We start from the raw sequence: 57,671 nt of genomic DNA, 5'->3' as shown, positions 1-57,671 counted from the left end.
AGAGCCGACGGCGCAGCAAATATTGGATACACCAACAGAGACATTGCGTGGTATCGGCTTGTCTAACGCGAAGGTGAGTTATGTACATAATGTAGCGCGCTTTATGATAGAACAGAACGCTACTGATAAGCTATTTGCGAAGATGGATAATGAGGCGGTGATCGATTTTCTTACACAGATAAAAGGTGTGGGCAGGTGGACGGTAGAAATGATACTGATGTTCACGCTGGGTAGAGAAGATGTGTTTGCCATTGATGACCTGGGTATACAGCAGGGCATTGCCAAGGTGTATGGATTAGATATGACGGATAAGAAGGCATTTAAAGCGCAGATGTTGAAATTATCGGCGAAGTGGGCGCCATACAGGACGTATGCTTGTTTCTTCCTTTGGGATTACAAAGATGGAAAATAATTTGACAATTTGACAATTCGACAATTTGGCAATGGGTGTAATGAAAGAATGGTGCTGAGTAATAATGAGAACTTTCTTCTTTCTACTTTTGACATACGACGCTATGCATCGGGACTATCTACTATGTACTAAATACTAACGACTATTAAAGATCATTATAAAATATTAGGGGTACAACCGTCTGCTACGCTAACTGAGATAAAGAAAGCATACAGGAAGTTGGCTATGCAGTATCATCCGGATAAGAACCCGGATAATGTGTATGCTGAGGCTCAGTTTAAAGAGATACAGGAGGCATACAGTGTTCTCTCTAATCCTTTGAAGAGAGAGCGGTATCATGATGACCTGTGGATGAGTGGTGCGGGTAAGCGGACTGCAAACACACAAGAGGTAACGCCATCGTGGTTGCTTACCGTGGCTATTGATATGAATAAGAGCCTGGCGGCTATGGATACTTATCGTATAAGTCAGCGGGCGTTACAGGAGTATATATTGCTGATACTGACTGACGCACATATAGGTGTGCTAAGGCATTTTGGTGATGAAGAGAAGAACAGTGCTATAAGAGCGGAAGTGATGAAAGCGACCCATTGGCTGGGGATACAATACCTGGATGTGATAGTAGCGCAGATGCTGAAGACTACTGATGACATTGACCAACAGCGGGATATCTATCAATTTTATAAGGGCAGGGAAAAGCAGGCAAAGCAAAGGCAGTTACTACCGTTAGTTATTGTCTTGATCACGATACTGCTTTGTGTGTTGATGTATTTTTATGGGACGAAGTGAGATGGGGCGATGAGGCTTTGTATAGTGAAAGCTAATTATTTTACGACGGAATGGCTAATTAGATCATAAAAGGGCAATCCTTTCGAATCAAATGACGACGAACTCCAAAAGCATGCATCATCGTTTAGTTCTATCTTTTCAATTTTCATTCTGATTGTTTTGAATAGCTCTTTTTCATCGATTAGGTCAAAGCAGGTAAAAGCAATATAAATTAGAAGATATGGATACTTTGGATTTTTTTCTGACAGGTCAACAATCAAATGCTCACTACTACAACGGGTACCACATTGTGGGTGCAGCCCCGAATATTTAACTATCTTACCCACAATCACCAAGCTATCCTTAAAGTGATTGAACGTATCACGCGTAAGTGGGTAGTAGCTCCCATACTGCCCAATAGCACCGGTTGAGCATAGTAGCAATATCACGATAAATATTTGATTAATGCTGAACCTCATATATTCAAAGATAAAGCAAATTGAATAGCAATTATTTTTCCTTATATGGTTAGTTTTTTCTTTCAGAACCTGTCCAATTAACAAAGTTGCATTGTTTAAGCATCAATAAACAGACACGGTTACGATTGTTGCGCACCTACGGCACGCAGTGTGGGAAGGGGGTGGTTTGCTACAAACCTTTTGCACCTAAGGCGCAATGACATTGGCTTAAGGATATAGGTCGCGTCTATAGTTATATCCCCACTGCCAACCGGCAGGCAGGCTTTCATGCAATGTCAATAAGTTAAGGTGGTTTGCTTAATTAGACATCCGATACCTTCGGCATCGTTTTTCAATTTGTATCTGATTTTGCTATAGACATCTGATACCTTCGGCATCATGACATCCTATTAGCGCCTTACCTTAATGACATTGCCTTTCGGCTATATAAAGATATTGGCTAGCTAGGTAGTGATGATAGTAATTGTGAAATGGCGTATCGATACAAAAAGCAAAAGCCCCGAATTAACGGGGCTTTTGCTCTTGAGTGGTTTTGAAGTGATCCAAATTAGTTTGAATCAGATGGGGTTTCAGGGACTTTGCCAATTGCTCCCATTTTGTGGAGCAGTCTCCTGTTTTCACGTTTATGGATAAGGTTGTGTACGCGGCTATAAATAACCGGGAGTATCAACAGGGTAAGTAATGTAGAGGTGATCAATCCACCGATTACTACAATAGCCAAAGGCTTTTGTGTTTCTGAGCCAATGCCTGTACTTATGGCGGCTGGCAACAGCCCTATAGCGGCCATTAATGCAGTCATAACCACCGGTCGTATACGTGTATGCACTCCATGTTCAATGGCTTTGTGTAACGTCATTTTATCGCTCAGGTTTTTACGGAATACGCTGATGAGGATAACCCCATTCTGTATGCATACTCCAAACAAGGCAATGAAGCCAATACCTGCACTGATACTGAAGTTGATATGTGTGACGTGTAGTGCAAGTATACCACCGATCAATGCGAACGGCACGTTCATGATGGTCAGTAACGCATCCTTTACATTGCCATAGGTAATGAACAATATGAGGAAGATGGCCAGCAGGCAAAGAGGTACCACGTGGTTAAGCGTATTGGTGGCCCGGACCTGGTTCTCAAACTCACCGTTCCATGTCATTGTATAACCCTTGGGCAGCTTTAATGCAGCAGCAACTTTTTTCTGTGCCTCACCAATTGTGCTTCCTAAGTCGCGGCCACGGTTGGAGAATTTCACTGCGATATAGCGGAGATTGTTTTCTCTGAATATAAATGCGGGGCCTGTTGTCTTACGGATGTTGGCGATCTCGCTGATAGGTATACGAGTACTATCTTGTGTAGGAACGCGGAGCTGAGAGATTTTCTCCTCTGTATTTCGGTAGTCTTTATCATACCTGATACGCACATCGAATTTACGCTCGCCCTCGTATAGTTCAGTAGCAGCTTTACCACCCAGTGCCATTTCAATTACAGCATTCGCATCTGCGCTGTTGACACCGTACATCGCCATTTTTTTCTGATCCAGCTCTATACGGAATTCGGGTTGTCCCAGGTTTTTCAGGATACCCAAGTCATCTACACCCTGTACACCATTTAAAGTTGTTTTTACAACCTTTGCCATAGAATCGAGTGTCTTGAAGTCGGGTCCATATATCTTAACTGCAAGTGCAGCATTTACACCTGCTACTGCTTCTTCTACGTTGTCGCGAATAGGTTGTGAGTAGTTGAAGACGCAGCCCGGTATTTTCTTCAGCTGCTGGTCCATACTGTCGATCAACTGATCTTCAGTTAATCCTTTGCGCCACTGATCTTTTGGCTTTAGATCGACCTGTATCTGCACATTGAAGAAGCCTTTAGGGTCTGTGCCATCGTTAGTGCGGCCCATCTGAGATAGTGTTTGTTTAACCTCAGGGAATTTGCGGATTACCTGCATCATCTTATCGCTGGTCAGTTTAGCTTCAGGCAGGCTAATACTCATTGGTAATTCACTCTCAACCCATAGTGCACCTTCATTGAGTTCTGGCAGGAACTCCGTACCCAGAAACTTTACTGATGCGAAACTTACTACCATTATTGCTACAGCTACTATCAAGCACAACTTCTGACGGGCATATACCCATTTGAAAGCCATCATGATGTATTTCTCGAAGAAGATAACAACGGGATTATGTTTCTCGCGTACATTCTTTTTGAGCAATACACTTGATAGTGCGGGTACGAATGTAAGTGTGTAGATCAAGGCTCCGATCAATGCAAAGCCGAGTGTAAACGCCAATGGCGAGAACATCTTACCCTCTACCTTCTGGAATGCGAAGATGGGTATGAGACAGGTAAGGATAATGACTTTAGAGAAGAAGATAGCTTTACCCATTTCGGTACCCATGGTCTTGAACAAACCCAGCTTTGCGAGCTTGTTGAACTTTTCCATACCTACCTCTTTGGCCCGATGATCGAGCGCTACGAATATCCCTTCGACCATTACCACCGCACCATCTATGATGATACCAAAGTCGACTGCCCCCATACTCAGTAAGTTGGCAGACATGCCCTTAAGGCGCATCAGCATGAAGGCGAATAACAGTGCCAATGGTACTATCAATGCAACAGTAAGCGTAGTGCGCCAGTCGGCCATGAAAATGAGTACTATCAACGTTACCAATATGATACCCTCTATGAGGTTATGAATAACGGTGTGCGTGGCAAACTCCATAAGTACAGTACGGTCGTAGAAAGTACTGATCTTTACACCCTTGGGTAAGACGTTCTCGTTCAGGTCTTTTACCTTGGCCTGTATACGTTCCAGCACTTCGGCAGGGTTCTCTCCCTTGCGCATTACAATGATACCTTCAATCACGTCGTTCTCGTCGTCGCGACTCACCCAACCCAAGCGGGGTTTTCCGGCTTCTTTTACTTCCGCAACATTCTTGACAAGAATAGGTACGTTGTTGATCTTTGTGATGATGATATTCTCCACTTCACTTATGTCGTTGAGGATACCTATGCCACGCACTACATATGCCTGTCCATTGCGTTCCAATACGTCACCACCTACGTTGATGTTGCTTTTGGTAACGGCATTATAAACGTCTAAAGAAGTGAGGTTATACTTAGCTAATGTGCCGGGGATAACACTGATCTCATAGATCTTTTCTTCTCCGCCAAAGCTGTTTACATCAGCTACTCCGGGAACAGATTTGAACTGCCTGTCTAGCACCCAGTCCTGGATCGCAGTAAGTTCACGGATGCTCTTTGTTTTACTATGCAGGGTATAGCGATAGATCTCGCCAGTAGGGCCATATGGAGGTTCTACTTCGGGTTTTACACCATCGGGTAGATCCGCATTAGACAGTCGGCTCAGTACCTGCTGACGTGCAAATGCGTCATCAACATTATCATCGAAGATGATGCGGATGTAAGCCAGACCGAAAGCAGATGTAGAGCGCAAACTTGTTTTGCTCTGTACTGAATTTAAAGTGGTCTCCAATGGAATAGACACGAACTTTTCTACCTCTTCAGCACTGCGGCCAGGCCACTGTGCGATGATGATGATCTGTGTGTTGGTTACATCGGGGAAGGTTTCTATCGGCGTATTTTTGTAGCTGATAAAACCTATTACAGCCAGTACTCCTGTGAGAAAAAACACCAGGAAACGGTGACGTAAGGAAAAGTGAATAATCGCCTTTATGAACTTATTCATAAACTATATGGTTTGGTAATGATCCGTGTGAAGGGATTTTACTCATTTGATAATTGGTTAAAAATGAATAGCTGATGTTTTGTGATCAGCACTTCTCCCGGTTTTACACCGCTTGTCACATAGGTTTTATCTCCTACTGTTTTGATGATGTCTATTCCGCTAATCTGTATGTCGTTTTTGTTGTTGTAAGTGACTACATAGTTCTTTCCATCCTGCGATAAAACTGCATTGCTGGAGAAGCAAGTATATGTGCCGGCATCCTGGTTGTTGACCACTACTTTGGTGAACATTTCCGGCTTCAGCAACATCTCCTTGTTTTCGAGATTTATACGCACACGCATAGCTTTGCTTTGCGGATCAAGGACCTGACTTACTTTGTCGATCTTCCCTTCGTACACTTTGTCGGGGTAGGCTATAGGTACAACCTTAACCAGGTTTCCTTCTTTTATTCTGGAAATGTCATTTTCATAAACGTTGGCATATACCCAGATGTTTTTAAGGTCGGATATAGTAAACAAGTTGTCTCCCATATCAGGACGTATGAATGCGCCTGCTGCTACTTTCTTTTCAACTATGTACCCATCAATTGGCGCAGTGATGGTGTACAGGCCACCTTCTGATGCTTTGCCACCCCCATTGATGTTTATGACAGATTGTATCTTGTTGCGTGCTGCCAATGACTTCTCATAGTTCTGTTTTGCCTCGTTATATTCCCGCTCGCTACTGATGCCTCCTTTAAACAAAGACTCCTGATTATCCATCTGGCGCTTAGCTATTGCCAGGTCGGCATTAGCACTGCTCAGGTCGTTGTAATTACCTGCAACGTCGGCACTCTTTATTGTGGCCAATGCCTGGCCCTTGCTTACGTGATCACCGAGAGAAACCTTTGCATCTATGACTTGTCCACTGGTACGTGGGAACACCTTCACTACATTATTTTCGTTGAAGCTTACTTCTCCGCTTAGGGATAATTCATCGAGCAAAGCACACTGCTGAACGGTGTCTATCTCTATCATGTGCAGCATTGAGTCGCTTAGCACAAATTTGGTACTTTGTTCTACTACCGGTTCTTTATGTTCACACGAGGTAAACAACACAACTGCCAGGAAAGACAACAAAATTGATTGTTTCATTACTATATATTTTGCTTGTTTTATTACTTTAATTGTTGTTAAAGGTTTACTTAGAAAGTTATGTCGCCCTTTCAGGGCTATCCCTCTTTTGTATTTAGTACGAGGGGTTGAAACCCCTCGCTATTTATGTCGCCCTTTCAGGGCCTTCCAGCGCTGACGGAAGTTCGCTGTGTAGGGTCTAAATATGATCTACTATCTACTACTTAGCTACATCTACACCCACCACATCGTTCAACTCTTGCTTGGCCAATCGGAGGTTAAGTACCTGTTGTAACTGATTCTTTCTTACATCCTGATAGTCGTTGAAATATTCCAGGAATTCTATCAGGCTTATTTGCCTGTTGTTATAGCTTTCTACTATGTTCTTGTACAGCGCAGAATAGTCTGTATAGAAGGCCGCATTATTATTTGCTGTAAGGCTCACGGTCAACTGAAGTTTCTGATATGCGTTTAGGACATCGTTCTTAAGTTTCTGATCATATTGTTTCAGGGTAGCCTCTTCAGCTTTTACCTGCCAGTTAGCAGATTTAATATTCCCTCTATTCCTGTCCCAAAGTGGCAGGGGTATAGAGAGTCCAAGACCGTAATAGTTAGGCGTATAGTTGGAGTTGTTGTCGTACTCTGTTCCTATGGTCAGGTCGGGTACAGCCAATGATCTTTGTAGTTTCAGGTTTTGCCTGTTGTATTGCACCTGGTATACCTGCTGGTTGTAGTCGGTATTGTGCTTTGCGGCAGAATCGAGCATGGCAAAAATGCTCAGTTCGGGCATTCTGGCGGGTTCGCTTTCATCAGCAACGGGCAGGATAAAGATATTACCGGTTACCTGTAGTAAGGTCTTTAGTTCGCTTTGAACATTAGCCAGTTCCTTTGCGTTGCCAATCATTTCCTGCTTCATATTTAGGATCAATGCCTGCACTCTCAGGTATTCCTTTTTAGCGATATTGCCAGATGTGAGTGCAGTACTCATTGCTTTCTCCAATTTTGACAAGCGCTCAATATTGTCGTTATACAGGCCCGCATTTGCCTGCAGTTGCGCAACGCTATAGAAGTCTTTTATGAGTGTTGCACGCAGGTCACGCAACACAGTGTTGAACTGCCATTCTGCGATGTTGACATTGGTTTTAGCCAGATCTACCTGATGACCGCGTTTCCCCGCGGTTCTGATCAGCTGCTGCACCTGCACAAATATTTCACCGGTAGGATTGCCTGCGGCATCCCTTCCATGCTCAAAGAAGCGATTATTGGCATACACATTCTGATCTGTGTTCAACACAGGGTTATCCCATTTACGGGCCTGTGCCACAAGCGCCTTATTGCTCTGTATGTTATAGTGCTGCGCCAACAATTGGAGGTTGCTGTCTAAAAAGGTTTTTTCTGCTTGTTGTAAGGTAAGCCTGAGCGTATCGGCAGCGGGCATTTGCTGCGCGTGCAAGTTGGTTGATTGCAGAAGGCAAATACAGCATAATGCATATAAGCCTTTTGCAAGCTGTTTGTGAGACATGCAAAAACAATTGTAATTGGTTACAAAATGGGTAATGGTAGCGGAATGGCCCTGATTCTGAAACTAGCTATTGCGGTAAGATGGAATATTTGAGCGTGTAGCAATACAATACCTCTATACAGATGTAATGATCTAAACAATTCTGAAATTGGAAATTACCGCAAAGCATGGGCTTTAGCAAGCCTTGGGAGGAGGAGGATTGATCTCTTTACAAAACAAGAAATAGTAACTCTCGTTGAGTGGTATTATGTAATCAACGGAAACCAGTGGAATGTACTGGTAGGAGAGGGTAGGAATAGGTGTTGTAAGCTTAAGGGAGAAGAACTTGATCGCCCTTACTTTGTGGTGATGGCCTTTGTGTTCTGATAGTGATGTTGCAGCAATATGCTGAACATCATTATCATTATCAGGGGCAGAGGTGAAAACATGGTTTCCATGTAAATTGAAATGCATTACCGATTTGTTATCGGGCTTGTCGCTTAAGAAATAGCCGAAGATGAGCATGATAATGCCCAATCCCTGCAATATATATAAGCGCGTTTTATGCATAGTTATAAGAGTACAAATCTACGTCGGGAAAAAATAAAATTCTGTTAATCCTTTGTGTTATTTTGATATGTGAATTATTGGCAATGTAGGTGTTACAGAGAAAGAAGGCCAAATTTGTATAGACCGTTCACCGGTTTGTTTTCCCAGAATAGTTCAAAATCATCGAAGCCTGCGTTCTCATAACTTTCTTTTACTTCCTGTATGCTATAGGTTTTTATATGCGCAGGTGAAAGGTTATCCAGAATATTGACGAGCCATGTGCCTTCCTCTTTATTCACCTTAATGTTGATAGTGGATTGCTTGCTATGAAAAGTAAGTGAGGCCATCTCCCACGTGTTGCCCTTCTTGGATTTGGTAATATACTCTACAGTGGGCTGCTTACCCAACCAAACAACTTTGGCGGTTGGTTTCACACTTGTGTACTCTTCTTCGTTAAGCAGATTGGCAATATAATCGGGTGCGATGGTGGTTTTAGGTACTTTTTCCTCAAACCATTTTTGCAGCGGGAAATCGAAACAGGCGCCATGCATGTAGTTGAGTAGCGATTTTTTCAGTCCAAGGCTAAAAGTTTCGTGGTCTGCTCCGGTTGGGTCTATGTGTACTATATCGTTATTAGCGAACGTTCCGATCTCTGCATTTACCTTCTTTACCTTATACTTTTCGGGTTCCAACCCCACAGGGCTGTGAGCTGTCATGGCAAACTGGTGCCAGAAGGCAGATTGCAGGATGCCGGATTGGAACATCTGGCGGACCATCTCCAGAGAGTCGATGGTTTCCTGGGCAGTTTGTGTTGGGAAGCCGTACATGAGGTAGGCGTGAACCATGATACCTGCTTCAGTAAAGTGTTTGTTCACTTTGGCTACCTGGGCTACCGTGATGCCTTTTTGAATTAATTCGAGCAAGCGGTCAGATGCTACTTCCAATCCGCCGGAAACAGCAATGCAGCCAGATTCTTTGAGAAGGAGGCACAGATCGCGGGTAAAACTCTTTTCAAAGCGCACATTGGTCCACCAGCTGATGTTGATCTTTCTACGGATGATCTCTAAAGCCAGTGCCCGCATTAATGCCGGCGGCGCTGCTTCGTCAACGAAATGAAAACCCGTTTGTCCGGTTTGCGCTACTATCTCTTCTATGCGATCGCACAGCAGTGATGCCGTTATGGGTTGATAAGCCCTTATGTAATCGAGTGATATATCGCAGAACGTACATTTACCCCAATAGCAGCCATGTGCCATGGTTAGTTTATTCCACCGGCCATCGCTCCAAAGACTGTGCATGGGGTTTATTACCTCAATGGCGGATATATAACTATCGAGGAGGAAATCGCTGTAGTCGGGAGTGCCCACCTGACCTTGTTTGTAGTCGGTACAAGCTTTGTTGTTGATGTATACAACCTTGCCGTCGGCAAGAACGAAGGTTCTCTTTAATGATTCAACAGGTATTTTACCTTCAATGTGTTGAACCAGATTTTCTACAGGTGCTTCACCATCATCGAGCGTGATGAAATCAAAGAATTCAAAAACTCTGGCATCAGACAATGACCGAAGCTCGGTATTGGGGAAGCCGCCGCCCATGGCTATTTTAGTGCCAGGGTAGTTTTTTCTGATCCATTGCGCGCAGCGGAACGACGCATACAGATTGCCCGGAAATGGCACTGATATGGCTACTAAAGCCGGTTGTACGGTTGCCATCCGTTCTGCAAGTATGTTGATAAGTATATTGTCTATGTAAGTGTATTCTTTTTGTAGTGCCCCGTATAGCTCGTCGAAGGTGTTGGCTGATCGGCCTAATCTTTCCGCATAGCGGCTGAAGCCGAAGTGCGGGTCGACACATTCCATTATGAGATCTGAAAGATCTTCGAGGTACATAGTGGCCAGGTGTTTGGCTTTGTCTTGCGTACCCATGCTGCCAAATGCCCAGTTGAGGTCGTCAAGTTGCGCAAAACGCGATGCTTCGGGAAGGAAATTTCTTTTGCAGATAAGGTGGGCGAGTGTCGGATTCTTTCCTTGCAGGAAATTAGTAACACTGTCTACCGTTTCTATGTAATCGTTTTGGAGCGCTATTATCCTCAGTATGTTTTCAGATAGCTCCTTACCTTCTGTAGTAATACCTCCAAATAGCTGCTGTAGCCCTGCTTTTGAGAACAGCGCCAGAGTTACCTCTATGCCCAGGTCGGCCTGGAAGGAAGAGATATTTTTGGTATTCAAAAATCCTTTCAGGTAAGCCGTGGCCGGATAGGGGGTATTCAGCTGTGTGAACGGTGGTGTTATTAAAAAAACAGAGGCACTCAAATGATATTATTTAGCGTGCAAAAATATCGTAAATAAATTAAAGTTGATTTTATACAGGTATAGCTGGCAATAATGGGGCGATACTGCCTGTATTATTCCTATTTTAGCGGTTCAATTATACAACTATGGCTACTAAGCTTACTATAAATAACAACGGTTCGGTGAAGATAGAAGGCGATTTCGAGATCGTGGACAGAAGCGGTAACGCTTATGGTCTGGACGGTCGTGATGTTGTTTCTATATGCCGTTGCGGCTTATCTAAGAACAAGCCATTCTGCGACGGATCACATAATGGCCATTTTGAGCATGAAGCAGTGGCGTTTCAACTTCCTCCTAAAAAGCAGGCCTAAGTCTGATTTAATTTTTACGTCAATAGCCGCGCTAGCAGTGGTAGGCGTAGCTATGCTATTTAGTGATGACTTTCCTGATCTTTTAGCGCCTGCTCAATGTTCCTGTCAGGGATAAGCCATACTACGGCCACAAATACAAATAATGCACCGGATATGGCACTATTAACGTAGGCGAGGGCGATAGCGCTGCTGTAACTTATTACCGACAGATATCCCTTCTTTCTCATTTTGCCGAATGCGGTCTTCAGCGCGGGAGTGAACGGGTTGCTCCTTTCAATGGCTACCTGTAGGGTGGTAAATGATACGCCGGCGAGTAGCAGCAGCACTGCGTAAACTATTACTGTATTTTGAGCGAAATGGTTCTCGCCCATCCAAGCGGTAGCAAAGGGTATTAGAGAGAGCACAAACAACAAGAACATGTTACCCCATATGATGCCGGGTGTTACTTTTTTAACCGCATGCAGCATGTGGTGGTGGTTTCCCCAGTATATGCCCACGTAAATGAAACTGAGGATATAGCTGATCAACACAGGTATCAATGGTAGTAATGCGCTCCATTCCGCACCGTGCGGCACTTTTATCTCCAGCACCATGATGGTGATAATAATGGCAAATACGCCATCGCTAAAGGCTTCCAGTCTTGTTTTGTTCATGGCGGTTAATCAGCTTCAAATTTAATAACTATATCTTATTAGCAAAATATAGTGGACTTGCAGCAGGTGCATGTGGTTAGTTCAAAGGTAATATTAGCCTAACTTAGAGTAGCAGTAATTATATACCACCATGTACCAACCTGAAATAGAAACCCTGGCGATCGATAAAATGCGTCAATTGCAAAGTGAGCGGCTTGCGGAACAAGTTGCTTATTTGTACAAGCGGGTGCCGTTTTATAAGAATAAACTGGATGAGGCAGGAGTAGGACCGGCTGATATAAGAAGCATACATGATATACACAAGTTGCCGTTTACAAAGAAGGGAGATCTAAGAGATAACTATCCATTCGGCCTGTTCGCGGTTCCTCAAAACGAAATATCCCGTATTCATGGTTCGAGTGGTACAACGGGTAAGCCAACTGTGGTGGGGTATACAAAAGGAGATATTGACATATTCTCGGAAGTCATAGCGCGCTCATTGGTGGCTGCAGGTTGCCGGCCGGGTATGATCATGCAGAACGCATATGGGTATGGATTGTTTACTGGAGGATTGGGGCTGCATTATGGTGCGGAGCGATTGGGGATGGCAGTGGTGCCGGTATCGGGAGGGATGACCGAGCGACAGATAATGCTGATGCAGGATTTTGGTTCGGATGCGCTGTGCTGCACACCGAGTTATGCAATGACCATTGCCGAGGAATTGAGACGCAGAGATATTGACCCGCAAAGTCTGAAATTGAAATTTGCCATACTTGGTGCCGAGCCATGGACAGAAAGTGTGCGTGCGGACGTAGAGCGAGGATTAGGTGTTACCGCCACTAATATCTATGGATTATCTGAAGTAATGGGGCCGGGTGTCTCTCAGGAAGATCATGAGGAAAAGGGAACGGGTAGCTATATATGGGAAGATCATTTTTACCCGGAGATAGTGGACAGGGTGACAGGTGAACCATTGCCCTATGGGGAAAATGGCGTGTTGGTATTTACCACTCTTACCAAAAAAGCAATGCCTGTGCTGCGCTACTGGACCAATGATATCACGAGCCTGTATTATGATAAGGCAGGCAAACGTACTCATGTGAAGATGGGACAGATACTGGGACGGTCGGACGATATGCTGATCATTCGCGGGGTGAATTTGTTTCATACCCAAGTCGAGGCAGTGCTGGAGGGTTTCACTGATCTGTCCAATAATTATCAGCTACTCGTAAAGAATGAGGGGACTATGGATGAAGTAGAAGTGATGGTGGAATTGGATATTGAACTAAGTAAACTGTTGGAATTAGTAGCATTGGATAATGAGATAGTGAAAAACCACGACAGGTTAGGCGCAATGCATAGATCTATACAGAAAAAGATAAATGACAATATAGGGCTTACCATGAAGGTGCATTTCCTTATGCCCGGCGCCATACCACGAAGTGAGGGAGGTAAACTGAACCGGATAGTTGACACACGGAAGAAGTAGGTGATTGCCTATTTTTCTCTGTTGAACTGAGGTAGTGACAGCTGGTATTTAACAGCCACAACTCTTATGGCAATGATGATCAAAGTAGATGCGATAAGGCATGTGTATCGTTCACAGTTCAGTGCATTGAGGATGAGATAAACGATGGCACCTATAAGACATGCCGTGGCATAGATCTCTTTGCGGAAAATTACCGGAACCTGATTTGTGAGTACATCCCTGATAACCCCTCCCATTATAGCTGAGAACATACCCATAATGGCTGCAATGGCAGGGTCTACATGAAAATTGAGTGCTTTTTCGGTGCCTAAGATGGTGAACATGGCAATTCCCAAAGTATCGAATATGAAGAAGATTTTTTTGAAGCGAATGAGCTTGTTGAAAAATAAACTGGTAATTACTATGGACGCTATGATCACATAAATTATCGTTGGGTCTTTTACCCATGATAGGGGGTAGCTGCCCAATAACATGTCTCGGATGCTACCACCGCCAATGGAAGTAATGAAACCAATAAAGGTGACACCGAACCAATCGGGTTTAGATTTTTGATTAGCAACTAATGCACCGGATACAGCAAAGAATGCGATTCCGCACAGCTCTAAAATATGTTGTAATGACATGGTTGACGATGGTTTTTAAAGAGAGCAAAGATATTTTCCTATTTTATTAAGATCGGCAAAAGTAGGAGAATTTTATTTAGTCTACTAAAATAGTAGACTAAATGAAATTCTCTGTCCCTATTAACTATTAGTCCAAGTGAAAAAGTTACTATATTGGCAACTAAATCAACGTGTTTTGTCATTTTTCCTGAAGTTCAGAACTGTTCTAATATTAATTCTGATCAAGCTCTTTGCGGCGTATGATTCAGATGCCGCCACTGATTCTATGTCAGTGATGCGTGCTGAACTACAATCACAGAAGCGGGTAGATAGTGCGCTGTTTCAAAAATATTCAAATCTTTGTATCAGTGCCGGTAAATATGATGAGCTTATTAGTAACTATCACATCATGCTGGATAGTGCTAAGAAAGATCTGATGCGGGAGGATATGGTGATGCTCACAACAATGTGTCGCAAAGTAGATACCACTAAGCCTTCAGAAAATACGGTCTATCTGTTTTACATAACGGGGAAGTTATTTACAAGATACCACCTCGACAATACTTCTGCCCTCAATTATTTTCTTACTTCTGTTCGACTGGCAGAACGGTTTAATGATCCTTGTCTGATCATAAAAGGGTATAGTGGGCTAGGTTCATTTTACATGAATGTAAAGCATGACATAGTTATTGCCAATGAGTATTTTGAGAAGATCGATTCACTACTGTTGAAGACCAATATGAATGGTATCAGTGAATGTAACGTGGATGTGAATATAAGCCATGCGGTTATCTATTATTACATGGGCAACTATGCCATTGGGTGTGCATTTTTAGATAAGAGTATTGTAACTGCTCGTAAACTTAATCTGCCGCAAAAGCTATTTGACCTGTATATACGCAGGGCTAATTTTGAAACTGAGCTTGGTGACCGGGCAAAAGCGTTGAGATCATTAGACACGCTGGAACAGATAATATGCAGGGAAAGTAACAAGGAAGGTTTGACTCAGCTGATCAATTCTTACCGGTTTAATATTGCTGTACAAGAGGGTAGGTACGATGATGCTAAGCGGCTTAGTGAAATAGTTGTGGCCCAAAAGCTGAATGGAACAAATGATGAGTACTATGATTACTTATACCACCTCAGCAAGATGTATATCCATTTTAAAGATTACAAGGAAGCTGAAAAGCATATTGCTGTCTACGAGTCTTCACTAAAGCCGTGGAATATACAACGCTGGCGGTGCGTTTATGAGAATAAATATTTACTTAATAAAGCAAGGGGCAACTTTGGAGATGCGCTGGAGAATTATGAAAAATTCACCCGACTGAATGATTCCGTACATCATCAGCAACAGATATTTGCAGTTATAGCAGAACAGATAAAATTTCATACAAAACAAAAAGAGGAGCAACTCAACCTGCAGATAGCGGTTAATGAAACACAATCAAAGAATACTAAGTTGATTGTGTTGTTTTTTATAACAGTTTGCCTGGTGTTATTACTATTGCTTGGCTATAGGATAAATAGGGAATTGAAAGAAAAGGAGAAGGCCAACAGGGCATTTGCACAAAAACTATTACAGAATACTGAGCAAGCACAAAACCGCCTTGCGCATGAATTGCACGATGGCCTGGGTCAGGAGCTACTATTGCTTAAGAATGGGCTTATGCAGGAAGACAATAAAGCTAAAGTGGAAATGGTGGCTGACATTATAGAGAGTGTGCGCGGAATGGCCAGAGAGCTATATCCGGCACTGCTTGATGTTGTGGGGCTTAAAACCGCTATTGAGAACCAGTTGCAGAAGATCGATCATTCAGAGAAGATATTTGTGTCAGCAGAAATTGATTTTTCCGGCAGGTTAACCAAGCATGCGGAACTTCAGGTGTATCGTATTTTCCAGGAGGCGATAACAAACGTTATCAAAAATGCAAACGCAAGTTCAGTGCTCGTTATTTTGAAAGAAGAGCAAGGCATGATAGGGTTGGTAGTTAAAGATAATGGCGTTGGTTTTGATGATGAAATTGTGTTGAAAGGTGCGGAAACATTTGGGCTGCAAACTATGAGACAAAGAGCTGAAAGTATAAATGGTCAGCTTAAAATAAATAGTATAAAAGACAAAGGAACTGAAGTATCTTTAGTTTTCTCTTACCATGAAAATATTAATTGCTGACGATCATCCTGTAGTACTGCAAGGTATACATAGCTTTTTAGACAATAAAAAGCATAGAGTTATTTCAAGTTGCTCCAATGGTATAGAAGCCTGGAATAATATAGCTGGCCTTGACCCTGATGTGGCTATCTTAGACCATAACATGCCTGGTATGAATGGTGTGGAAATAGCCGCAAAAGTTCGCGCGGAACATTTGCGTACAAGGGTAATATTGCTCACCATGCACAAAGAGAAGGTGCTACTTGATAAAGCAGTGGCAACAGGTGTAATGGGCTATTTACTGAAAGATTTTGCACTGGACGAATTGGAGCAGTGTCTCGATAATGTAGCGAATGGTATCAGCTATTACAGCAAGCAGCTTACAAAGCATATCACCATAACAGATGGTGCAGACACGAGCGCCTACATGGATCTGCTGACGCCTGCCGAACAGAAAATACTGAAGGTCATAGCCACTCAAAAGACGTCGCAGGAAATTGCGGATATGCTGTTCATATCTGTGAAAACAGTAGAGAAGCACAGGTCTAACATTATACGGAAGCTCGACCTTCCGCATAGTACCAGCAGCCTGGCAGTATGGGCTGCTAAAAATATGAAATAGTAGTTCACTTTTTTGCTAAGAATGCCTACTGCCGCAGTAAACTACACTACAATAGTTTTTCTTCTGCTTCCTTTTGCAATTTGACTATCTCTGTCTTCTCTTTTACTATCCCTTGCCTTAACCAGGCGAACAAGCTCATGTATCCATTTGCCATCCACACCAAAGCAAATCCGGCTATTATATAGCCTCTCCAGTCAACAAGTAATAACTTATACCCGGTCAATACCAGAAAAACAATAGTTACATAATGGCTAAAGCAATATTCGCAGGTAAATAAGTAGAAAAATTTACGTTGCAGCAATGTTTTGCAACGCTTACTTTTTTCTTTGCAATATTCCCTTGGTTCCCTGAAAACTTCCTCATGTGTTACTGTCCACGCCACGCACGCAATAGGCAGCGCGAGTACAAAAAGCCAGATTATTTGTGTGCTCAGATTCATGTATAATGAGATTGAATTCATAGCATTAAAATCATGCCCGAAAGCAGCATTTATTTATTGCCCGGTATTACTGCCATTTAAAACTACCTTGTGCATTGAACAGCACAGATGGAAGCAAGGTTTGAAGAGTTGATAGAAGGGTTTATTACAGGTAATATTGGTATTTCAGAAAATTTTCTAAGCACATCGCTTGCGGCAGCCTTGCACCAGAATTTACTACAGCGGGATAGTGATGATCTTATGGTACGTGCCGGAATTGGCAATTCCCAGGTAAGTGATAGTGCGCAAACACACCGCGGAGATAAAACATGCTGGTTGGAGGCGTTGACAAAAGATAGTGCTGAAATGGAATTTTTGGATATTATCGATCAGTTCATAAGCCACCTTAACAGTACTTGCTATACGGGATTAACTTCGTGCGAATTCCATTATGCACTTTACGAGGAAGGAAAAGGGTATGCCAGGCATAAAGATCAATTCAGAAATCATAATGCCCGCAAATTCTCAATGATCAGCTATCTTAACGAAAACTGGGAAGAGGCCGATGGTGGCCAGCTGATCATTCATAATAAGGATCATTCAGCGTTATTTATACTTCCTAATAATCAGAAAGCTGTCTTTTTCCAAAGCGATAAAATAGAACATGAGGTGGCCATTGCTCAGCGCCCGCGAATGAGTATAACCGGTTGGCTAAAGAATTAGAAACTACATGGCGATTTTGGTTATTATTATTTGCTTATATTTTAACTTTTGGTGCATAAAAGTGCATTTCATTGCCAAATACATGCATTTCGTCATTTTTTTTACAATCTTGTTTTCTTCTGATTTAAATTGCTTCTATTATAAATCAACAATGGAAAACGCTAAAATGCCATCATTGGCAAAACTAAGAGATAGTAAAGGGGCCCAACTGGTTGTAGTCAATTCTGTACCCGGGCTCTATATACTACAGATGCGCGATGTAACCGGTAAAGTGTACACTTTCCGGTTTGTATTAGATAAGTAGTAAACCAAGCTTTACTTCATTCGCAAAGCATAGCCATTCGCAATGCTATTTCCCTGTTATTTGTTATTTCTATATACTCATTCCGTTATTTATTTCAATAATAATATACCAATCGGTATATTTGTTCTGTGAACAAGATCTCAAAATCAGAGCGTACACGTGAGTTTATCATTGAGCGTACCGCTGGTATTTTTAATACTAAGGGTTATGCGGGTACGTCTATGGCTGATCTTACTAATGCTACCAAACTCACAAAAGGGAGTATATACGGCAATTTCGAAAACAAGGAAGAGGTGGCGCTTGCGGCGTTTGATCATAACTGGAAGACAGTGCAGGATATAGTGAAGAGTGAAATGGCAAAGAAAACAACTAACATGGAGCAATTACTTGTTTATGTAAGCACCTATGAGGGGTTTTTCAAGTACCCGTTTCCCGTAGGTGGATGCCCCATCTTAAATACCGCAACAGAATCAGACGATACTCATCCCGCACTTAGGAAACGAGCAGCAGATGCTCTGATCTCCTGGAAAAATGCAATTGTGCGATTAGTTGACCGAGGAATAAGTGCCGGTGAAATAAAGCCTGAAACAGATGCGGAACAAATGGCGCTAACAATTATGGCTATGATAGAGGGTGTAATTATGATCACCAAGGCAACGGGGAACACCAATTACTGGCATAAGGTGATGCGCTCTGTTGAGCAATTGATCTTAGACCTGGCTGTTTAGTTTTTTTGAATAATAAAATACCGATTGGTATAAAAAGAGGTTGTTTATCGAATGATTCAGCTATATTTTTAATTGAAAACATATATAAATTGAAGTGTCATGAAAGAAGTATTTATTGTAGCTGCTAAGCGCTTGCCTGTTGGCGGTTTATTGGGTAGCCTTTCTCATTTGTCTGCAACTGAGCTTGGGGCGCTAGCCATTAAGGGTACATATGATTCGGTTGGGATTTCACCAGGCAGTATAGATGAAGTTTATATGGGCAATGTACTTTCTGCGAATGTTGGGCAGGCGCCCGCCCGGCAGGCTGCTATATTTGCAGGCATACCCGATTCGGCTGATGCAACTACAATAAACAAGGTATGTGCATCTGGTATGAAGGCAACGATGATAGGTGCGCAACAGATACAGCTTGGCTTGTCTGATGTGGTTCTGGCAGGTGGCATGGAAAGCATGAGTAATGTGCCGCATTACAATTTTATAAGAAAGGGACATAAGTATGGCGATGTGATGCTGGCGGATGGAATGATCAAAGATGGCCTCTGGGATGTGTATAATGACTTTCATATGGGTAGTTCTGCTGAGCTATGCGCCAGAACATACAATATATCGCGCGAGGCGCAGGATGAATATGCACTTGCGTCGTATACCAAGGCAGCAAAAGCGGCTACAGAAGGCAAGTTTGACAATGAGATAATACCGGTGACAGTAAAACAAAAATCAGGAGACACAGTAGTAGCAAAAGATGAAGATGTTTATAAGGTGATACCAGACAAGGTGGCTAAGTTAAAACCCGCATTTGAAGAAGGAGGAACAGTGACAGCGGCAAACGCTAGTAATTTAAACGATAGTGCGGCGGCTCTGCTGCTTGTGTCGGCCGAGGCACTAGAAAAGTATGATCTGCAGCCACTGGCTAAGATCATAGGTTTTGCCGATGCTGCCTGTGCGCCGGAGTTGTTTACAACAGCACCGGCTAAAGCCATACCTAAAGCACTGGCTAATGCAAAACTTACACTGGCTGATGTCGATTTTTTCGAGATCAATGAAGCCTACGCGGCAGTGGTGCTGGCCAACCAACAGATATTGGGTATTGACCCGGCGAAGGTAAATCTATATGGCGGGGCCGTGGCTATAGGGCATCCACTCGGCGCATCTGGTGCCAGAGTTATTTGCACACTTGTATCTGTATTGAGGCAAGAAGGTGGTAAGTATGGCGTAGCAGCTATTTGTAATGGCGGTGGTGGCGCTTCAGCTATTGTTATTGAAAATATGGTTCAGCCAATTACAGCATTATTATAAGAGAAATGAAAAAGAAAATAGCTTTTGCACTTATAATGGGGGTTATTACAACGGGTACTATCTCGTTTGCTGTAATTTCGGTTAATGTTGGTTTTGTTGCAAATTTTGTGACCGTCTGGTTTCGGTCATGGTTTGTAGGATATCTTGTTGTTGTGCCTATAATATTGTTTATTGCACCCCGTATTCAAAAACTGACAGACAAACTATTTTGCGAATAAAGACAAACTGAATATATATATGAAGAGAGTTGCAATAACCGGACTTGGTGCAATAACACCATTAGGTAATTCGGTACAAGAGTTTTGGGAAAACATTGTTGCGGGCAAAAGCGGTGCCGGGCCACTTACTAAATTTGATGCATCTAAATTCAAGACAAGATTTGGCTGCGAGGTTAAAAACTTTGATCCTACTGAGTATATTGACAAAAAAGAGGTGAAGAAATATGACCTGTTCAGCCAGTATGCCATAGCGGCGAGTGACCAGGCAATTAAAGACGCAGGGCTTGACTTTACAGCAATGCCTGAAGAGCAACGATATGATGTTGGTGTCATTTGGGCATCAGGCAACGGCGGTATAGGCACATTTGAAGAACAGCTGAAGGAATTTTATGCGGGCGACGGCACCCCAAGATTCAATCCCTACTTCATTCCCAAAATGATTGTTGACATAGCGGCAGGTGCCATATCTATACGGCATAAGTTGCACGGTCCTAATTATTGTACTGTTTCGGCATGTGCTTCGTCTAATACTGCAATCATAAGTGCTTTTGATACTATAAGATTGGGCAAAGCTACAATTATGGTAGCAGGAGGCTCAGAAGCCGCCATTACCCCGGGTTCGGTTGGTGGTTTTGGTGCATCACAGGCGTTATCAAAAAATAATGAGAACGCATTGCATGCATCAAGGCCATTTGATAAGTTGCGCGATGGTTTTGTGGTAGGAGAGGGTGCAGGTGCATTGATACTGGAAGAATGGGATCATGCTATAGCCCGTGGTGCAAATATATACGCGGAAATGGTAGGTGGTGGTATGGCCGCAGATGCTTATCATCTTACCGGCACTCACCCAGAAGGGTTGGGTGCAGCACTTGGTATGACCAAGGCTTTGTCGGACGCAGGGATTAGTGCCAAAGATGTTGATTATATTAATGCCCATGCCACTTCTACACACATAGGCGATATAAGTGAATTAATTGGCATAAAAAGAGTTTTTGGTGATTCTGGTGTACTTATCAGTGCTACCAAATCTATGACCGGGCACCTGTTGGGTGCAGCCGGTGCTATTGAAAGTCTTATTTGTATTCTGGCCCTCAAAAATGGAATTGTGCCCGCTACTATTAATATAGAAGAATTGGACCCGGAGTTGCCTGAGGGATTGAATGTAGTTATAAATAACGCTGTTGCCAGAGATCTCCAATATGTATTAAATAATACATTCGGATTTGGTGGGCATGTGGCCAGTTCTATTTTCAAAAAGTACTAACTAATACTTTCTATCGCAGATAGTCAAGGGGGCGAACTTCATGGGGTCGCCCCTTTTACGTTTAGGGTATAATTGGTATTTATATTGTATGTGCGGTTAACTCTATGAGCATTATACAAGTTAAGAATTAATACGAATAATAAATAAATGAATTTTAATGACTAATTAGCAAAATGTGTGTTAAATAAATGTTAACGAATAATTTTTGAAAACGAAAAGGTAAAAACATCGTATTTTCGCTATTAGTATAAGTTTAAAATGCTCTTTTATTAATAAAAATTAAGTACATAGGAAATTATAATTTGCTTCAAACACTTGCTTGTAGCCTGATTTTCAGTGTTCTTCGCATTAATAAAGAATAAGTTAGTTAGATTTTACTATTTGAATTTATCTTATTAAAAAATATTTCTGAGATAAATATTGTAAGCGTTTTTTATAACATTTATTAGTTTTTAATTAAAATGTATTTGCAGTTATATTATTTTTTATAAATCAATTATTTTCTACTATTGTTTGCTTTTGTGGTCGTTACTATTGAAAAATTATACCTTTTTAAATTTAAATGTCGTTGTATGAAGTCTTTTTTACTTTCCGTTTTGTGTTTGGTGGTCAGTTTATCGTGTTTTGCGGATAAAGTATTTACTCCCAATACAAATGCGTCAATTTCGGGAACAGCAACCTATTGCCAGAATGCTACGGCAAGCGTGCTAACGTACACGTATAATACTTGTAATACCGGTTCGGGTACCAATGTGGGAACAGACCTGACAATTACCTGGTATTCCAATACGATCAACTCTACAGTAGGAGGCTCTATGGAGAGCGTGACGTTTGTACCAAGTTCGCTAACGGCAACGGGGTCTACCACATTTCTTCCATCTACAATTACCACGGGCACCACATATTATTATTGTGTGATCACCTGGAACGGTACCGGAGCTTGTAACACGTTAGGCAGCTTAACCAGTGCTGTTACTTCGGTTATTGTTAATACAGCCCCCGATGCAATTGCGGGTACGCTGAACGGATGTGTTGGTACGGTTACAACGCTTACTAATACAGTTGGTGGCGGCACATGGACCAGTGCTACTGTGGCAAAAGCAACGATCAATTCAAGTACAGGTGCCGTTTCTGCGGTTGCTGCCGGTACATCTGTTATTAGTTATACTATCGGTACATGTCGCTCTACGGCAACATTTACAGTTAATGCCAACCCAGCGGCTATAACAGGAACAAATACTGTTTGTGAGGGTGCTGTAACAACATTTACTGATGCAACTGCTGGTGGAACGTGGAGTTCAAGTGACCCTTTAACAGCGTCAGTTAATGCCAGCAGCCCTGTAGGCATTACGGGAGTACTTGCAGGTACAGCTACTATATCTTATACTTTGGGAACGGGCTGTTATGCGGTTCGTGGTGTTACTGTTAATACAGCACCTGCTGCCATTGCGGGTACATTAAGCGGTTGCGCAGGTACAATTACAACGCTTACTAATACAGTAGGCGGAGGAACATGGACCAGTGCTACAGTGGCAAAAGCTACAATAAGCTCAAGTACGGGTGCCGTTTCTGCGGTTGCTGCCGGTACATCTGTTATTAGTTATACAATTGGTACTTGCCGCTCTACGGCAACATTTACCGTTAATGCTAATCCTGCAGCGATAACCGGTACAAATACAGTTTGCGAGGGTGCAATTACAACATTCACCGACGCTACAGCGGGTGGCACATGGAGTACAAGTGATCCGTCAACGGCATCAGTTAATGCAAGTAATCCTGTAGGTATTACGGGTGTGTTGGCGGGTACGGCTACTATATCTTATACATTAGGTACCGGATGTTATGCTGTTCGCGGTGTTACAGTTAATACAGCTCCCGCTGCCATTTCTGGTACTTTAAGTGGTTGCGTAGGAACGGTAACAACACTTACGAATGCAGTAGTTGGTGGAACATGGACGAGTGCCACTGTAGCAAAAGCTACAATAAATTCAAGTACGGGTGCAGTTTCTGCGGTTTCTGCCGGTACATCTTTAATTAGTTATACAATAGGATCATGCCGCTCTACGGCAACTTTTACAGTTAATACTACACCAGTTGCAATTACTGGTACTAATACGATTTGCGAAAATGCTACAACAACGTTTGCAAATACAGTAGCCGGTGGTACCTGGTCTATAGTAGATCCTTCCATAGCCAGCCTTAACGCTAGTTCTCCAGTAACAATAACAGGCTTGCTTGCTGGCACGTCAACTGTCTCTTACACCATTGGTAGCTGTGCTGTTGGTCGTACTATTACTGTTAATACAGCACCTGCCGCCATTGCAGGTACATTAAGTGCTTGCGTAGGAACGGTAACAACACTTACGAATGCAGTAGGCGGAGGAACATGGACGAGTGCTACTGTAGCAAAAGCTACAATAAATTCAAGTACAGGTGCTGTATCTGCTGTTGCCGCCGGTACATCTGTTATTAGTTATACAATCGGTTCGTGCCGTTCCACAACAACATTTACTGTTAATGCCAATCCGGTGGCTATTACCGGAACAAATACGATTTGTGAAGGTGCGATCACTACATTTACTGACGCTACCGCGGGTGGTTCATGGAGTACAAGTGACCCATCTACTGCTTCTATAAATGCAAGTAGTCCTGTAGGTATTACAGGTGTTCTAGCAGGTACTGCTACCATTTCTTATACATTAGGAACTGGCTGTTATGCCATACGGGCTGTAACTGTAAATACGGCTCCAACAGCCATTACCGGAACAACAAATGCATGTGTGGGAGTATTAACAACTCTTTCCAGTACTCCTGGAGGTGGCACATGGACAAGTGCTACTGTAGCTAAGGCTACGATTACAGCAGGTGGTGTTGTAACTCCGGTTTCAGCAGGAACGTCATTGATCAGCTACACTATAGGTTCATGCCGATCTACAGCAACTTTTACGATCAATACTACACCTGCTGCAATTACAGGTACTAATACTATCTGTGAGAATGCTACAACAACATTTGCCAATACAGTAGCCGGTGGTACTTGGTCAATCGTTGACCCAACGGTGGCAAGCATTAATGCTAGTTCACCTGTTACAATTACCGGTTTGCTTGCAGGCACATCAACTGTGTCTTATACTATTGGCACCTGCGCGGTTGGTCGTAGTATTACAGTTAATACCACTCCAACTGCCATCACTGGAACAACCAACGCATGTGTGGGTGTATTAACTACACTTTCAAGTACACCTGGTGGTGGTACATGGACAAGTGCAACAGCTGCTAGAGCAACCATAAGTTCAGGTGGCGTTGTTACTCCGGTTTCTGCCGGTACTTCTTTGATCAGTTACACTATTGGTAGCTGTCGTTCCACTGCAACATTTACTGTTAATACTACTCCTGCGGCCACTACAGGGACTAATACTATATGCCGGTTTGCTACAACTAATTTTTCAAACAGTGTAGCCGGAGGAACTTGGTCAACGAATGATGCGGGAATTGCTACTATTAATGCCAGCTCTCCTGTTACAATAACTGGTGTAACAGCGGGTACAACAATAATATCGTATACCATAGGTACATGCGCAGTTGGGCGAAGTATTACTATTAATGAGGGGCCTGCGGCAATAACCGGTACAACTTCTGCGTGTGCAGGAACTTTGACAACCCTTTCAAATGCTGTTGCTGGCGGTACCTGGACAAGTGCAACACCAGCAAGAGCAACTATTACAGCCGGAGGCGTGGTCAGTGCTGTAAGCGCTGGCACTTCGCTTATTAGTTACTCTATAGGTACCTGTCGTTCGACCGTATTGTTTACAGTTAATGCCAATCCCTCAGCAATTACTGGAACAAATACAGTTTGTGAAGGTTCAGTTACTACGTTCACCGACGCTACAGCCGGTGGCACATGGAGCTCAGACAATGTATCGATAGCAACTGTTGATGCGAGCAACCCTGTTGGTATTACTGGTGTCAATGCTGGTTCTACTATAATCACTTATACGCTACCTACCAGTTGCTATGCCACACGGGGAGTAACCGTTAATAATACACCAGACCCTATATCTGGGTCATCAAGTGTTTGCCTTGGTTTCCAGACTACTCTGTCTGATGTTGTGGGTGGTGGTACATGGACAACTTCAGCGCCAACCGTAGCCACTATCACTTCGGGTGGGGTTGTTACTGGGTTGATAGCCAATACGGCAACTATAACTTATACAGTTGGTTCATGTAATATTACATTGCCGTTCACTGTTAATCCAAATCCTGCTGCAATAACTGGTACTGCCAGTGTGTGCGAAGGATCTGTTACAACATTAAGTAATGCTACAGGCGGAGGATCGTGGAGTTCAAATAGCCCGTCTATAGCAACAGTCGATGCCAGTGATCCTGTTGGTGTTTCAGGTATTCTTGCCGGAACAACTACGATATCTTATACATTGCCAACATCGTGCTACTCAACTCGTACACTAACTGTAAACCCGACCCCTGTTGCAATTACCGGCACTATGTATGCTTGTGAAGGTTCGACCACAACACTTAGCAACCTTACAGGTAGCGGAGTTTGGTCAAGTTCGGCATCAACGATAGCTACTGTCAACGCTTCTAGTGGTGCCGTTACTGGTGTTCTCGCTGGTACAGCCAACATAAGTTATACACTTGGAACGTGTTATACAACAACCGGTTTTACTACTTTGGGTACGCCGGATGCAATTAGTGGTGTTAATTCCATTTGCGTAGGGGCTACAACTACCTTTACCAATTCCGCTCTTATGGGTAGCTGGAGTTCCAATGATCCGACAATAGCAAGTGTAGATGCAAGTACTGGCGTAGTTACAGGTGTATTAGCTGGTACAACAACTATCACATATTCTAATGGTTGCGGTACACCAGCAGTAAAATCGATCGATATTCATACAGTGCCAGACATGCCAGCTGCTATCACAGGTACATTTAGTTTTTGTACTGGTACAGTATCTACACTAGCCGATGTTACAGCGTTGGGTACATGGAGTAGTGTAACTACGGGAGTGGCCACAATAACTGCCGGTGGTGTGGTTACAGGTGTCTCTGCCGGTACCTCAACGATCTCTTATAGCTTTACTAACGAATGTGGTACAAGTGCCGCTACTCAGAGCGTAACTGTTGTTGATTATCCTACAGCAGCAATTACGTCTGCAGAAAATCCTTGTATGAATTACGCATCTGCTATTGTATTTACTGGTACTTCAGGCGCATCAGTCGTTTATAACATTGATGGAGCCGCTAATGTAACTGAAACATTAACCGGTGGTACATTTAATTTGGCAACCGGCAATCTTTCTGCAACACATGTATATGAATTAGTGGAGGTGCATAATGCTACCTGCACAACAACTTATGACACGTTCGCAACGCTTATTCCTGTGCCTATGCAGTGGGTAGGTGGTACCTTTGCGCACGAAACAGAGTGGGAAAGAGCTTCTAACTGGTCATGTGGTTTTGTACCAGGTGATACTACCGACGTTACTATACCTTCGGGAACTACTTACAGCCCGCTGATATCAACAACGAGAATTGTTTATACTAGAAATCTTACGGTTGCATCGGGTGCTGTTATCAATGCAGATGTTGACGCGTTTTTATACGTAAAGGGTGCGCTTAGCAATGGCGGTACGCTTAGCGGAGATGGTAATTTAAGCTTAAATGGTACGTCGGCGCAGGCTATTACTGGTATTGGTAAGGTAAGTAATTTTGAACTCAATAATAGTGCTGGTGCTGCCATAAATACTGGTGCAAGAATGACTATAGTTAAGTCAATTACTATGACCTCAGGTACATTAACTACACACGATAGCCTTACACTCGCATCCGATGCAAGCGGTACTGCAAGAGTTGCACCAATTACATTCGGTTCATCTATTGCAGGTAATGTAAAGGTGATGCAATACATACCGGGAGGCTATCGCCGTTACCGTTTCTGGAGTCATCCATTCAGCTCAACTATATCGTTGAGTCAGGTGCAGCAATATCTTGATATTACTGGACAAGGTGGTTCAGCCAATGGCTTTACAACTACCTCTACTAATAACCCGTCTTCTTACAGATACAATCCTGCTATGGGTAATTCATCTTTATCTTCCGATCCGGGTTGGAGACCATTTACTAAGATCAATGCGTTGGCTGCAGATACGAATACTTTCCATCGTTATCAGGGCATCCGTTTGTTCTTCCGTGGTGTAAAGGGACAAGGACTTGGTTATATAACTGATGTCATTGATCCGAATACTATTGGTATGGTTGGGGCTCTTAACCAGGGTGATCAGACGGTAGCTCTCGTAAAGGGTGGCGGAGCAAATCAAGACTATAACATGGTAGGTAATCCATACGCTTCTCCTGTAGATATTGGTACGGTTTGCTACAATGCTAAAACAGATGGCAAAGTGGTTGGTCCTGCATTCTATGTTTGGGATCCGTTCCTGGGTGCAGGTGGACAGTTCCGTACAATTACCATTGGTGTTGGTGCGGCTAGTCCTTATTATTTGCAAGGTAACTCTTGTTTCCAGATACGTGCTGCCAACAATGGAGATGCGCTTACATTTAGTGAAAGCAATAAGGGTGTAACTTCTACACACAACTTATTGAAGACAAGCCCCAACGATGTGTCATTGGTTATTTATGATGCGGATCACAGTCCTTGGGACATGCTATCAGTTAAATTCAGTGAAACTGCTACTGTAAATGAAGACAACGATTTCGATGCTGCGAAGCTGCAGGGTGGTGATTTGAATTTCTACTCATTATCAGCCGATGGTAAGAAACTGGCGATAGATGCACGACCGTTCTCTGAAGACGGCGTGGTTGCACTGGGTATCAATACTAAGTTCAATAAGGAATACATCATTAAGTCAGAGTCAGTAGTTACACCGGGTAATAGCCCTTTATATCTTCATGATAAGTTGATGAACAAATATGTTCAGCTTGAGCAGGGAACTGAGTACAGATTTAATGTAGATAACAATACTGGAACACAAGGTGAGCAAAGGTTTGAATTGTCAATGAAACCAGGCTCGTCAAAAGCAGCTGCTACAAAGATCACTTTGTCTCCTAATCCGGCAACCGATGCTGTTACTATTGTCTATTCGGGTGCAAGTGCTGAAAACGTATCTATCAGGGTATTGGATGTAACTGGTGTAAGTGTTTATAACAGCAACTACGGTGTAATGCAGTCTGGTAATATCAGCATTTCATTGAAGGATCTTGCTTCAGGAATTTACATGGTAGAAATAACTTCGGGCACGAATAAATCAGTACACCGTCTGGTTAAAGAATAATTGAAAAAAAATAGTCAATTGAAGAGAGCATCTCAGTATATGAGGTGCTCTCTTTTTGTTTAGCAACAGCATATCATTGATGGTGAATTCACTGATTTTCTGGCACTATTTAAACTATTATCTCTCTTCAACAGTCAAAACGTTGCTTTATATTTGCCTAAACTATTGCTGCCAACTTTCAAGTTTATCTATTTGGGCTGTTAGTTGAATGGTTTATATTTTTATATTTAATTTATTTTTTGAAAATTGTCGAAAAAAATATACTTGTTATTTAATTCATCCATATTTTTACATTCCCTCATCTCTTGAAAAATAATTCCCACAACGCTAAAATCTAAACTTCTAATAAACTACACATATGCAGCATAAAGAGGGCTATGTAAGCCATGAGATCGAACATGGAATTGCAACTATCGAATTTTTCCACCCCGCAAGTAATTCATTACCTGCGGCCATACTCACAGACCTTGCAAAAACTATTAATGATATAGGAATTGACAACAGAGTGAAGGTTATTGTTTTGCGCAGCGCTGGCGACAGAGCTTTTTGCGCAGGAGCATCTTTTGAAGAGTTAATGGCTATAAATGATGTAGCTGAGGGCACTAAATTTTTTAGCGGATTTGCTCATGTTATCAATGCTATGCGCAAATGCCATAAGCTTATCATAGGCAGGGTTCAGGGCAAAGCTGTTGGTGGCGGAGTTGGTATTATAGCGGCTACCGATTATGCTATTGCTACCGAAGAATCTTCTGTTAAGCTTAGTGAGCTGGCAGTAGGTATAGGCCCCTTTGTTGTAGGCCCTGCAGTGGAGCGTAAAATTGGTGTGTCAGGTTTTTCTCAACTGGCTATTGATGCCACGGAATGGCGCTCTGCAGAATGGGCTAAAAGGCATGGTTTATACTCTGAGATCCATAAGTCTATATCTGATGTAGATGATTCTGTAAATAGTCTTGCAGACAGGTTGGCACATTCCAGCCCCGACGCTATGGTGCAGTTGAAAAAAGTATTTTGGCAAGGTACAGATCATTGGGACTCATTGCTGTCTGAACGTGCCGCTATCAGTGGCCGCCTGGTGTTGAGTGATTTCACCCGCAATGCTATCAATGCATTTAAAGCAAAGCCCGCAAAGGCATAAAATATCAAACTATAAATAGTTATTTAGGGCAGGGAGCAAATATTTGCTCCCTGCTTTTTTATAATGGTTTGGTCGGTTTATTATAAAACAGGAATACATTTTCCAGCCATTTTACATTTGCAATTTCCAAATCGTCATTCAGCATTTAAGCCGTTTGGAATAATTTCCACATTTCCACATTTCCCCATTTTAACATTGCGAAACGTTACTTTTGCACCATGTATACGCTGAAGAAAAGTCTGGGACAGCATTTTTTACACGACGAGGATATGTGTCAGAAAATTGTTGCCCTTCTTGATGTAAAATCCGGAATGAATTTGTTGGAAGTAGGCCCTGGTGGCGGCGCTATCACAAAGTACCTCATACAGCTGCCTGATGTGATCTTTAAGGCCATAGAAATAGACACGGAGAAGATAGATTACCTCAATAAAACATATCCGGCTATAGCAGGTAAGATCATCAGCAAAGACATTCTGCAGGCAGATATTCCCTTTGAAGGTAATTTTAGTGTAATCGGCAATTTTCCTTACAATATATCCTCTCCTATCTTGTTTAAAATACTAGACTGGGAGCCTCAGGTGCAGGAGGTTATAGGTATGTTTCAGAAAGAGGTAGCAATGCGTGTAGCTGCCGGTCCTGGTAGCAAAACCTATGGTATTTTAAGCGTGTTGATGCAGGCGTTTTATAAGGTGGAATTTATGATCGAAGTGCATGAAAATTCTTTTACGCCACCACCAAAGGTAAAAAGCGGCGTACTCAAATTCACCAGCCTGCACAATCCTCATAACATCAATGATAAAAGGAAATTTAAGATACTGGTAAAGGCCGCTTTTGGTCAGCGCAGAAAAACCTTGCGCAACGCGTTAAAGAGTGTTGTACCGGCAGCTGCACTGCTAGAGCCAATAATGGATAAGCGTGCGGAACAGTTGTCTGTACTTGATTTTGTGGGTCTTTACGAACGATACTTTTTATGATAGGACAGAAGGGTAGGGTACTAATAGCAGCCCCTGTACATGAAGTATTAATAGAAGGGCTTATAGCTGGGGGATATACATGTGATGTGCACGAGCACATTACGCAATCTACGGCGCATACGCTTGTAGGTGATTATGTCGGCATTATTACATCTACCCGCCTGCAGCTGGATAGTATATTGCTTGATCTGGCTATTAACTTGAAATGGATAGGAAGAATGGGGTCGGGGATGGAAGTGATAGATGTTTCCTATGCTACCCGAAAAGGGGTGGAGTGCTACAGTAGTCCCGAAGGGAATTGTAATGCTGTTGGTGAGCATGCCGTAGGTATGCTGTTGGACCTGAACAGGCGAATAACCATCAGTAATGGAGAGATGAAGCATGGATTGTGGCTAAGAAATGAGAATAGAGGGATAGAGCTGGAAGGGAAGAACATTGGCATAATCGGATTTGGACATACAGGCCGGGCTTTTGCAAAAAAGCTACAGGGTTTTGATATGACTATATATGCATATGATAAGTATATGGTTGCGGATACCCCATCATATGTGATAAATGCCACAACAATAGAAGAAATATTTTCAGTTTGTGATATTATTAGTTTTCATGTTCCGTTACAGGAAGATACTGTCGAGTATTTTAATTGGGAGTTTATTTTAAACATGAAAAAAAGATTCACTTTGATCAACACGTCAAGAGGGCAGGTTGTTAACACAATAGACCTCTTAAGGGGTATAAAAGAGGGTAGAATATCGGGTGCCTGCCTCGATGTTTTTGAGCAGGAGCCAATTTCTGCCATGAATGAAGAGGTAAAAAATGCCATGGCCGAACTGATGATTATGAATAATGTTATTACCACTCCGCACATTGCAGGTTACACTTTTGAAGCTTTATACAAGATGAGTTATGTACTACTTATAAAGATAACTAGTTGAAAATCAAAAATAAATAAAATTAAAATATATTAATTTAAATTTTCTTTGGCTATTAATTTTGCCCAGAAAGTACATGAGACGGTGATTATTTGTACGTGTATTGAAAGTAAATAAGTGTGTGCATTTCACTTGTGGTATTTGTATATTTTTTATCGGTTACTTTTTAATACTTTCTGTCGATACTTTCTATTTATTTCTTTCGCTTTTAGAGATTAAAACAGGTGGTTAGCCTTTGGCTAATTCCTCCATTGAGCAATTATTTTTACTTTTTTGTGATTTTTTTTGTTTTTACCCAAGTTTTTCTGCTGGTATTTCGTCTTTATGTTAGGAGCTTTTAACACAAAATTGATTTTCTGTTAAACTTGTGAATAAAAGGGGGAGAAAATATATTTCGGAACTGGCCTATTTTTAACGTTTTTTTTTATCTTTACGCCCTCATTTGATAATAATTTATTAATTCGAATATGAATCGGACATTACGTTATCTGCTATTACTCGTTTTTATTGGGCTGTCAGGGTCAGCCATTGCTCAGGAGATTCTGGGTACTGTTACCGATAATAAGAAAGAACCGCTGGTTAGTGCGTCGGTGATGGTGAAGCAAGGGGGTATCTTGAAAGGGGGTACGGTAACTGACTTTGATGGTAAGTACAGCATAAAACCATTAGATCCAGGGTATTATGAAGTTACAGTAACGTATCTTGGCTATCAGACCCAGACTGTCGAAAAGGTGATAGTATCTCCGGGTGAAAAAACAGGTCTTAATTTTTCATTGAAAAGTAGTGCCGGCGGTTTAGAACTTAAGGTTGCAGTGGTAACAAGTTACAAGAAACCATTGGTAGACAAGTACAAACACTCTACCACACTCACCTCAGATGAGATAAAAAACAAGCCAACAACACAAACTGTTGACCTTGTAGCTCAAACTCCTGGTATCTATCAGCAAAAGCGTGGTGGTGGCCTGAACTCAGACGGTGGTCGTAGCTCTGGTAACCTTTATGTAATTGATGGTGTACAGGTACAGGGTTCACAAGGTATTGATATGGCACAGGGTGCTACTGAGCAGCTTGAAGTTATTTCTTCAGGTATCCCGGCCAACTATGGTGACGTATCTGGTGCGGTTATCAACATCACATCGAAGGGTGTTGCCCGTAAGTTCAATGGCGGTGTTCGTTTGCAGCATTCAATTGATGGTTACAGAAATAACCTGGTGTCGTTTTCCTTGGCAGGTCCGTTGTTGAAGAAAAAATTTGCCGATACTACCCGTAAGCCAGAACCTGTTATGGGTTTCTCACTCAGCGGTGACTACTACAATGATCAGAACAGGTATCCTTCTTACAACCCTGAATATGTAACTAAGGGCGACAAGCTCGCTGAGCTCCAGAAGAACCCATTGAAAATAGTTGCTGATAACAGTGGTTTGCCGGTTTACAACTATGCATCAAATTACATTACCCGCGACATGTTATCTACTACTCGTCGCCCACCTAATAACACTACACAGGAATTACGTTTAAATGGTAAGGTTGATTACAAATTAACAGACAACATGCGCGTTGCTGCAGGTGGTATGTTCGATTACACAAAAAATGACCTTTACAGCAGAGCCAGAAATTTGTTTGCGCCTGATGCAACTCCGGTACAAAATACTTACACTGGTCGTGGTTATGTTCGTTTCAACCAGAAATTTGGTAAGCAAGGTGGTTTTGATACTGGCAAGCACAGCATCATTTCTAATGCAGCTTACTCAGTACAGATCGATTACCAGAAATTATATCAGAACGTTCAGGATCCCGTGTTTAAAGAAAATATCTTCAACTATGCTTACATAGGTAGATTTGACAAACAATATCAGGATTTCTACCTGCCAAATCAATATGATTCAATCAGCGGCAGAAGGGGTACAGTATTGTTAGGCTCTATTCCTACAGGTATCAACTTTACAAGGTCAGAATTGAATCCGGGTCTTGCGAATTACACTACTCAGTTCTACAATTCAATTGGCGACAATCACCCTGCTACTATCAATCAGTTGCAATCAAGGAATGCATTGGCTAATGGTGATGAGCCTGCTTACACATATGGTCTGTTCCTCAGCCCTGGTGCTACTCAGAGCTACTATTCAAACTTTACATCTAATCAGTATGCGTTATCTGTAGATGCCCAGTTCGACCTTAAGATCGGAAACATCAAGCATGGTATAGAATTTGGTTTGTACTATCAGCAGCGTATTCAGAGGTCTTACAGTGTAAGTGCCAACCTCAACGGATCTGGTACAGCATCGCTCTGGCAGCAAATGAGGCAGCTGGTGAGCAGTAAGGACAATGGTAACTTGTCTTTGGATAAGAACAACCCGATCTTCATAGTTAACGGCAAGCATTATACATTGGAAGATGTAACTAACGGTGCCGTTATTCCTGGCCCTACAGATACGATCATGTATAACTACAAGAACGCTGTTCAGACTCCATTCGACAAGAACCTGAGAAAGAAATTGGGTTACAACAGTACACAGGATATCAATATCGACGCGCTTAGTCCTTCAACATTCTCTCTGGATATGTTCTCTGCCGATGAGTTATTGAATAGCGGTAATTCTTTTGTAAACTACTACGGTTATACTTACACCGGTGGTGCGCAGAATGGTACGGTTAACTTTAATGATTTCTGGACTGCAAAAGATGCTAACGGTAACTACACTCGTCCTATTGGTGCATTCAGTCCTAACTATATAGCTGGGTATGTATTGGATAAATTCGAGTACAAAAATATCCTCTTCAATGTTGGTGTTCGTGTAGAACGTTATTCAGCTAATACTAAGGTGTTGAAAGATCCGTATTCTTTGTATGAAACAAAAAATATCAGCGAAACTTCAGGAGCAGGTAATCCTTTGGGTCATCATCCTTCAAACCTTAGCAATGAGTCTGTTGTTTATGTGAATGACAACTCTTCAACTAACCCACAGATCATTGGTTACAGAAATGGCAATAACTGGTATGATTATACTGGTAAGTACATTGAAGATCCATCAGTTCTGAAAGATTATTCTAACGGTCGTGATCCTCAGCCTATGTTGGTTGACAACAAGAAGATCACAGATGCTGATTTCAATGCCAACAAGTCATTTACAGATTACAATCCGCAGGTTACAGTTATGCCACGTATTCAGGTAGGTTTCCCTATCACAGAAAACTCTAACTTCTTTGCGCATTATGATGTGTATGTTCAGCGCCCTTACCCTACAAGTTTGGGTATCGCTACAGCTTATGATTACTATTACCTTAACCAGAATTCTAACCAGATCATCAGTAATGCTAATCTGCGCTCACAGAAGACTTTCGACTATGAGTTAGGTTTTGAACAGGTTATTGGTAAATCAGCTGCTTTAAAGATCATTGGTTTCTACAAAGAGCGTAAGGATATGATCACAGTTCAACCTTACTTGTATGCATGGCCTACTACTTATTACACTTACGGTAACCGTGACTTCTCGTCTACTAAGGGTGTGAAATTGAATTACGACATGCGTGCTACCAAGCATTTAACAATGAACATTGCTTACACATTGCAGTTTGCAGAAGGAACAGGTTCTTCTCCATATTCTACCAATGGTGGTGGTGGTGGTCAGATATCTCCACAAGGTTTGTTGCAGAGCTTCATCGAAGCTGGTTTGCCTAACCTGCGTTATATATCTGCTCTCGATTACGATTCTCGTCACAACATCAGCGCTAACTTCGATTATCGCTTCAAGAAGGGTGAAGGCCCTGTAGTTGGTAACAAACACATCTTCGAAAATTCAGGCCTTAATCTGGTTGGTAGAACAAGAAGCGGTGAGCCTTTCACCAGGTTTGCAAATGCCCAGGGTAACACTGTAATTGGTGGTATCAATGGTTCTCGCCTTCCTTGGCACTTTGGTATGGACGCACGTATCAATAAAGATTTCTCATTCAGTTTTGGTAAAAAATCTAAGGATGCAGAAGTTGCAGGAATCAGAAGCGGAAGACCTCAGAACTTGTCAGTCTTTATCTACTGCCAGAATCTGTTGAACACGCGCGAAATACTTGGAGTTTATGGTTACACAGGCCGTCCTGATGATGATGGATTCCTTACATCTTCATTTGGTTTGCAGAAGATACCTCAGCAGGTAAATCCTCAGTCTTATATTGACCTTTACAAGATCAATACTAACTCTCCGGGCAATTACAACTATGCGCGTACTATAAACTTTGGTCTGGAATACAATTTTTAATTTCTAATTTCATTATAACTTTATTAAGTTATGAATATCTCGAAAAAAATACGAATTGCGGGAACCCTTTCTTTAATTGGCATACTAGGGGTTAGCGGGCAAGTTAGCGCTCGTGAGAATGTTAACTCAACCGGTCATAAAAGTCAGTTGAAGACAACGCTTACAGGTTGTCAGCCAGCTGTGTCGGCAATTGACCTTGACATTAATAATGTTAGAGCAAGGTTGATGACCGGTGGTGATATGTGGTGGAATATCGGTCTTGAAGTGGCCGCTTATGAGATCCCTAAAAATTCTGGTAAGAGTTCGCAGTTCGCTGCTTCTTGCTGGATCGGTGGATTTGATAAGCAGGGTCAGCTAAAGGTTGCCGCACAGACTTACCGTCAGGATGGTAATGACTATTGGCCGGGTGCGCTCGATGTAGTTACTGCGAAGATCACTTCTGATGATTGTGCTAACTGGGATCGCTTCTGGAAAATAGAAAAATCTACTATCAATAAATTTATTGAGCTGTCAAAGACAGGTGGTAACGTAGATGGTTCGGAATTTGACGCTATTCGTCAATGGCCGGCATCTGGTAACGCAGCACACACTAAGGGTGCTAATGGCGGCCCTCTTACTTTAAGTTCGTCGTCAAGCTATGCCCCTTTTGTCGATCTTAATGGCAATGGTAAATATGATTACGCTAATGGTGAGTATCCCGATATCAGAGGAGACCAGTATATCTGGTGGGTAACTAATGATGCAGGTAACGTAAAGCAGCAGACTCAGACTTCTGCAATGGGTATAGAAGTGCAGACGTCTGCATTCGCTTACTCTACTCAGGACTTCCTCAATAATGCTACTTTCTGTAATTACAGGGTTATCAATCGTGGTTCACTCACAATCGACAGCACATACATTGCCGTATGGGATGACTGTGATCTTGGTTACTACAAAGATGACTTTATTGGTTGCGATACAACACGTGGTCTGGGTATCATGTACAATGGTTCTTCAAGCGATGGTCAGGATGGTGGTTATCCGGTAAATAGCTATGGTGCTAATCCTCCACAGATAGGTCTTGACTTCTTTCAAGGCCCAATCCGTCCGGTTAAACGCCCAGGTATGAGCGACACGTTCCTCCGCCTCAAGATGACCAACTTTACTTATTACAATAATGAACAGTCGGGTAACCTCGCTAACCCATCAAACGGTGTGCAGATATATAACTATATGACTGGTTCTGTAAAATTTGGTGACCGTTTCAGAAATGACTTTAAAGGTCCTGGTGTTACTTCAACGGGTTTTGGCGATGGCCCTATTACTAATTTCGTATTTACTGGCGACCCGGGTGATAGAACTACATGGTCTGAGTGCTCTTGTGATAACCAAAGAAATGACCGTCGTTTCATATTCTCTTCTGGTCCTTTCCAGTTGCTTCCGGGTGCTACCAACGATATTACTTTTGGTTGCGTTTGGGCGTCAGGTGTAGGCGGTTGTCCTAACACAGATTTCAAAACTATCAAGAGTATTGATGATGGTGCACAAGCTTTGTTTGAAGCAGGCTTTAAAACTACAGAAGGTCCTGAAGCTCCACGTTTGGTAGTTCGCGAACTAGATCGCAGGTTGGTATTCTACATGATCAATGATTATGGTAGCAATAACTATGCAGAAAACTACGGTCGTTTAGATGGTGCGTATAAGGATTCAAGCAAATATCATCAGGTAGTTTCAAAAGCGAAGGCTGAGAATGTTGCGGATACACTTTACAAATTTGAAGGTTACCGTGTATTCCAGTTGGCTAATGCTAACGTAACTTCTGCTGAAATTTTCGATCCTACCACAGGTGAGGTTGATAACTCTAAGGCTTATGAAGTATTCCAGTGCGACCTTTCTAACAAGATTACTAAAATTGTTAACTATTCAAAAGTTACTTCTGTTAGTGATACTTCATGGGTTCCTCACATCAAGGTTGTTGGTAAGGATAGTGGTATTGCTCATAGCTTCCAGATCACTCAGGATCAGTTCTCTAAGGTTGCTGATAAGGCTTTGATCAACTATCACAATTATTATTTCGTTGCCATAGCCTATGGTTATAACAACTTTGCTCCTTTCAATTCTCAGGGCCCTAACTACAATAAGACACAGGATCAGCCTTACATTGGTAGTGCACATGGTGCTGGTGGTATAAACATCCCAATTGCGGTAGGTATGCCTAATCCGGCAAATGGTGCAATGGGTACTACTTTGAATGCAGACTTTGGTTCAGGTATCATAGTTACTCGTGTACAGGGTTTAGGTAACGGTGGTAATGTTGTTGAATTGAGCGATGCCTCAAGTGATACTATCTTACATGATACTACTATCACCAGAGCGGTTTACAATCAGGGTCAGGGTCCGATTAACGTAACAGTTGTAGATCCGGTTAAGGTTCCTGCGTTGGATTGGGTTTTCCAATTGAATGGCCCATTGTCTGGTTCTAACCTGAGCGTCGATGCTACATGGTCTTTGACCGCGAAGAAAAATGGTGCAGTTGTAGAAACTATCTACAGCGAAAGAAGCATCAACTCTATCAATGAGCAGATCATTGAAAAGTATGGTTTGTCAGTTAATATTAAGCAAGCTAATGCCCCGGGCGTTGAGCAGGATAACGGTAACGGTTATATAACTTCTAATGTTGTATTTGCTGATAAATCAAAGCCTTGGTTAGCTGGTGTTTCCGATCAGGAAGATAGTAGCTTTGCTAACTGGATCAGATCTGGTAATAAGCAGAGTTATTCTCCTACCTACGGTACTGGCAATCCATGTGATTTTAATGACAATAAGCTGGATACTTTCCAGGTATATGAGAATATGTTCTCTAACTTCACTCCATTGAACAAAACATGGGCTCCTTACCCATTAGCTGCTCCATTCTATGGTAAGCACTATGGTAGTGGTACATCATGCGGTTTCCAGATAGCGTTTACATCTGCTAATCAGAATTCTGCTACCATGGCTCAGTTACCCGATGTGAATCTTGTATTTACTGATGATAAAAGCAAGTGGACAAGAGTATGTGTTGTTGAAGAACAGGAAGATTCTATGCTGGCTGAAAATCATGGTAACAAATTTTATCTGAGAAGGCATGCTGGTTGGAATGGTGATGTAGATGCAGCTGGTCGTGCTGTTTATTCCGACAATTCAGAAGACAGAAGTATGTCATGGTTCCCAGGTTATGCTATCGATCAGGTTACAGGGCAAAGGTTGAATATCGTATTCGGTGAAGATTCATACCTCGGTCAGGACAACGGTGCTGATATGATCTGGAATCCTTCTGGTAACATCTTCAGCCCTTATGATAACTCTGCGATATTTGGTGGTAAGCACATCATTTATATCCTGGGTACTAAGTATGATGGTGATGCTGACTTCGTAGCTAAGGTTAAGGCTTCCGCACCATCAAATACACAACTTAGATTAGCATATGCATTGGCTCGTTGGGTAGGTTTCCCTACAGTTAATCCGGCATCGCCGCTGAAGAGCCTTAAAGAGGGCTTGATACCTACCGAAACTACATTGAGATTCAGGGTTAATCGTCCATACGCTCCGTACAGAACGAATACTGACACAGCTGATATGATCAACCTTGCAGCAGGTCGTACTGCTTGGCCTTACTATACATTCAGTACTTCTCAATTGGCTCCATCTACCTTGGCCGATAATCCTGATAAGAGTGGTTTATTGGATAGGATAAAGTCCGTGCCTAATCCTTATTATGGTTACTCTGGGTATGAAACTAGCCGTTACGATACTAAGGTGAAGATCATCAACTTGCCTGCTCGTACTACTGTTCGTATCTATTCACTTGATGGTACGCTTGTTCGTACGCTTTCAAAGAGCGATCCAAACACTTCTTACATTGATTGGGATGTTCGTAACTCTGCAGGATTACCTATTGCAGGTGGTATGTACCTGATGCATGTTCAGGCTGAAGGTATGGGTGAAGTTATCCTGAAATGGTTCGGTGCTATGCGCCCGATAGATGCAACAACTTATTAATCTCATTTACAGGCGGGGAGCACTGCTCCCTGCCAATAAATATACAACAAGCATATAAATATGAAAAAACTTTCAAATAGCACTCTTGTTGCCATCTGCGCTTTGGGTATTTCTTTTACTTCATTTGCTGGTAACAAAGATCGTATAGGTCAGTCGGGTGCACCGGAGTTAATTATTAATCCATGGGCGCGTACTACAAGTTTGTTCGGTAACAACGGTTCTTTTGTTGGTGGTTTGGAAGCTATGAAATGCAATATTGCAGGTCTTGCTGCCGATAGCACTACTGAAGTGGGCGTATCTCATGGCGTTTATCTGTCAGGATCTGGCATCAACATCAATAATCTTGGCGTTGCGCACAATATTGGTCATGACAATGTTATTGGTATCAATATCATGTCTATGAGCTTTGGAGATATACCGGCAACCGATTATTTCAATCCCGATGGTTATGGTACCTATCATCCACAATACCTTAACGTACAGCTTGGCTTTGCTCGCCAGTTCTCAAAGAACATTAATGCTGGTTTCGGCATGACCTATGTGTCTGAGCAGATCAACAATATCAACGCATTGGGTCTAGCCTTCGAAGGTGGCATCCAGTATGTGACCGGTAAGAAAGATAATTTCCATATTGGTGTTACACTACGTAATCTGGGTACTAACATGAAGTTCTCTGGTACCGGTTTTGCTATCAATGCAGATCAGCCACAGTCTTCACCAGGGTATACTATTTCTGTTAACTCTCCTTCAGATAAGTTCAGTATGCCTACTTACCTCAATCTTTCTGCCGCTTACGATTTTTACCTCGATGAAAATCACGTTCGCAACGCAGACAGTTTGCCAATGCATAAGCTGACTATCATGGGTAGCTTCACTTCAAACTCATTCATCAATGACTATATAGGTGTTGGTGCATCTTATACCTATAAGAATATGTTCAGCCTTAACGCTGCTTACAGGTACGAAAAGGGTATCGGTAATGCCGAAAATACAACTACAATGTATGTTGGTCTTTCTGCAGGTGCTACTGTTCAAACTCGTATTGGAGCTAATGGTCCTTCTTTAGCTATTGACTATTCATACAGGCCAACTCAGCGCCCTGCAAATGGTGTGCATATGATATCACTTAGGTTCACTCGCGCAGGCAGTGCATCTAAAGATGAAGAATAAGCAATTTTAGCCTTATTAAGGTACTTTATTAGTTATATTTCCGTATTTTTGTTGTGCAACGCTTCTGTAAAAGGGAGCGTTGTATTTTTTTTCTATTTACAATAAATAAATTTATAATGTCTGAATTGAATTATTTGACAAAGGAGACTTTAGCTCAGATGAGGGAGGAATTAACCAAGCTAAAGACTACTGGCCGTGCGGAAATTGCGCATGCAATAGCAGAGGCAAGGGAAAAAGGTGACTTAAAGGAAAACGCTGAATATGATGCTGCCAAAGAAGCGCAGGGACACCATGAAGCAAAAGTTGCTCAATTAGAACATGTTATTCTGAATGCACGTGTTATTGATATAAAAGATATTGATATTAGTAAGGTTTCTGTGCTGAGTACGGTTACAGTTACTAATATGGCCAGCAAGAAAACACTGGTTTACAAAATAGTTTCTGAAAGTGAAGCAGATCTGAAAGCCGGTAAAATATCGGTTACTTCTCCTATTGGTAAGGGCCTCTTAGGCAAGGCCATAGGTGAGATAGCTGAAGTAAGCGCGCCAAGTGGAACCTTTAAATTTAAAGTAGAGAATATTTCGGCATAATATGAGTTCAATATTTTCTAAGATCATCGCAGGAGAAATACCTTGTCATAAGATCGCTGAAGACGATAGCTTTATCGCTTTCCTCGATATCACTCCAATAAGGGAAGGACACGTATTGGTTGTCCCAAAGGTGGAAGTAGATAAAATATTTGATGTAAATGATGATTTGTTAGCAAAATGGTTGGTGTTTGCAAAACCAGTTGCTAAAGCAATTGAAAAAGCGTTTCCATGCAATCGGTGTGGAATAAGTGTAATTGGTTTGGAAGTGCCGCATGCCCATATGCACCTTGTACCTGTAGATAGCGCAGACGATTTGAATTTTACGAGGGAGAAGTTATCTGTAAGTCAGGACGATTTAAAGGAAACAAGAAAAAAAATATTAGCACATCTTTAGGATCGTGAATTAGTTAAAACTGCAACGGGTTATCTTTTTTAGGTAGCCCGTTTTTTTACACTAGGAAGTGCGGTTTATTCATGTGCTATCGAGCCATTAAATTTGGTTTATGCTACAACAGCTCTTTCTACACTCCATGCCTGTGCTTTCTCTGCAAATAGTGCTTTTGTCATTCCCCATGTTTCTTTAAAGAAGTCTGAAAAGCGATAGTGATTAAGATCTGCCTCAGTTTCCCAATTGCTGTAAGTAAAGAAAATATTGGGGTCGTTTGTGCCACGCCATAGTTCCAGATGTGTGCAACCACTAAACCCTCTGATAGTACTCTTCCTTTCCTCAAAAAGTTTCACAAAAGCTTCAGTATGCTCCGGTTTAAAGGTCATCTGTACAACGCGTAGTATCATGAAAAGCTGATTTTAATATTATTGTTTTTGCCACCCAGCTTCAGACCAAACAGGCTTGCAGCCTTTCCATGGTTCAGACATATCTCCAGGTAGCCATTACTATTGAATCGGCAGAGTTTATATCCTTCTCTTACGTCATTATAATTTTCGCGGATCTCATTGATCTCTTCTACCTGTGTAAATCTGATGGAGAATGATTTGCCTGGTCCAAGCTGTTCATATTGCTCTTTCGTAAAATTAACGGTCACATTTTCAAACTGATCTATGTGAATGACATCGTACATTATTTCGTTGCCTGTAGGGTTGGGTTTTGTTTTAGAAGATAATTCATAACCCATCAGATCCAATTTGGCAGGTGCTGCACTTTGCAATTGAGCTACTATTTCGCCTGCCCTATGTAACCAACTGTGAAACGAGTGCGACCTGTGTAACTCAAGGCACAACCACGATTGTGAAATATTATCCTTTAAAGACAATGGAAGTAGATCATTATCAGGTGATAGAAAATAATGCCCGTCATATTCTGAGAGAATGAGCCGTGGATTTTGTGCAGAGAAGATGTCAAACATTAGAAGATGACAAGTGCCCTTAGGGAAATTTTTGTAGGCAGAGCCGAATAAATATGCTGCTTGCAGCATATTAAAAGGTTGCACTTCGTGGTTGATGTCAATTATTGTGCTTAGTGAAATATGCTGCATAAGGATACCCTTAGCAATAGCCACGGAGGCATCTTGCAGTCCGAAGTCGGAAAATAAGGTAATGTATCCCATAATTGATGTGCAAAATTAACCCTAAATATTTGCTTCAACAGGGTAATATTGATACTTTTTAAACGTTATACCCGTGAGTTCATTATTTTTACATTCATGCGATTGAGATCAGGATCACTTATTGCCATTGTCATTACACTTGTCTTTATTATCAGCGGTTCATCATGCCGTAAGCAAGCGCGCTTACTCACTACTGGAGGGGTACTAACTTTTTCAGATGATACATTAAAGTTTGATACTGTGTTTACTGCTGCCGGAAGTTTCACTACCGGTTTACTCATATACAATACGCAAAACGAACCTATCAACATTAGTTCAGTGAGATTGAAGAATGGCAACAACTCTTACTTCCACATCAATGTAGATGGTTTTGTAGGTAATGCAGTCACCAATATCAGGATTGCAGCCCACGATAGTGTATATGTGTTTGCAACGGTTAAGATAGACCCCAATGATACGCTCACACCATTTATCGTTTCCGATGAATTGATCTCTACACTTAATGGCAAAGACTTCATTGTGCCGTTTACTGCATATGGTCAGAATGCACATTATATTGTTAGTGATAGTTTGTCGGGCACTACACCCATTAACTGGCTCACCGATAAGCCATATGTGGTCGAACATTCTTGCGTTGTTGGGCCAGGAGCTACGTTAAATATCCCTGCAAATTGCAGAGTTTATATGCACCAGGATGCACGCTTCTTTGTGTTCGGAACGCTCAATGTAAATTTGACAGGAACTGATAGTGTGGTTTTCCAGGGAGACAGATTAGATCGTTCTTATTTCGGCCGCAGGGGCTATCCGGGCGAGTGGGGCGGGTTCTACTTTGTAGGGGGTAGCACAGGCTCATTTAATAAGGCGGTGATCAAGAATTGTGGTGGCGGCTCATTCTACCGTAATTTTTATGCACAGCCGGCGGCTATGCAGGTCGATTCAGGCGCTCATGTTACCATCAATAATACAATCATAAAGAACTCAATTGGCTACGGTATCCTTAATTGGCAGGGAAACGTTACTGCTACAAATTGTTTTATAGGAACCACTGGTGCTGAAGCCTTGGTAGCACTGCAGGGTGGCTTCGACTCTATGACCAATTGTACCTTCGCTAATTATGGTGATGCATCTGTATCGTTAGAACATAGAACTAACCATACTGTTGTACTGCTCAATTATTTCCAGGTGAGTAACACACTTACCTACTATGGGTCGCTAGATGCTGTACTCCGCAATTGTATTGTCTATGGTTCTTTGGATAGTGAGATCATCTGTGACAGGGTGTCCACCTACCCTGCAAGTGTGAGGCTGGATCATAGTCTGTTGAAAATAGGTTCAAATATCGATGCGTCATTCATTCACCTGAATGCATGCATACTTAACCAGGATCCTTTATTTAAGAAGATAGACGAAAACGATTTCCATCTCAAAGCGTCTTCTCCTGCCATAGGAGCGGGTGTAAATATTTCATCGGTTGATAGAGATCTTGAGGGTAATCTCAGGTCGGGAATCAACGATATAGGATGTTATAAATACACGCCATAACCACACGAAGGCTTATTTCGGTTTTCATGAACAAAATTGAGCAACTAATAAGATTAATATTTCACAAACCGAAGTACCTTATTCCCGTTACTCCCACTTAGTGTAACATAATAGACCCCCGCTGCCAGAGATTTTACATTTACCTTGCTTACATTGGCCGTAATGTTTTGCAAAGAAAACTGCTGACCAACGGCATTGGTAATGACCACAGTGCTATATACTAGTTTATCTGCTTTTATGGTCAATTCACTAGTTGCGGGATTGGGGTAGATCTCAACTTCGGTAGATGCAGCCGTATCCGGCAAATTTAAGAGATCGCATCCTATGGTGGTTGTTACCGTATTAGTCATTACCACGCTGTTATGATCAAAATAGATGCCTGCACGATTATAAAGGTTAGTGCCATTGGTCAGACCTGGATACCTTTTAATGTCATATATCACAGCGCCACCGCAAAGATCGTGTTGTGAACTATCCATAAGGTTGATACCCGGAAAGTCAAACTTTATAATATTGTGTGTTCCATCGTTGATCAGCGAGACATCCATTTGTGCTGATGCCATTAATATATTCAAAGAATGAGGGTCAAGGTTGTCAGATAGTGTATCCATTACATATACGTTGTGTGCTGTATCATTACCAATATTCTCAAATTGTATAGTATATCTTAACGCAAGGCTATCCGGGTGCAGGCATTGCGTAGGTAATACTGATATCGCGTTAGGATCACAGCTACCTTTCACTGTGTCTATAATTACAACATGGTTATCAGTAGTATCATAGTCACCTATAAAGGGCATTGCAATGATATGATCGGTAATAATATTTCCTATAGGTGCTAGTGCTGAAGAAGGAGCCCATACATCAAAAAACATGTGTAAAGGTGCCGCCGCATCACCGGTAACGCCAGTAAAATGCCAGTTTAGCGATGATGGCAGACTGGATGAAACACCTGGAACGGCATTGAAATTCCAGCTATACAGGTTACTGTAGTTTAGCGTTACAGTTGCAGGTGTTAGTGTGCAAGTTGCATTGGTAAGATAAATATTACCTCTTTGCCTGTTGGGCCCTGCTCCCTGACTTATCGCATATACCGATAGGTCAAAAGATCCTGATCCACAAGTTAGCCCGAAATATTTTGTTGGGTATGCAGAAACTCCGGCTGATACCGTGTCATAAATAACACCCGACGACGGACAGGTTGCTAACCAGGTGCTGCTAACGATCCTGAAGGAATATACAGTGCCCGGGGCACCGGTAGTGGTGTAATAAAGACCGCTGGTAACAGAGACTGTATCAATTGTGATACCATTAGAGTCCACTCTTACCTGCGTGGGCAGATGGTTGTAATGTTCACTTGCATCTTTAAAGCAGTTTCCATTCTCATCCACAAATAGTTTTACAGGGAAAGTTCTGCAATAGTAATAGTGATACACAAATGATATTGAGTCTTGCAGTACGTTGTTATCATAAAGCAATTGTTTTATAGTGTAGTAGCCGGGAGCGCTATATGGGTGCAAAACATTTGAATAGGCTATCAGCCCACTTGAAGAAAGCGCCATAGAGTCGCTCTGGCCGTCACCATAATATGTTTTAATACGCTGTGTACCTGAGTAACCATTCGACCACACGTAAAACCGTGGACCGGCGCATGTTGTATCTAAAATGGTACTAACGCTATCGGCTGTGATATAATAATGAAATCTCACACGCACGCCCGAAGAAAAGGATGAACTTGCCGTAGGTACACATGTTACTTTACACCGGTAATAATAGGTGTTATAGATAGTCGCGGTGTATGGTACTGTAGTTGCACCTGGTATATCAGACCATGAAACACTATCTACCGACCGCTGCCATTGGTAACCCAGGCTATCTGCAAGTGTTGATCCTACAAGATCGAACGTTACAGAACATAGACCACAAAATGTGGAACTTGCTGTTGCTGATCCTGCTGTAGGTGTACCACTACAAGAACATGCCGCCGTATAAGTGATCATTATGCTTGCCGATGTCATACTGCTGCTGCCCGACAGGCAGAGGAATTTCATTCGGTAATAGGTAGTACTGGCCAGTCCCGTAAAAGAATAGGTTGCACTAGTAGCGCCGGCAATATCATTCCAAGTCACATTGTCGGGCGATGATTGCCACTGCACTGTAGCGGCAGATACTGAATACGTGGTGTCGGCAAGTATGATCGTTAATGTGGAACATGCATGAGATACATTAGACACTACGATACCCGGGTTTGCCAGTACGCACGGACAACTGGAAGTATAAGATATAAGTATACCGGCGGTTTCACTTGATGCTCCACCCAGCAAACAAGTGGTACGGCATCTGTAGTATGTATTTGCACTTAATCCTGAAAATGTATAAGTAGGACTTACCGCCCCGGCAATGTTCGTCCACGTTAAGCTATCCGGTGAAGATTGCCATTGGTGCGATGAAGCTATTGTGCTGCCGGTGTCTGCAAGAGCAACAGTAGTAGTAGAGCAAGCAGTGCTTGTTGTAGTTGTAATGGCACCCGCTATTGGTGTACCGGTACATGATCCTGTTACACCACCTATCGAACCACTGGCAAACGAATCTGCACATGCAGTTACAATAGCGATATAATTAGTTGGGGTAACTGGATGTACTGTTATAGGATTACCACTGCCAACGTATGCACCTGTAGCGCTATCGTACCATGACACTGAAAGTCCCGTGGCCGGGTAGACCGGCGCATAAGGAATGGGATTAACAGTGTATGACGCCCCCCCGATTGCAGGAGAAAAACGCTGTGCGTCATTACTTGCGGACCATATACTCGGATAATCTCTTCCCGGTACCGCTGTAGCCGCGGTACCCGTAGCATTTTGTATCCCCTCTATCGAATAACCGCCGTTCCATGCACATGTTGACGTTTTATGGCCAATGAGTATATCTATTTCATTTGTTGTTTCGTGCAGCAGTATGGTGCTGGTTATGTAGTTAGATGTGCATGCATAAAGCGTTACCCGGCAGAAGGTAACTGCAAAGGTCCTGTAAGGAGCTGCACCGTATGTCATATAATAGCATGATCCGCCAAGCGGTAAACAGTAATCACTCCATGGCGCGCAAATGGTATTGAGCGCACTGCTATTACCTAGCAACTGGCTGTTTATAGGCCAGGGGTCGTAAGCCCCTGCCAATGCATTGTTGAATGTAATATGCCCGTTAGCTCCCACCACACATTGAGTATAGTTATTGCCATAGTAATTAAAGGTAAATCCTAAGTTGGTCAATCCAGTGTACCCGTCATCTGCCGAAAGTACTGAAGCTGTTGTGGTAGCAACCGTAGGCACATGGGCAGTTAGTATTACCCCGGTGGCTGTGATGCTATCTGTGATAGTTACTTGGGCGGAACTACAAAGCGATAGAACTATAAGGAAACTTGATAGTGCAGTAAGTAAAAATATCCTTTTCATAAATGAATGGCATTATTGGTACAATGATAGTATATGTAATTGTGTAAATGTAATATGTTTTTTGATATTAAAACTCAATATTTATAATGAGTTTTAATATCAATTTTAGTTTTATTCTATTTTATCAATTGAAAGCTAATCTATAAGGAAGTGACTTTTTGGTACAATGCGAATATTTATCGCGTCTACAGCTGTCTTTTTGATATCAACTGGTACGATTTTTTTATCTGTTACTAACATTAATGCATCTGCGAGTTCCTGGAGTTTTGTTGATGACTGTTGCAGCCATTTTGGTCTGGCAATTATTGGCCAAACCAAAACCTGTCATAATATGCCCAATATCCCTGGATACAAAAAATTACCCACCCATGAGCCTCAAAAAATACAAAGCCAAACGATCATTCAAAGATACCCCGGAACCCACCGGTGGCAAAGTCGTTAAAGATGAACTTCGGTTTGTTATTCAAAAGCATGACGCTTCTCACTTGCATTATGATTTCAGGCTGGAGATGGAAGGCGTGCTCAAGAGTTGGGCTGTACCCAAAGGACCATCTACCGACCCTGAAGTGAAACGGCTTGCGATGATGGTAGAAGATCATCCCTATGATTATCGCACATTTGAAGGCATTATACCTGAAGGTAACTACGGGGCGGGAACAGTAATTGTTTGGGACGAGGGCACTTATACTGCCTTAGACAGTAAAGGAAAGGATAAGAAGACACAGGAGAAAGAGCTATTACACCAGCTACATAGTGGTAACCTCAAATTTGCATTAAAGGGTAAAAAGTTGAAGGGAGAATTTGCACTTGTTAGAACAAAAGGATATACCGATAATTCGTGGCTGTTGATAAAACATGACGATAAATACGCAGTAACAACAGACATAACATTAAAAGATAAGTCGGTAATTTCAAAGCACACCCTAAAACCGGTAGAGGCTCATCCTGAAAATATTTACGGACAAACAAAGAAGCCGGCTAAAAAGGCAGCATCTAAAGCGGCACCCGGGTCTGTGAAGAAAGCAGCGGCTGAAAAGCAAAAGGATGAAGCGGGTGAAGAGGTTGATGTCGCCATTGTTACATTACTAAAGCCTGCTAAAAAAGTGCCCTTCCCAAAAATGGAAAAGCCCATGCTGGCCATGCGTGCCGATAAACCTTTTGACAATAAAGACTGGATATACGAAATAAAATGGGATGGTTATCGTGCTGTTAGTTTCCTCAAAGGTGGTAAAGTGGATATCCGTTCACGCAATGATCAGCCCTTTGCAGAAAAGTTCAGTAGTATCACTGCTGCTTTGCAAAATTGGAAAGTAGACGCTGTTGTTGATGGAGAGATCATTGCATTGAAAGACGATGGTAATGCTGATTTCCAGGCGCTGCAGAATTTTGCCCGTAAAGGTAAGGCGACCACTTTAGCTTACTTCGTTTTTGACCTGCTCTGGTACAATGGAAAAGACATGCGCCACCTGCCGCTTAAGGACAGGAAGCAAGTATTGAAAAGTATCATGCCGGAAGATGACGGTGCGATTCGTTATAGCGACCATATCGAATCAAAAGGGATCGAGTTTTTCAATGCTGCTAAAAAGCAGGGTTTAGAAGGCATAATGGCTAAAGATGCTAACAGTGAATATGTTACTGGTAGCAGAACAGACAGCTGGTTGAAGATAAAAAACGACCAGGTATTAGAGGCCATCATCTGTGGTTTCACAAAGCCCCGCAATTCGCGGGCGCATTTTGGTGCGGTTATCCTGGGCAAGTATGTCAATAAGAAGCTTACCTATATCGGGCATAGTGGTTCAGGGTTCAATGACAAAGAGTTGAAGGAGTTGTCAGCGAAATTCAAACCACTTATTACAGATAAATGTCCGTTTAAAGAACTACCGCTTACAAACATGCCGGTCACCTGGATGAAGCCTGAACTTATATGTGATGTGCAATTTACGGAGTGGACTGGTGATAAGGTATTGCGACATCCTATCTTCAAGGGATTGAGGGAGGATAAGTCAGCAAAGAATGAGAAGGATGAAAAAATAGTCCACGTTCCTGCAAAGAAGGCAGGAAATGCAAAAGTGGTTGAGGCCAAAGCCTCAGTTGCTGTTAAAGATAGTAAGAACGTGGCTATCAAAAAGACAACCACTCGTAAGACTGATGCTATTGAAAAGCAGGTGCCGCTAAAAAAAGCAAAGGCGACGGCTAAAGCATTATTTAGCGCCGATGAAAAGGAGTCCACCATCATCGTTGAAAATCAGGAAATAAAATTCACTAATCTTACAAAACTATACTGGCCAAAGGAAAAGGTAACAAAGGGTGATATGCTCAGCTACTATCATCAGGTAGCGGCATATATCTTGCCTTATCTGTTAGGCAGGCCACAGTCGCTCAATCGTTTTCCTGAGGGAATAATGGGTTTCAGTTTCTACCAGAAAGATGTAGAAGGTAAAGTAGCTGACTGGTTAACTACGCATCCTTACTTCAGCGATTCAGGGGGCGTATACAAAAAATACCTCGTCTGCACCGGCGAAGCCAGCCTTTTATATACTGCCAACCTCGGCTGCATAGAAATGAACCCTTGGCATAGTCGCATTCAGTCTCCCGATAACCCCGATTGGTGCGTAATAGATCTCGATCCCGATAAGAACAGTTTTGATCAGGTGATAGAAGTTGCCCTTGTTGTTAAAGAGTTATTAGATTCGGTTAAGGTTCCTTCTTTCTGCAAAACTTCCGGTTCTACCGGGCTTCATATCTATATACCTCTTGGGGCAAAGTATAGTTATGATCAATCTAAATTACTTGCTGAGTTGATCGTGAACATTGTGCATAATGAACTGCCCGACTTCACCAGCATTGAGCGGACAGTAAGTAAACGCAAAGGAAAGATCTATCTCGATTTTCTGCAAAATCGCACCATACAAACAATTGCCGCCCCTTATTCATTGCGCCCTAAGCCGGGTGCCACAGTGTCCACTCCTCTCGATTGGTCTGAAGTAAAAAAAGGTTTAAAAATGGCTGACTTCAATATCAAAACTATTTTATCAAGATTAAAAGTAGAAGGCGATCTGTTTAAAGGTGTATTAGGGAAGGGCATTAATGTTGATGCTACTATAAAGCGTATTAATACACTTTTATAAAAATCGTGTGGACTGTCACAAATAAAAATGCCCGCCAATTACTTGGCGGGCAACGCTGTCGGACAGCTTTTATTTTATAAACTCATCGTTCCCTGCACGCCATCATCTTTAGTTTCGCCCGTTACCAATGAAGCTGCCATTTTTATGAATGATACTACCTTGCCATGTTCCGTATCCCAGTAATAGCCGCCATCGGTAGTCACCTTGATCACACTTATCGACGGGTCTTCTTTTCCCTCAGGAAACCACACTTTCGCAATTGGTGTCCACAGCTCATCTATTTTTGCCTGGTCATCAGTAGTAGTGGCTTTGCCTTGCACGCTCATAAATCCGCTGTGGCTCGATAGACTATAAAGCAATTGCACCTTGTCGTCTCTTTTAATATCGAAGTCTTTATCGCTTCCTTTTTTACTGAGGAACCATACATTGCCTTCATCATCTACCTGCTGGCTCGACATCGGCCTTGTATCAAATTTACCATCGGCAATATTGGTACAAAAGAAACAGGTAGCGTTACTATCTACAAACTCTTTTAGTTTTATGATCGCATCGGCGGTCGAGAGATTTTTCGTACTCATTTTTTTATCTGTTTTAATCACCATAGCTATAAACAATTCATGCCAATAGCCTATAACATCTTAGTGAACTAAAAAAGTAGATGAATTCAATTACAAATGCATCCAGTCAATTACAGTAAGTCCCCCCGTTGCAGGCCCGTTCAGTAATTTACCGTTACAATCATATCTGCCGCCATGGCAGGGGCAGTCCCAGCTTTTTTCTGCACTATTCCATCCCACTATGCATCCTGCATGAGGGCACACAGGGTCCAGTGCATGTATCTTGCCTTTTTCATCCTTATAAACTGCCAGCGGGTGATCTTCCCATTTTATCACCTTCGCTTCCCCTGTGGCCAGGTCGGCAAGTTGGGTAATATGTTCGTAATCCAGTCGCTTACCTAGGAACATGCTTACTACATCTATATTCTCTTTTACAAAATTGCTGATACCCGCAATTGGCTTTAATCTCGATGGTGACAGCAGTTTTTCATAGGCACTGTTTTTACTTACCAGTAAGTCGCATATCATTTTGGCCGCCAGTGTACCCAGCACCATTCCATTGCCACCGTACCCCGTTCCCAGGTAAATGTTGTCGTGCCCCGGCATCAAGCCTATATATGGAAGCCCGTCTACTGGCTCATAATATTGAGACGACCATTTAAAAGTTATTGAGTCTATGTCGAAAAGCTTTCTGAGATAGGCCTCTAACTCAGTAAACACATACGTCGTATTATCATTGTGTCCGGTTTTATGGTCAAACCCACCGCCTATTACAACTTTCTGTCCGTCAATTTCGTGTGTTCTGAAATAGTGATACGGCTCTTGCATGTCATAATGGAACATAGTTGGGTAGTTACCACTTTTCAGGGTAAAGGCCATCACATAGCTTCTGTAGGGAGCACACCTTAGGTTAAAGAGGTTGATTCCGGGCGGAATGTGCGTTGCATACATCAGTTTGTCGGCCTTTATATTTCCCAATGAGGTCTCGGCGGCAATTCCGTTATCACTATTGACCTTTGTCACCAGGCAATGTTGCAATATTACCCCGCCCGCCTCTTCAAAGGCTTTTGCAAGTCCGTTGAGGTATTTAAGAGGATGTAACTTAGCTTGTCCATCAAACTTATATGCTTTGACAAACGAAGCTGGTATCTCCAGTTCATATACCTGTTCAGAATGTACGCCGGCTTCGTCATCGCCGGCATGTATTTCATCAAGAGCTTTTACTTGTTCCTCTGTTTCTGCATAAACTATTGCCGATCTGTAAGAAAAATCGCAATCGATCGCATATTTATTAACAAGGTTCTCAATCTGGTTTATGGCTTCCTTTGTGCCGTTAGCCAGTAAGTTAGCGTCATCTGCGCTGAAGTCTTTTTTTACTTTAGCGTAAGGTGTATCCAACATCGTGTTCAGGTGTGCAGTAGTACCTCCCGTTGTGCCAAACCCTAATATTTCACCTTCGGCAAGTACACATTTTTTCCCGTTCGACTGCAGAAGTAGTGCTGCTGTGAGGCCGGTAATACCACCGCCAACTATCAGTACATCATATTGGGTGTCACTCTTCCATTCATTTGCTGTTACATACGGGGCTGTAGTTTCTTGCCAGATACTTTGTAGAGAACCATCTCTGTTCATGTTATGGTCATTTTAGTTTCAGTATTTACCTGCTTAACTATTATGCCAGCATTATTTATAAATCTGGGGGCATAGTATTTTAATAGATCAACTTTTAAAACTTATGTTATGAGACCATTATGGACAGGGGCTATAGGCTTCGGATTGGTAAACATTCCCGTAAAATTGTACAGTGCTATTCAATCCAGCAATCTCGATCTCGATATGTTGGATAAAAAAGATAACGCCCATATTAAATTCAAGCGGGTAAATGAAAATACCGGTAAAGAAGTAGCGTGGGGCAATATTGTTAAGGGATACATGGTAAAGGACAAATACGTTATACTGGATGATAAAGACTTTGAACAGGCTAATGCAAAGAAATCTCAACTCATAGAAATTGGCGAATTTGTGGATGAAGGGGAGATAGATACCCTTTTATTTGAAATGCCCTACTACCTCGGGCCGGCCAAAGGCGGTGAAAAGGCGTATGGATTGCTCAGGGCTGCCCTTGAAAAATCAGGTAAGGTAGGCGTGGCAACTTTTGTATTGCGTAATAAAGAACATCTGTGCATACTTAAAGCCGGCGTTGACATTATACAACTCGTGCGGCTTCGTTTTGGAGAAGAAATAAGAAGCACAGAAGAGCTCGCACCTAAAAGCGCTGTGCTAAAACCTGCCGAGCTAAAGATGGCTATTTCGCTTATCGATCAACTATCAGGAAAATTTGATGTGGGTAGGTATAAAGACACATACTCAGGCGAATTAATGAAAGTGATAAAGTCTAAAGCGAAGGGCGTAAAGCCTAAAGAACATGCTATCAAAATTGTGAACAGTAAGTCTAAAGATCTGATGGCGCAGTTGAAGGCTAGTTTAGAAATTAAAATGAAGAAGGCCTCTTAATATCATCAATAAAATAACATTCTCTCAATTGAGGACTCAACAGTATATCTGGCATGGTATTTACCTGAGTATACATTGAAACCTTTTAAAACTAATTAGGAATGAAAACACAAACAACTAAGAAGGCGCCCGCCAAGGTTGCCCCAAAGAAAGATGCTAATGTTGTTGCTAAACAGGCCCCAGCTAAACAGGCCCCGGCTAAACAAGCTGCAATGCCACAATCAGGCAAGAAGACGAATGATTCAATGTTGGAGGAGTTCTTTAAAGATGAGCTGAAAGATATTTATTGGAGCTGAGAAGCACCTGGTAAAGACATTGCCTAAAATGTCTAAGGCCGCAACTTCACCTGAGTTGAAGCGGGCGTTCCTCGATCACTTGGAAGAAACAAAAGTTCACGTTACCCGTTTAGAGCAGGCATTTGAACTGATGGGTGAAAAGCCACGTGCAAAGAAATGCGATGCCATGGAAGGCATAACAAAGGAAGGGGAGGGGATAATTGAAGAGACCGAAAAAGGAACCGCCACCCGCGATGTAGGCTTGATACTCGCTGCGCAAAAAGTAGAGCACTATGAGATATCAACTTACGGTGGTTTGGCGCAACTGGCAAGAACCCTTGGTCGCAATGAAGTAGCGGAAATACTGGCTACAACACTGGAAGAAGAAAAGAATGCAGATAGTCTCCTCACCGGCATCGCTGAGAATAACGTCAATTACGACGCAAGTGAGGAAGAAGAGGATGATTAGTCATTCTTGAAGTGGGAACTGGCAGGCGTATCTTACAGGTACGCCTGCTCTGTTGTATTAGATATGATGTGTTTTCTTCGAGAGGTGGTCACAATTTTTGCTTGTAGCACCTTTGTGTTAATATTCTACCCAACTTAGAAAAATCGATGTATAATATGTCGGTATTTAGTATATTAGTACTTCTAAATACTACACTATGCGATACCTATCAATGCTCGCGCTCCTTTTTGTTGTGTCTCATATTCATGCTCAGGAGCTTTTCTCACGCATTTGTAAGCAATATGATACTACCAACTATAGTAATGCTTATTTTGGCTACTGCGGCCCTGTTCAGCGATTGGCGGATGGGAGTTATTTAACTTCCAATATGCGAGGGCAACCGGGTTCAGAATCCATAAACTATTTCGGTTTACAGGTCATTAAAACCGATACCGCTTTTAGGCCTCAGTCTGCGATAAGCGGTGCCTCTTATTATACAGTTGGTCTTACAGATGGTACTATAGGTTCGGTGTCCAATGAAAATTTTGATACGGTTGTATCAGGGCTATCATTTATAAAACGTGGGCTGGACGGGAATGTACTCTCATCAAAAACCATTCATAGCGATGATTTTCATTTCTTTATTAACGCCATTGCTCCGGCACCTGCTGGAGTTAAGTTACTCACCGTACAAAATGGTTATTCCGATTCTGCCGGTTGGAATGCTACTGCTCCGCTAATTATAGATTTGGATAACAATGGCTACGTTTTAGGTGCAGATAGTATACATGTCAATGGCGTAGAACCGGAAGCGCTTTGGCCACATTGCATAGACGTCAATGACATGGGTAGCAGCATTATGGTCGTCTACCATGTATTTAGCGCTCAATGGTCTTATGTTAGCCGGTTAATGCCCGATAATTCCATCGCATGGACAAATGAATTACATAGTCCCCTCCCTGTAGAGCCTTACTCAGTCGTTCAGCTTCCCGATGGTTCTGTCATTTTAGGAACAACCATAGAAGCTTTCGCAGATAGTGCACGTAGTTATTTGCTTAAGTTCTCTCCTGCCGGTGTACTGGAGTGGCAGAAGGAAAGCAATACAGGCTCCGGTATTTCGGCTATGAAACTACTGCCGAACGGTAATGTTCTGTTAGTTAACGGCCTGAATGCAGGTAACTTCTGCGGTTGGATACCTAAGGGAGGGCGTATGATCACAGAGATAGATACCGCTGGCAATGTTCTATGGTCAACATCGTTCAAACGACCAATTACTGGTGCCCAATACGCGGCATTAAGTGCGCCTTACATCAAAAGTGCCAATGAATGGAACTTCATAGCCAATACGTGCTTGCCTTATATGGTCACACTATTCAATACAGATAGTAATGGACACGGCATGTGTGCGCAAGAGCACATTTCTATAGCGTTTCATGATACAAACCTCATTGCAGCTACCCCAGCTATTATGACACTCAGTCCAGTCACAATGCATACTGCATATACCTCTACAGTTGCTGCAGCCACACCGCAGGGTTATGATGATGGCTGTATCTACGATTATATTCCACCGCCACTCTCAGTAAATAGCTTCATAACGCCTGCATCGATAGAGGTATTTCCTAATCCTGGCATAGACCATATATATGTCAAGGCCCCTGACGGCAAAGTAATTGATGAAATAGCTATTCTCGATGTGTCGGGTAGGGTGTGGCTAGACAAAAATAGAACAGGTAATGATCCCATCGACGTATCACGGCTGCCGCAAGGGTATTATACACTTAGAGTTGCCACGTCTGATCACACTATATACTATAGCAAACTAGCTATTATCCGATAGCAGTTTTAATACAACGCCACTTTTCTGATTGCCTTTCTATCACTGCCACACTAGTCGAAGCGTCCCGCTTCATGCCAGCGTCCCGCTTGCGAAGCCATCCGAATGTCATGCTGAGCCGCAAGTTTACACTGAGTTTATCGAAATGAAGCATGATATTCGCACGGGGCGTATTCATTTTGTAGCGTAATCAGGCCTCCAAACACACCATTTACCCATCCAATCAGACGTAAAACAGTCTAAATTCCACGCCCTACGCATAATTTAAAACATATACCTCGCTTGAAATAGGCTAGAGTGGCTCATCTAAATCAAAAAGTAGATGTAAAATG

At 42.3% G+C, this 57,671-nt stretch carries 40 protein-coding genes (1 of these 40 running past the window's edge); 27 read left to right on the top strand and 13 right to left on the bottom strand.

Translation table 11 applies throughout. The features are described from left to right. Together CJD36_RS22190 and CJD36_RS23885 are read left to right on the top strand one after the other, a co-directional pair. Positions 1–412: the 3' portion of a DNA-3-methyladenine glycosylase family protein gene (locus CJD36_RS22190; RefSeq protein ID WP_105041405.1), read on the top strand. 200 nt of this gene lie to the left of the window's left edge; 412 of the gene's 612 nt are visible here — the last part of the coding sequence; the start codon falls outside the window, past its left edge; the stop codon is at positions 410–412. A gap of 132 nt (positions 413–544) precedes the next feature. Beyond that, positions 545–1,201: a J domain-containing protein gene (locus tag CJD36_RS23885; protein WP_317047183.1), complete on the top strand. Its 657-nt coding sequence runs from the start codon at positions 545–547 to the stop codon at positions 1,199–1,201. Positions 1,202–2,206: 1,005 nt separating this feature from the next. Here the strand turns inward: CJD36_RS23885 and CJD36_RS22175 are convergent. The 5 genes from CJD36_RS22175 to CJD36_RS22155 form a co-directional block, all read right to left on the bottom strand. After that, complete coding sequence (locus tag CJD36_RS22175) at positions 2,207–5,371, bottom strand: efflux RND transporter permease subunit (protein WP_105041402.1); 3,165 nt, start codon at positions 5,369–5,371, stop codon at positions 2,207–2,209. Between the two features lie 38 nt (positions 5,372–5,409). After that, on the bottom strand, positions 5,410–6,504 hold the full coding sequence (locus CJD36_RS22170) for an efflux RND transporter periplasmic adaptor subunit (RefSeq protein WP_105041401.1): 1,095 nt from the start codon (positions 6,502–6,504) through the stop codon (positions 5,410–5,412). 199 nt (positions 6,505–6,703) lie between these two features. Further along, entirely contained in the window at positions 6,704–8,005 is a 1,302-nt protein-coding gene (locus tag CJD36_RS22165) for a TolC family protein (RefSeq protein WP_105041400.1), read from the bottom strand. A gap of 174 nt (positions 8,006–8,179) precedes the next feature. Beyond that, complete coding sequence (locus tag CJD36_RS22160) at positions 8,180–8,554, bottom strand: hypothetical protein (protein WP_105041399.1); 375 nt, start codon at positions 8,552–8,554, stop codon at positions 8,180–8,182. Positions 8,555–8,646: 92 nt separating this feature from the next. Continuing rightward, on the bottom strand, positions 8,647–10,845 hold the full coding sequence (locus tag CJD36_RS22155) for a B12-binding domain-containing radical SAM protein (protein ID WP_105041398.1): 2,199 nt from the start codon (positions 10,843–10,845) through the stop codon (positions 8,647–8,649). A 125-nt stretch (positions 10,846–10,970) separates the two neighbouring features. Here CJD36_RS22155 and CJD36_RS22150 point away from each other — a divergent pair, with 125 nt between their 5' ends. Then, a complete protein-coding gene (locus tag CJD36_RS22150) occupies positions 10,971–11,195 on the top strand; it encodes a CDGSH iron-sulfur domain-containing protein (RefSeq protein ID WP_105041397.1) in 225 nt (74 codons plus the stop codon). Positions 11,196–11,254: 59 nt separating this feature from the next. On the opposite strand, the gene CJD36_RS22145 is transcribed toward CJD36_RS22150, so the two are convergent. Next, the gene (locus CJD36_RS22145) at positions 11,255–11,848 is read right to left on the bottom strand and encodes a TMEM175 family protein (protein ID WP_105041396.1); all 594 of its coding nucleotides are present in this window, start codon (positions 11,846–11,848) and stop codon (positions 11,255–11,257) included. Between the two features lie 130 nt (positions 11,849–11,978). Between CJD36_RS22145 and CJD36_RS22140 the strand changes: the two genes are divergently transcribed. Further along, positions 11,979–13,316, top strand: a complete 1,338-nt coding sequence (locus CJD36_RS22140; protein ID WP_105041395.1) for a phenylacetate--CoA ligase family protein — start codon at positions 11,979–11,981, stop codon at positions 13,314–13,316. 8 nt (positions 13,317–13,324) lie between these two features. On the opposite strand, the gene CJD36_RS22135 is transcribed toward CJD36_RS22140, so the two are convergent. Next, on the bottom strand, positions 13,325–13,939 hold the full coding sequence (locus tag CJD36_RS22135) for a trimeric intracellular cation channel family protein (protein ID WP_105041394.1): 615 nt from the start codon (positions 13,937–13,939) through the stop codon (positions 13,325–13,327). 175 nt (positions 13,940–14,114) lie between these two features. Here CJD36_RS22135 and CJD36_RS22130 point away from each other — a divergent pair, with 175 nt between their 5' ends. Continuing rightward, positions 14,115–16,091: a tetratricopeptide repeat-containing sensor histidine kinase gene (locus CJD36_RS22130; RefSeq protein ID WP_161499420.1), complete on the top strand. Its 1,977-nt coding sequence runs from the start codon at positions 14,115–14,117 to the stop codon at positions 16,089–16,091. Then, positions 16,072–16,692, top strand: a complete 621-nt coding sequence (locus CJD36_RS22125) for a response regulator (protein WP_105041392.1) — start codon at positions 16,072–16,074, stop codon at positions 16,690–16,692. The genes CJD36_RS22130 and CJD36_RS22125 overlap by 20 nt, the downstream gene beginning before the upstream one ends. A 46-nt stretch (positions 16,693–16,738) precedes the next feature. On the opposite strand, the gene CJD36_RS22120 is transcribed toward CJD36_RS22125, so the two are convergent. Further along, positions 16,739–17,152, bottom strand: coding sequence for a hypothetical protein (locus CJD36_RS22120; protein WP_205685689.1), 414 nt, complete (start codon positions 17,150–17,152; stop codon positions 16,739–16,741). Positions 17,153–17,239: 87 nt separating this feature from the next. Between CJD36_RS22120 and CJD36_RS22115 the strand changes: the two genes are divergently transcribed. The 15 genes from CJD36_RS22115 (at position 17,240) to CJD36_RS22050 (ending at position 42,415) form a co-directional block, all read left to right on the top strand. Continuing rightward, positions 17,240–17,833 carry a 2OG-Fe(II) oxygenase gene (locus CJD36_RS22115; protein WP_105041390.1) on the top strand — a complete coding sequence of 198 codons (594 nt, stop codon included), beginning with the start codon at positions 17,240–17,242 and terminating at the stop codon, positions 17,831–17,833. A gap of 151 nt (positions 17,834–17,984) precedes the next feature. After that, the gene (locus CJD36_RS23360; RefSeq protein WP_161499419.1) at positions 17,985–18,137 is read left to right on the top strand and encodes a hypothetical protein; all 153 of its coding nucleotides are present in this window, start codon (positions 17,985–17,987) and stop codon (positions 18,135–18,137) included. Between the two features lie 128 nt (positions 18,138–18,265). Further along, positions 18,266–18,865 carry a TetR/AcrR family transcriptional regulator gene (locus tag CJD36_RS22110; protein WP_205685688.1) on the top strand — a complete coding sequence of 200 codons (600 nt, stop codon included), beginning with the start codon at positions 18,266–18,268 and terminating at the stop codon, positions 18,863–18,865. 99 nt (positions 18,866–18,964) lie between these two features. Then, on the top strand, positions 18,965–20,161 hold the full coding sequence (locus CJD36_RS22105) for an acetyl-CoA C-acyltransferase (RefSeq protein ID WP_105041389.1): 1,197 nt from the start codon (positions 18,965–18,967) through the stop codon (positions 20,159–20,161). A 5-nt stretch (positions 20,162–20,166) separates the two neighbouring features. Next, complete coding sequence (locus CJD36_RS22100; RefSeq protein WP_105041388.1) at positions 20,167–20,379, top strand: DUF2798 domain-containing protein; 213 nt, start codon at positions 20,167–20,169, stop codon at positions 20,377–20,379. A gap of 19 nt (positions 20,380–20,398) precedes the next feature. Beyond that, on the top strand, positions 20,399–21,643 hold the full coding sequence (gene fabF / locus CJD36_RS22095; protein ID WP_105041387.1) for a beta-ketoacyl-ACP synthase II: 1,245 nt from the start codon (positions 20,399–20,401) through the stop codon (positions 21,641–21,643). 572 nt (positions 21,644–22,215) lie between these two features. After that, positions 22,216–28,950: an Ig-like domain-containing protein gene (locus tag CJD36_RS22090; RefSeq protein WP_105041386.1), complete on the top strand. Its 6,735-nt coding sequence runs from the start codon at positions 22,216–22,218 to the stop codon at positions 28,948–28,950. A gap of 358 nt (positions 28,951–29,308) precedes the next feature. After that, positions 29,309–30,085, top strand: a complete 777-nt coding sequence (locus tag CJD36_RS22085) for an enoyl-CoA hydratase/isomerase family protein (RefSeq protein ID WP_105041385.1) — start codon at positions 29,309–29,311, stop codon at positions 30,083–30,085. A 218-nt stretch (positions 30,086–30,303) separates the two neighbouring features. Then, positions 30,304–31,059 carry a 16S rRNA (adenine(1518)-N(6)/adenine(1519)-N(6))-dimethyltransferase RsmA gene (rsmA, locus tag CJD36_RS22080; protein ID WP_105041384.1) on the top strand — a complete coding sequence of 252 codons (756 nt, stop codon included), beginning with the start codon at positions 30,304–30,306 and terminating at the stop codon, positions 31,057–31,059. After that, on the top strand, positions 31,056–31,994 hold the full coding sequence (locus CJD36_RS22075) for an NAD(P)-dependent oxidoreductase (RefSeq protein ID WP_105041383.1): 939 nt from the start codon (positions 31,056–31,058) through the stop codon (positions 31,992–31,994). The genes rsmA and CJD36_RS22075 overlap by 4 nt, the downstream gene beginning before the upstream one ends. Positions 31,995–32,458: 464 nt before the next feature. Then, a complete protein-coding gene (locus CJD36_RS22070; protein WP_105041382.1) occupies positions 32,459–36,241 on the top strand; it encodes a TonB-dependent receptor in 3,783 nt (1,260 codons plus the stop codon). A gap of 30 nt (positions 36,242–36,271) precedes the next feature. Then, positions 36,272–40,261 carry a hypothetical protein gene (locus tag CJD36_RS22065; RefSeq protein ID WP_105041381.1) on the top strand — a complete coding sequence of 1,330 codons (3,990 nt, stop codon included), beginning with the start codon at positions 36,272–36,274 and terminating at the stop codon, positions 40,259–40,261. Positions 40,262–40,321: 60 nt separating this feature from the next. Then, entirely contained in the window at positions 40,322–41,431 is a 1,110-nt protein-coding gene (locus CJD36_RS22060) for a PorV/PorQ family protein (protein ID WP_105041380.1), read from the top strand. 116 nt (positions 41,432–41,547) lie between these two features. Continuing rightward, the gene (greA, locus tag CJD36_RS22055) at positions 41,548–42,021 is read left to right on the top strand and encodes a transcription elongation factor GreA (RefSeq protein ID WP_105041379.1); all 474 of its coding nucleotides are present in this window, start codon (positions 41,548–41,550) and stop codon (positions 42,019–42,021) included. 1 nt (position 42,022) lies between these two features. Then, on the top strand, positions 42,023–42,415 hold the full coding sequence (locus CJD36_RS22050; RefSeq protein WP_105041378.1) for an HIT family protein: 393 nt from the start codon (positions 42,023–42,025) through the stop codon (positions 42,413–42,415). Between the two features lie 107 nt (positions 42,416–42,522). Here the strand turns inward: CJD36_RS22050 and CJD36_RS22045 are convergent, their stop codons facing one another. Together CJD36_RS22045 and CJD36_RS22040 are read right to left on the bottom strand one after the other, a co-directional pair. After that, positions 42,523–42,816, bottom strand: coding sequence for a putative quinol monooxygenase (locus tag CJD36_RS22045; RefSeq protein WP_105041377.1), 294 nt, complete (start codon positions 42,814–42,816; stop codon positions 42,523–42,525). After that, positions 42,813–43,586 carry an SAM hydrolase/SAM-dependent halogenase family protein gene (locus CJD36_RS22040; protein ID WP_105041376.1) on the bottom strand — a complete coding sequence of 258 codons (774 nt, stop codon included), beginning with the start codon at positions 43,584–43,586 and terminating at the stop codon, positions 42,813–42,815. Before CJD36_RS22040 ends, CJD36_RS22045 begins: the two co-directional genes overlap by 4 nt. Positions 43,587–43,682: 96 nt before the next feature. On the opposite strand from CJD36_RS22040, the gene CJD36_RS22035 reads away from it, so the two are divergent. Then, entirely contained in the window at positions 43,683–45,128 is a 1,446-nt protein-coding gene (locus CJD36_RS22035; RefSeq protein ID WP_133162758.1) for a hypothetical protein, read from the top strand. 53 nt (positions 45,129–45,181) lie between these two features. Here the strand turns inward: CJD36_RS22035 and CJD36_RS22030 are convergent, their stop codons facing one another. Next, a complete protein-coding gene (locus CJD36_RS22030; protein WP_105041374.1) occupies positions 45,182–48,580 on the bottom strand; it encodes a T9SS type A sorting domain-containing protein in 3,399 nt (1,132 codons plus the stop codon). Positions 48,581–48,948: 368 nt separating this feature from the next. Here CJD36_RS22030 and ligD point away from each other — a divergent pair, with 368 nt between their 5' ends. Further along, positions 48,949–51,708 carry a DNA ligase D gene (gene ligD, locus CJD36_RS22025; RefSeq protein ID WP_105041421.1) on the top strand — a complete coding sequence of 920 codons (2,760 nt, stop codon included), beginning with the start codon at positions 48,949–48,951 and terminating at the stop codon, positions 51,706–51,708. Positions 51,709–51,782: 74 nt separating this feature from the next. On the opposite strand, the gene CJD36_RS22020 is transcribed toward ligD, so the two are convergent. Both CJD36_RS22020 and CJD36_RS22015 read right to left on the bottom strand, forming a co-directional pair. Beyond that, a complete protein-coding gene (locus tag CJD36_RS22020) occupies positions 51,783–52,286 on the bottom strand; it encodes a pyridoxamine 5'-phosphate oxidase family protein (RefSeq protein ID WP_205685687.1) in 504 nt (167 codons plus the stop codon). A gap of 90 nt (positions 52,287–52,376) precedes the next feature. Then, positions 52,377–53,897: an FAD-dependent oxidoreductase gene (locus CJD36_RS22015; protein ID WP_105041372.1), complete on the bottom strand. Its 1,521-nt coding sequence runs from the start codon at positions 53,895–53,897 to the stop codon at positions 52,377–52,379. A gap of 108 nt (positions 53,898–54,005) precedes the next feature. Between CJD36_RS22015 and ku the strand changes: the two genes are divergently transcribed. The 4 genes from ku to CJD36_RS22000 all read left to right on the top strand — a co-directional run bounded on the left by ku (position 54,006) and on the right by CJD36_RS22000 (position 57,342). Next, positions 54,006–54,779, top strand: a complete 774-nt coding sequence (gene ku, locus CJD36_RS22010) for a non-homologous end joining protein Ku (protein WP_105041371.1) — start codon at positions 54,006–54,008, stop codon at positions 54,777–54,779. Positions 54,780–54,880: 101 nt separating this feature from the next. Next, positions 54,881–55,075, top strand: coding sequence for a hypothetical protein (locus CJD36_RS23770; RefSeq protein WP_240609408.1), 195 nt, complete (start codon positions 54,881–54,883; stop codon positions 55,073–55,075). Between the two features lie 28 nt (positions 55,076–55,103). Next, positions 55,104–55,523: a YciE/YciF ferroxidase family protein gene (locus CJD36_RS22005; RefSeq protein WP_240609407.1), complete on the top strand. Its 420-nt coding sequence runs from the start codon at positions 55,104–55,106 to the stop codon at positions 55,521–55,523. Positions 55,524–55,719: 196 nt separating this feature from the next. After that, a complete protein-coding gene (locus CJD36_RS22000; protein WP_105041370.1) occupies positions 55,720–57,342 on the top strand; it encodes a T9SS type A sorting domain-containing protein in 1,623 nt (540 codons plus the stop codon). Positions 57,343–57,671: the final 329 nt, after the last annotated feature.

It is taken from the genome of Flavipsychrobacter stenotrophus (assembly GCF_002954265.1).
Classification (GTDB): domain Bacteria; phylum Bacteroidota; class Bacteroidia; order Chitinophagales; family Chitinophagaceae; genus Flavipsychrobacter; species Flavipsychrobacter stenotrophus.
Note: the sequence above shows the minus strand (reverse complement) of the source record. Positions and strands in the feature narration are given on the sequence as shown.

Excerpts from the sequence above, each read along its gene's own strand:
- CJD36_RS22160 (WP_105041399.1), bottom strand. The coding sequence starts at position 8,554 with ATGCATAAAACGCGCTTATATATATTGCAGGGATTGGGCATTATCATG.
- CJD36_RS22100 (WP_105041388.1), top strand. The coding sequence starts at position 20,167 with ATGAAAAAGAAAATAGCTTTTGCACTTATAATGGGGGTTATTACAACG.
- CJD36_RS22030 (WP_105041374.1), bottom strand. The coding sequence starts at position 48,580 with ATGAAAAGGATATTTTTACTTACTGCACTATCAAGTTTCCTTATAGTT.
- CJD36_RS22015 (WP_105041372.1), bottom strand. The coding sequence starts at position 53,897 with ATGAACAGAGATGGTTCTCTACAAAGTATCTGGCAAGAAACTACAGCC.
- CJD36_RS22135 (WP_105041394.1), bottom strand. The coding sequence starts at position 13,939 with ATGTCATTACAACATATTTTAGAGCTGTGCGGAATCGCATTCTTTGCT.
- CJD36_RS22040 (WP_105041376.1), bottom strand. The coding sequence starts at position 43,586 with ATGGGATACATTACCTTATTTTCCGACTTCGGACTGCAAGATGCCTCC.
- CJD36_RS22085 (WP_105041385.1), top strand. The coding sequence starts at position 29,309 with ATGCAGCATAAAGAGGGCTATGTAAGCCATGAGATCGAACATGGAATT.
- CJD36_RS22090 (WP_105041386.1), top strand. The coding sequence starts at position 22,216 with ATGAAGTCTTTTTTACTTTCCGTTTTGTGTTTGGTGGTCAGTTTATCG.
- rsmA (WP_105041384.1), top strand. The coding sequence starts at position 30,304 with ATGTATACGCTGAAGAAAAGTCTGGGACAGCATTTTTTACACGACGAG.
- CJD36_RS22170 (WP_105041401.1), bottom strand. The coding sequence starts at position 6,504 with ATGAAACAATCAATTTTGTTGTCTTTCCTGGCAGTTGTGTTGTTTACC.
- CJD36_RS23360 (WP_161499419.1), top strand. The coding sequence starts at position 17,985 with ATGGAAAACGCTAAAATGCCATCATTGGCAAAACTAAGAGATAGTAAA.
- CJD36_RS22140 (WP_105041395.1), top strand. The coding sequence starts at position 11,979 with ATGTACCAACCTGAAATAGAAACCCTGGCGATCGATAAAATGCGTCAA.
- CJD36_RS22070 (WP_105041382.1), top strand. The coding sequence starts at position 32,459 with ATGAATCGGACATTACGTTATCTGCTATTACTCGTTTTTATTGGGCTG.
- CJD36_RS22000 (WP_105041370.1), top strand. The coding sequence starts at position 55,720 with ATGCGATACCTATCAATGCTCGCGCTCCTTTTTGTTGTGTCTCATATT.
- CJD36_RS22020 (WP_205685687.1), bottom strand. The coding sequence starts at position 52,286 with ATGAGTACGAAAAATCTCTCGACCGCCGATGCGATCATAAAACTAAAA.
- CJD36_RS22075 (WP_105041383.1), top strand. The coding sequence starts at position 31,056 with ATGATAGGACAGAAGGGTAGGGTACTAATAGCAGCCCCTGTACATGAA.
- CJD36_RS22125 (WP_105041392.1), top strand. The coding sequence starts at position 16,072 with ATGAAAATATTAATTGCTGACGATCATCCTGTAGTACTGCAAGGTATA.
- CJD36_RS22045 (WP_105041377.1), bottom strand. The coding sequence starts at position 42,816 with ATGATACTACGCGTTGTACAGATGACCTTTAAACCGGAGCATACTGAA.
- CJD36_RS22005 (WP_240609407.1), top strand. The coding sequence starts at position 55,104 with ATGTCTAAGGCCGCAACTTCACCTGAGTTGAAGCGGGCGTTCCTCGAT.
- CJD36_RS22050 (WP_105041378.1), top strand. The coding sequence starts at position 42,023 with ATGAGTTCAATATTTTCTAAGATCATCGCAGGAGAAATACCTTGTCAT.
- CJD36_RS22060 (WP_105041380.1), top strand. The coding sequence starts at position 40,322 with ATGAAAAAACTTTCAAATAGCACTCTTGTTGCCATCTGCGCTTTGGGT.
- CJD36_RS22105 (WP_105041389.1), top strand. The coding sequence starts at position 18,965 with ATGAAAGAAGTATTTATTGTAGCTGCTAAGCGCTTGCCTGTTGGCGGT.
- CJD36_RS23770 (WP_240609408.1), top strand. The coding sequence starts at position 54,881 with ATGAAAACACAAACAACTAAGAAGGCGCCCGCCAAGGTTGCCCCAAAG.
- CJD36_RS22115 (WP_105041390.1), top strand. The coding sequence starts at position 17,240 with ATGGAAGCAAGGTTTGAAGAGTTGATAGAAGGGTTTATTACAGGTAAT.
- CJD36_RS22035 (WP_133162758.1), top strand. The coding sequence starts at position 43,683 with ATGCGATTGAGATCAGGATCACTTATTGCCATTGTCATTACACTTGTC.
- CJD36_RS22165 (WP_105041400.1), bottom strand. The coding sequence starts at position 8,005 with ATGTCTCACAAACAGCTTGCAAAAGGCTTATATGCATTATGCTGTATT.
- CJD36_RS22120 (WP_205685689.1), bottom strand. The coding sequence starts at position 17,152 with ATGAATTCAATCTCATTATACATGAATCTGAGCACACAAATAATCTGG.
- CJD36_RS22145 (WP_105041396.1), bottom strand. The coding sequence starts at position 11,848 with ATGAACAAAACAAGACTGGAAGCCTTTAGCGATGGCGTATTTGCCATT.
- ku (WP_105041371.1), top strand. The coding sequence starts at position 54,006 with ATGAGACCATTATGGACAGGGGCTATAGGCTTCGGATTGGTAAACATT.
- CJD36_RS22175 (WP_105041402.1), bottom strand. The coding sequence starts at position 5,371 with ATGAATAAGTTCATAAAGGCGATTATTCACTTTTCCTTACGTCACCGT.
- CJD36_RS22150 (WP_105041397.1), top strand. The coding sequence starts at position 10,971 with ATGGCTACTAAGCTTACTATAAATAACAACGGTTCGGTGAAGATAGAA.
- fabF (WP_105041387.1), top strand. The coding sequence starts at position 20,399 with ATGAAGAGAGTTGCAATAACCGGACTTGGTGCAATAACACCATTAGGT.
- greA (WP_105041379.1), top strand. The coding sequence starts at position 41,548 with ATGTCTGAATTGAATTATTTGACAAAGGAGACTTTAGCTCAGATGAGG.
- ligD (WP_105041421.1), top strand. The coding sequence starts at position 48,949 with ATGAGCCTCAAAAAATACAAAGCCAAACGATCATTCAAAGATACCCCG.
- CJD36_RS22065 (WP_105041381.1), top strand. The coding sequence starts at position 36,272 with ATGAATATCTCGAAAAAAATACGAATTGCGGGAACCCTTTCTTTAATT.